The sequence below is a fragment of the Lysinibacillus sphaericus genome (assembly GCF_006864135.1).
Classification (GTDB): domain Bacteria; phylum Bacillota; class Bacilli; order Bacillales_A; family Planococcaceae; genus Lysinibacillus.
This window is the reverse complement of sequence record NZ_SADV01000021.1, coordinates 1-56,080: the sequence shown is the minus strand read 5'-3', so window position 1 is coordinate 56,080 and position 56,080 is coordinate 1. Positions and strand designations below refer to the sequence as shown.

67 protein-coding genes and 4 pseudogenes (1 of these 71 cut by a window edge) are annotated in these 56,080 nt (G+C 35.9%); 48 read left to right on the top strand and 23 right to left on the bottom strand.

The annotated features are described in order from the left end of the window. The 3 genes and pseudogenes from C7Y47_RS19130 to C7Y47_RS19120 all read left to right on the top strand — a co-directional run. Positions 1-101, top strand: partial view of an O-methyltransferase gene (locus tag C7Y47_RS19130; protein WP_142510210.1) — the 3' end only. The gene continues 535 nt to the left of window position 1, outside the view; the window shows 101 of its 636 coding nt (coding positions 536-636); its start codon lies beyond the left edge, outside the window; the stop codon is at positions 99-101. A gap of 267 nt (positions 102-368) precedes the next feature. Continuing rightward, positions 369-548 (top strand): annotated as a pseudogene (locus tag C7Y47_RS25825) (SHOCT-like domain-containing protein); the annotation flags it as partial. Beyond that, complete coding sequence (locus C7Y47_RS19120; RefSeq protein ID WP_142510208.1) at positions 548-850, top strand: hypothetical protein; 303 nt, start codon at positions 548-550, stop codon at positions 848-850. The pseudogene C7Y47_RS25825 and the gene C7Y47_RS19120, both read left to right, overlap by 1 nt. Before the next feature lie 359 nt (positions 851-1,209). On the opposite strand, the gene C7Y47_RS19115 is transcribed toward C7Y47_RS19120, so the two are convergent. The 3 genes from C7Y47_RS19115 to C7Y47_RS19105 all read right to left on the bottom strand — a co-directional run bounded on the left by C7Y47_RS19115 (position 1,210) and on the right by C7Y47_RS19105 (position 2,722). Continuing rightward, a complete protein-coding gene (locus C7Y47_RS19115) occupies positions 1,210-1,638 on the bottom strand; it encodes a GNAT family N-acetyltransferase (protein WP_142510207.1) in 429 nt (142 codons plus the stop codon). Between the two features lie 304 nt (positions 1,639-1,942). Then, positions 1,943-2,275: a chaperone CsaA gene (csaA, locus tag C7Y47_RS19110; RefSeq protein ID WP_142510206.1), complete on the bottom strand. Its 333-nt coding sequence runs from the start codon at positions 2,273-2,275 to the stop codon at positions 1,943-1,945. 12 nt (positions 2,276-2,287) lie between these two features. After that, positions 2,288-2,722 carry a hypothetical protein gene (locus C7Y47_RS19105; RefSeq protein WP_142510205.1) on the bottom strand — a complete coding sequence of 145 codons (435 nt, stop codon included), beginning with the start codon at positions 2,720-2,722 and terminating at the stop codon, positions 2,288-2,290. A gap of 277 nt (positions 2,723-2,999) precedes the next feature. Here C7Y47_RS19105 and C7Y47_RS19100 point away from each other — a divergent pair, with 277 nt between their 5' ends. From C7Y47_RS19100 to C7Y47_RS19085, 4 genes and pseudogenes are all read left to right on the top strand, one after another. Further along, positions 3,000-3,737: a polysaccharide deacetylase family protein gene (locus C7Y47_RS19100; RefSeq protein ID WP_142510204.1), complete on the top strand. Its 738-nt coding sequence runs from the start codon at positions 3,000-3,002 to the stop codon at positions 3,735-3,737. 162 nt (positions 3,738-3,899) lie between these two features. Continuing rightward, positions 3,900-4,337 carry an NUDIX domain-containing protein gene (locus tag C7Y47_RS19095; RefSeq protein ID WP_142510203.1) on the top strand — a complete coding sequence of 146 codons (438 nt, stop codon included), beginning with the start codon at positions 3,900-3,902 and terminating at the stop codon, positions 4,335-4,337. Further along, positions 4,324-4,720 (top strand): annotated as a pseudogene (locus C7Y47_RS19090) (Type 1 glutamine amidotransferase-like domain-containing protein); the annotation flags it as partial. The gene C7Y47_RS19095 and the pseudogene C7Y47_RS19090, both read left to right, overlap by 14 nt. Positions 4,721-4,879: 159 nt before the next feature. Beyond that, positions 4,880-5,170 (top strand): DUF5316 domain-containing protein, encoded by a 291-nt coding sequence (locus tag C7Y47_RS19085; RefSeq protein WP_142510202.1) that lies wholly within the window; start codon positions 4,880-4,882, stop codon positions 5,168-5,170. 189 nt (positions 5,171-5,359) lie between these two features. On the opposite strand, the gene C7Y47_RS25990 is transcribed toward C7Y47_RS19085, so the two are convergent. Beyond that, the gene (locus C7Y47_RS25990) at positions 5,360-5,602 is read right to left on the bottom strand and encodes a YjcZ family sporulation protein (protein ID WP_142510201.1); all 243 of its coding nucleotides are present in this window, start codon (positions 5,600-5,602) and stop codon (positions 5,360-5,362) included. Positions 5,603-5,880: 278 nt separating this feature from the next. Here C7Y47_RS25990 and C7Y47_RS19075 point away from each other — a divergent pair, with 278 nt between their 5' ends. After that, complete coding sequence (locus C7Y47_RS19075) at positions 5,881-6,165, top strand: hypothetical protein (protein WP_142510200.1); 285 nt, start codon at positions 5,881-5,883, stop codon at positions 6,163-6,165. Positions 6,166-6,669: 504 nt separating this feature from the next. Here the strand turns inward: C7Y47_RS19075 and C7Y47_RS19070 are convergent. Together C7Y47_RS19070 and C7Y47_RS19065 are read right to left on the bottom strand one after the other, a co-directional pair. Then, positions 6,670-6,975 carry a DUF3784 domain-containing protein gene (locus C7Y47_RS19070; protein WP_142510199.1) on the bottom strand — a complete coding sequence of 102 codons (306 nt, stop codon included), beginning with the start codon at positions 6,973-6,975 and terminating at the stop codon, positions 6,670-6,672. 515 nt (positions 6,976-7,490) lie between these two features. Further along, positions 7,491-7,994, bottom strand: coding sequence for an NUDIX hydrolase (locus tag C7Y47_RS19065; RefSeq protein ID WP_142510198.1), 504 nt, complete (start codon positions 7,992-7,994; stop codon positions 7,491-7,493). Between the two features lie 291 nt (positions 7,995-8,285). Here C7Y47_RS19065 and C7Y47_RS19060 point away from each other — a divergent pair, with 291 nt between their 5' ends. Then, positions 8,286-8,630, top strand: coding sequence for a hypothetical protein (locus C7Y47_RS19060; RefSeq protein WP_255505262.1), 345 nt, complete (start codon positions 8,286-8,288; stop codon positions 8,628-8,630). A gap of 454 nt (positions 8,631-9,084) precedes the next feature. On the opposite strand, the gene C7Y47_RS25815 is transcribed toward C7Y47_RS19060, so the two are convergent. Both C7Y47_RS25815 and C7Y47_RS25810 read right to left on the bottom strand, forming a co-directional pair. Further along, complete coding sequence (locus C7Y47_RS25815) at positions 9,085-9,234, bottom strand: hypothetical protein (RefSeq protein ID WP_255505261.1); 150 nt, start codon at positions 9,232-9,234, stop codon at positions 9,085-9,087. 29 nt (positions 9,235-9,263) lie between these two features. Next, positions 9,264-9,428, bottom strand: coding sequence for a hotdog fold thioesterase (locus C7Y47_RS25810; RefSeq protein ID WP_255505260.1), 165 nt, complete (start codon positions 9,426-9,428; stop codon positions 9,264-9,266). Between the two features lie 537 nt (positions 9,429-9,965). On the opposite strand from C7Y47_RS25810, the gene C7Y47_RS19050 reads away from it, so the two are divergent. The 15 genes from C7Y47_RS19050 (at position 9,966) to paaX (ending at position 22,536) form a co-directional block, all read left to right on the top strand. Further along, positions 9,966-11,297 (top strand): phenylacetate--CoA ligase family protein, encoded by a 1,332-nt coding sequence (locus tag C7Y47_RS19050; protein WP_142510197.1) that lies wholly within the window; start codon positions 9,966-9,968, stop codon positions 11,295-11,297. Continuing rightward, entirely contained in the window at positions 11,294-12,310 is a 1,017-nt protein-coding gene (locus C7Y47_RS19045) for an NAD(P)/FAD-dependent oxidoreductase (protein WP_142510196.1), read from the top strand. The genes C7Y47_RS19050 and C7Y47_RS19045 overlap by 4 nt, the downstream gene beginning before the upstream one ends. A 28-nt stretch (positions 12,311-12,338) precedes the next feature. Further along, a complete protein-coding gene (locus C7Y47_RS19040) occupies positions 12,339-12,578 on the top strand; it encodes a ferredoxin (RefSeq protein WP_142510195.1) in 240 nt (79 codons plus the stop codon). Positions 12,579-12,650: 72 nt separating this feature from the next. Next, complete coding sequence (gene paaA, locus C7Y47_RS19035; protein WP_142510194.1) at positions 12,651-13,604, top strand: 1,2-phenylacetyl-CoA epoxidase subunit PaaA; 954 nt, start codon at positions 12,651-12,653, stop codon at positions 13,602-13,604. 19 nt (positions 13,605-13,623) lie between these two features. Beyond that, positions 13,624-13,980: a 1,2-phenylacetyl-CoA epoxidase subunit PaaB gene (paaB, locus tag C7Y47_RS19030; protein WP_436970122.1), complete on the top strand. Its 357-nt coding sequence runs from the start codon at positions 13,624-13,626 to the stop codon at positions 13,978-13,980. Beyond that, positions 13,973-14,773, top strand: a complete 801-nt coding sequence (gene paaC / locus C7Y47_RS19025; protein WP_142510192.1) for a 1,2-phenylacetyl-CoA epoxidase subunit PaaC — start codon at positions 13,973-13,975, stop codon at positions 14,771-14,773. The genes paaB and paaC overlap by 8 nt, the downstream gene beginning before the upstream one ends. Before the next feature lie 29 nt (positions 14,774-14,802). Beyond that, entirely contained in the window at positions 14,803-15,300 is a 498-nt protein-coding gene (gene paaD, locus C7Y47_RS19020) for a 1,2-phenylacetyl-CoA epoxidase subunit PaaD (protein WP_142510191.1), read from the top strand. A gap of 20 nt (positions 15,301-15,320) precedes the next feature. Further along, the gene (locus tag C7Y47_RS19015) at positions 15,321-15,623 is read left to right on the top strand and encodes an EthD family reductase (protein WP_132358341.1); all 303 of its coding nucleotides are present in this window, start codon (positions 15,321-15,323) and stop codon (positions 15,621-15,623) included. Next, positions 15,623-16,399, top strand: coding sequence for an enoyl-CoA hydratase/isomerase family protein (locus C7Y47_RS19010; RefSeq protein ID WP_142510190.1), 777 nt, complete (start codon positions 15,623-15,625; stop codon positions 16,397-16,399). Before C7Y47_RS19015 ends, C7Y47_RS19010 begins: the two co-directional genes overlap by 1 nt. A 2-nt stretch (positions 16,400-16,401) precedes the next feature. After that, positions 16,402-17,175, top strand: a complete 774-nt coding sequence (locus tag C7Y47_RS19005; protein WP_142510189.1) for an enoyl-CoA hydratase-related protein — start codon at positions 16,402-16,404, stop codon at positions 17,173-17,175. A gap of 16 nt (positions 17,176-17,191) precedes the next feature. Beyond that, a complete protein-coding gene (locus C7Y47_RS19000; protein ID WP_436970120.1) occupies positions 17,192-18,700 on the top strand; it encodes an aldehyde dehydrogenase family protein in 1,509 nt (502 codons plus the stop codon). Positions 18,701-18,774: 74 nt separating this feature from the next. Continuing rightward, positions 18,775-19,644 carry a 3-hydroxyacyl-CoA dehydrogenase gene (locus tag C7Y47_RS18995; protein ID WP_142510187.1) on the top strand — a complete coding sequence of 290 codons (870 nt, stop codon included), beginning with the start codon at positions 18,775-18,777 and terminating at the stop codon, positions 19,642-19,644. Continuing rightward, the gene (locus tag C7Y47_RS18990) at positions 19,641-20,843 is read left to right on the top strand and encodes an acetyl-CoA C-acyltransferase (protein ID WP_142510186.1); all 1,203 of its coding nucleotides are present in this window, start codon (positions 19,641-19,643) and stop codon (positions 20,841-20,843) included. The genes C7Y47_RS18995 and C7Y47_RS18990 overlap by 4 nt, the downstream gene beginning before the upstream one ends. 70 nt (positions 20,844-20,913) lie before the next feature. Beyond that, on the top strand, positions 20,914-21,690 hold the full coding sequence (locus C7Y47_RS18985; protein ID WP_142510185.1) for an enoyl-CoA hydratase-related protein: 777 nt from the start codon (positions 20,914-20,916) through the stop codon (positions 21,688-21,690). Between the two features lie 21 nt (positions 21,691-21,711). Beyond that, positions 21,712-22,536 carry a phenylacetic acid degradation operon negative regulatory protein PaaX gene (paaX, locus tag C7Y47_RS18980; RefSeq protein WP_142510184.1) on the top strand — a complete coding sequence of 275 codons (825 nt, stop codon included), beginning with the start codon at positions 21,712-21,714 and terminating at the stop codon, positions 22,534-22,536. A 503-nt stretch (positions 22,537-23,039) separates the two neighbouring features. Here paaX and C7Y47_RS18975 read toward each other — a convergent pair. Together C7Y47_RS18975 and C7Y47_RS18970 are read right to left on the bottom strand one after the other, a co-directional pair. Next, a complete protein-coding gene (locus tag C7Y47_RS18975; protein ID WP_142510183.1) occupies positions 23,040-23,447 on the bottom strand; it encodes a PaaI family thioesterase in 408 nt (135 codons plus the stop codon). Continuing rightward, a complete protein-coding gene (locus C7Y47_RS18970) occupies positions 23,444-24,421 on the bottom strand; it encodes an NAD(P)H-dependent flavin oxidoreductase (protein ID WP_142510182.1) in 978 nt (325 codons plus the stop codon). The genes C7Y47_RS18975 and C7Y47_RS18970 overlap by 4 nt, the downstream gene beginning before the upstream one ends. Positions 24,422-24,495: 74 nt before the next feature. Between C7Y47_RS18970 and C7Y47_RS18965 the strand changes: the two genes are divergently transcribed. The 7 genes from C7Y47_RS18965 to C7Y47_RS18935 all read left to right on the top strand — a co-directional run bounded on the left by C7Y47_RS18965 (position 24,496) and on the right by C7Y47_RS18935 (position 30,772). After that, the gene (locus C7Y47_RS18965) at positions 24,496-25,011 is read left to right on the top strand and encodes a gamma carbonic anhydrase family protein (RefSeq protein WP_142510181.1); all 516 of its coding nucleotides are present in this window, start codon (positions 24,496-24,498) and stop codon (positions 25,009-25,011) included. 182 nt (positions 25,012-25,193) lie between these two features. After that, positions 25,194-25,613: a hypothetical protein gene (locus tag C7Y47_RS18960; protein WP_132358317.1), complete on the top strand. Its 420-nt coding sequence runs from the start codon at positions 25,194-25,196 to the stop codon at positions 25,611-25,613. Positions 25,614-26,190: 577 nt separating this feature from the next. Further along, on the top strand, positions 26,191-26,463 hold the full coding sequence (locus C7Y47_RS18955; protein ID WP_255505269.1) for a DnaD domain-containing protein: 273 nt from the start codon (positions 26,191-26,193) through the stop codon (positions 26,461-26,463). A 299-nt stretch (positions 26,464-26,762) separates the two neighbouring features. Next, on the top strand, positions 26,763-27,395 hold the full coding sequence (locus C7Y47_RS18950) for a TetR/AcrR family transcriptional regulator (protein WP_142510179.1): 633 nt from the start codon (positions 26,763-26,765) through the stop codon (positions 27,393-27,395). A gap of 38 nt (positions 27,396-27,433) precedes the next feature. After that, complete coding sequence (locus C7Y47_RS18945; protein ID WP_142510178.1) at positions 27,434-28,195, top strand: ABC transporter ATP-binding protein; 762 nt, start codon at positions 27,434-27,436, stop codon at positions 28,193-28,195. After that, positions 28,183-30,057, top strand: a complete 1,875-nt coding sequence (locus C7Y47_RS18940) for a hypothetical protein (protein ID WP_142510177.1) — start codon at positions 28,183-28,185, stop codon at positions 30,055-30,057. Before C7Y47_RS18945 ends, C7Y47_RS18940 begins: the two co-directional genes overlap by 13 nt. Before the next feature lie 382 nt (positions 30,058-30,439). Next, complete coding sequence (locus tag C7Y47_RS18935; protein ID WP_142510176.1) at positions 30,440-30,772, top strand: DUF1093 domain-containing protein; 333 nt, start codon at positions 30,440-30,442, stop codon at positions 30,770-30,772. 192 nt (positions 30,773-30,964) lie between these two features. Here C7Y47_RS18935 and C7Y47_RS18930 read toward each other — a convergent pair whose 3' ends face one another. The 3 genes from C7Y47_RS18930 to C7Y47_RS18920 form a co-directional block, all read right to left on the bottom strand. Then, positions 30,965-31,534 carry a methyltransferase family protein gene (locus C7Y47_RS18930; RefSeq protein WP_142510175.1) on the bottom strand — a complete coding sequence of 190 codons (570 nt, stop codon included), beginning with the start codon at positions 31,532-31,534 and terminating at the stop codon, positions 30,965-30,967. Between the two features lie 295 nt (positions 31,535-31,829). Continuing rightward, a complete protein-coding gene (locus C7Y47_RS18925; RefSeq protein ID WP_142510174.1) occupies positions 31,830-32,447 on the bottom strand; it encodes an NUDIX hydrolase in 618 nt (205 codons plus the stop codon). Next, positions 32,437-33,090 (bottom strand): HAD family hydrolase, encoded by a 654-nt coding sequence (locus C7Y47_RS18920; RefSeq protein ID WP_142510173.1) that lies wholly within the window; start codon positions 33,088-33,090, stop codon positions 32,437-32,439. Before C7Y47_RS18920 ends, C7Y47_RS18925 begins: the two co-directional genes overlap by 11 nt. A gap of 962 nt (positions 33,091-34,052) precedes the next feature. On the opposite strand from C7Y47_RS18920, the gene C7Y47_RS18915 reads away from it, so the two are divergent. From C7Y47_RS18915 to C7Y47_RS25050, 3 genes are all read left to right on the top strand, one after another. After that, the gene (locus C7Y47_RS18915) at positions 34,053-34,760 is read left to right on the top strand and encodes an MBL fold metallo-hydrolase (RefSeq protein ID WP_142510172.1); all 708 of its coding nucleotides are present in this window, start codon (positions 34,053-34,055) and stop codon (positions 34,758-34,760) included. A gap of 86 nt (positions 34,761-34,846) precedes the next feature. Further along, the gene (locus tag C7Y47_RS18910) at positions 34,847-35,095 is read left to right on the top strand and encodes a hypothetical protein (RefSeq protein WP_142510171.1); all 249 of its coding nucleotides are present in this window, start codon (positions 34,847-34,849) and stop codon (positions 35,093-35,095) included. A gap of 269 nt (positions 35,096-35,364) precedes the next feature. Then, positions 35,365-35,523: a hypothetical protein gene (locus C7Y47_RS25050; protein ID WP_185903536.1), complete on the top strand. Its 159-nt coding sequence runs from the start codon at positions 35,365-35,367 to the stop codon at positions 35,521-35,523. On the opposite strand, the gene C7Y47_RS18905 is transcribed toward C7Y47_RS25050, so the two are convergent. From C7Y47_RS18905 to C7Y47_RS18895, 4 genes are all read right to left on the bottom strand, one after another. After that, positions 35,513-36,670: a Ger(x)C family spore germination protein gene (locus tag C7Y47_RS18905; RefSeq protein WP_142510170.1), complete on the bottom strand. Its 1,158-nt coding sequence runs from the start codon at positions 36,668-36,670 to the stop codon at positions 35,513-35,515. The genes C7Y47_RS25050 and C7Y47_RS18905 overlap by 11 nt on opposite strands. A 207-nt stretch (positions 36,671-36,877) precedes the next feature. Then, positions 36,878-37,282: a VOC family protein gene (locus C7Y47_RS18900; protein WP_142510169.1), complete on the bottom strand. Its 405-nt coding sequence runs from the start codon at positions 37,280-37,282 to the stop codon at positions 36,878-36,880. Positions 37,283-37,347: 65 nt separating this feature from the next. Then, positions 37,348-37,701 (bottom strand): beta-lactamase family protein, encoded by a 354-nt coding sequence (locus C7Y47_RS25805; protein WP_255505258.1) that lies wholly within the window; start codon positions 37,699-37,701, stop codon positions 37,348-37,350. Then, on the bottom strand, positions 37,631-38,557 hold the full coding sequence (locus tag C7Y47_RS18895) for a serine hydrolase domain-containing protein (protein ID WP_255505257.1): 927 nt from the start codon (positions 38,555-38,557) through the stop codon (positions 37,631-37,633). Before C7Y47_RS18895 ends, C7Y47_RS25805 begins: the two co-directional genes overlap by 71 nt. 120 nt (positions 38,558-38,677) lie before the next feature. Here C7Y47_RS18895 and C7Y47_RS18890 point away from each other — a divergent pair, with 120 nt between their 5' ends. From C7Y47_RS18890 to C7Y47_RS18880, 4 genes and pseudogenes are all read left to right on the top strand, one after another. Beyond that, positions 38,678-39,268 (top strand): TetR/AcrR family transcriptional regulator, encoded by a 591-nt coding sequence (locus C7Y47_RS18890; protein ID WP_142510168.1) that lies wholly within the window; start codon positions 38,678-38,680, stop codon positions 39,266-39,268. 110 nt (positions 39,269-39,378) lie between these two features. Further along, positions 39,379-39,558: a hypothetical protein gene (locus C7Y47_RS25045; RefSeq protein ID WP_255505268.1), complete on the top strand. Its 180-nt coding sequence runs from the start codon at positions 39,379-39,381 to the stop codon at positions 39,556-39,558. A 141-nt stretch (positions 39,559-39,699) separates the two neighbouring features. Next, on the top strand, positions 39,700-40,347 hold the full coding sequence (locus C7Y47_RS18885; protein WP_142510167.1) for a pentapeptide repeat-containing protein: 648 nt from the start codon (positions 39,700-39,702) through the stop codon (positions 40,345-40,347). A gap of 172 nt (positions 40,348-40,519) precedes the next feature. Next, positions 40,520-40,990 (top strand): annotated as a pseudogene (locus tag C7Y47_RS18880) (putative glycolipid-binding domain-containing protein); the annotation flags it as partial. Between the two features lie 186 nt (positions 40,991-41,176). Here the strand turns inward: C7Y47_RS18880 and C7Y47_RS18875 are convergent. Continuing rightward, entirely contained in the window at positions 41,177-41,935 is a 759-nt protein-coding gene (locus C7Y47_RS18875; protein WP_142510165.1) for an SDR family NAD(P)-dependent oxidoreductase, read from the bottom strand. A gap of 131 nt (positions 41,936-42,066) precedes the next feature. Between C7Y47_RS18875 and C7Y47_RS18870 the strand changes: the two genes are divergently transcribed. The 3 genes from C7Y47_RS18870 to C7Y47_RS18860 all read left to right on the top strand — a co-directional run bounded on the left by C7Y47_RS18870 (position 42,067) and on the right by C7Y47_RS18860 (position 44,399). Then, entirely contained in the window at positions 42,067-42,951 is an 885-nt protein-coding gene (locus C7Y47_RS18870) for a LysR family transcriptional regulator (RefSeq protein ID WP_142510164.1), read from the top strand. A 373-nt stretch (positions 42,952-43,324) separates the two neighbouring features. Further along, positions 43,325-43,567, top strand: coding sequence for a hypothetical protein (locus tag C7Y47_RS18865; protein WP_142510163.1), 243 nt, complete (start codon positions 43,325-43,327; stop codon positions 43,565-43,567). A gap of 355 nt (positions 43,568-43,922) precedes the next feature. Further along, a complete protein-coding gene (locus tag C7Y47_RS18860; RefSeq protein ID WP_142510162.1) occupies positions 43,923-44,399 on the top strand; it encodes a hypothetical protein in 477 nt (158 codons plus the stop codon). Between the two features lie 119 nt (positions 44,400-44,518). Here the strand turns inward: C7Y47_RS18860 and C7Y47_RS18855 are convergent, their stop codons facing one another. Together C7Y47_RS18855 and C7Y47_RS18850 are read right to left on the bottom strand one after the other, a co-directional pair. Next, a complete protein-coding gene (locus C7Y47_RS18855; protein ID WP_255505256.1) occupies positions 44,519-44,944 on the bottom strand; it encodes a hypothetical protein in 426 nt (141 codons plus the stop codon). A gap of 14 nt (positions 44,945-44,958) precedes the next feature. Further along, a complete protein-coding gene (locus tag C7Y47_RS18850) occupies positions 44,959-45,261 on the bottom strand; it encodes a PadR family transcriptional regulator (protein WP_142510160.1) in 303 nt (100 codons plus the stop codon). Between the two features lie 376 nt (positions 45,262-45,637). Between C7Y47_RS18850 and C7Y47_RS18845 the strand changes: the two genes are divergently transcribed. Together C7Y47_RS18845 and C7Y47_RS18840 are read left to right on the top strand one after the other, a co-directional pair. Further along, a complete protein-coding gene (locus C7Y47_RS18845) occupies positions 45,638-46,405 on the top strand; it encodes an alpha/beta fold hydrolase (protein WP_142510159.1) in 768 nt (255 codons plus the stop codon). A gap of 47 nt (positions 46,406-46,452) precedes the next feature. Next, entirely contained in the window at positions 46,453-46,902 is a 450-nt protein-coding gene (locus C7Y47_RS18840; RefSeq protein WP_142510158.1) for a hypothetical protein, read from the top strand. 180 nt (positions 46,903-47,082) lie between these two features. Here C7Y47_RS18840 and C7Y47_RS18835 read toward each other — a convergent pair whose 3' ends face one another. Continuing rightward, positions 47,083-47,532, bottom strand: coding sequence for a GNAT family N-acetyltransferase (locus tag C7Y47_RS18835; RefSeq protein WP_142510157.1), 450 nt, complete (start codon positions 47,530-47,532; stop codon positions 47,083-47,085). Positions 47,533-48,168: 636 nt separating this feature from the next. Then, positions 48,169-48,786 (bottom strand): hypothetical protein, encoded by a 618-nt coding sequence (locus C7Y47_RS18825; RefSeq protein ID WP_142510155.1) that lies wholly within the window; start codon positions 48,784-48,786, stop codon positions 48,169-48,171. 1,447 nt (positions 48,787-50,233) lie between these two features. Between C7Y47_RS18825 and C7Y47_RS18820 the strand changes: the two are divergent. The 4 genes and pseudogenes from C7Y47_RS18820 to C7Y47_RS18805 all read left to right on the top strand — a co-directional run. Then, positions 50,234-50,758: pseudogene (locus C7Y47_RS18820) on the top strand (retropepsin-like aspartic protease); the annotation flags it as partial. Further along, positions 50,755-50,988, top strand: a complete 234-nt coding sequence (locus tag C7Y47_RS18815; RefSeq protein ID WP_142510153.1) for a hypothetical protein — start codon at positions 50,755-50,757, stop codon at positions 50,986-50,988. The pseudogene C7Y47_RS18820 and the gene C7Y47_RS18815, both read left to right, overlap by 4 nt. Positions 50,989-51,077: 89 nt before the next feature. After that, positions 51,078-51,791: a YukJ family protein gene (locus C7Y47_RS18810; protein WP_142510152.1), complete on the top strand. Its 714-nt coding sequence runs from the start codon at positions 51,078-51,080 to the stop codon at positions 51,789-51,791. A gap of 373 nt (positions 51,792-52,164) precedes the next feature. After that, positions 52,165-52,842 carry a class I SAM-dependent methyltransferase gene (locus tag C7Y47_RS18805; RefSeq protein ID WP_142510151.1) on the top strand — a complete coding sequence of 226 codons (678 nt, stop codon included), beginning with the start codon at positions 52,165-52,167 and terminating at the stop codon, positions 52,840-52,842. A gap of 427 nt (positions 52,843-53,269) precedes the next feature. Here the strand turns inward: C7Y47_RS18805 and C7Y47_RS18800 are convergent, their stop codons facing one another. After that, positions 53,270-53,479, bottom strand: coding sequence for an excalibur calcium-binding domain-containing protein (locus tag C7Y47_RS18800; RefSeq protein WP_436970121.1), 210 nt, complete (start codon positions 53,477-53,479; stop codon positions 53,270-53,272). A 1,087-nt stretch (positions 53,480-54,566) separates the two neighbouring features. Between C7Y47_RS18800 and C7Y47_RS18795 the strand changes: the two genes are divergently transcribed. Further along, a complete protein-coding gene (locus tag C7Y47_RS18795; protein ID WP_142510149.1) occupies positions 54,567-55,850 on the top strand; it encodes an MFS transporter in 1,284 nt (427 codons plus the stop codon). Positions 55,851-56,080: the final 230 nt, after the last annotated feature.

The following is a 56,080-nucleotide window of genomic DNA, read 5'->3' as shown; positions in this document are numbered from 1 at the left end:
AAATAATGAAGAAATTCAATGAAGCAGTAGCGAACCACCCTCAATTAGAGTCGATTATTATTCCAATTGGTGATGGTATGACACTTTCACAAGTGAAGTAATAAGGGTCGTTTTAATACGAGGAGGCACTGACGGTTTGCATGTTAGTGCTTTTTTGCTTCTTAGCCTACAAGTATAAACCAATTAAATATCCACCCGGCAGCCTCCTAAGATTCCTACTATAATTAAGACAAGTCCATGCTTTTACAGATGATCCTCATTTTTTAAAACAATGCCCATTCAAACGACAATAATTCCACAAAACATTTGAACAAATGATAAACCTAGCATTAGCCCAACGGAAAGTTTCTACGTCTAAAAAACTGTTCTCATATCCGACTGTAAGGACTAAATTAGATACTTTAATTAAAAAAATTGAACTGAATAGCAATACGGAAGACCTGGAGTTTGTAAATATGATTAAAAATTTGGTTATTGATGAACGGTTGAGTTTAGAGACGGCAAAAATGATTATTGATAAATATAAAAGCGAAAGGAATGATGAATAATGGATCCAAATTATAAATGGTTGATAGCCATTTTAATAGCCATTGTAATAATAGGAGTTCAATCTTTTTTATCTAGAAGAGCCAACGTTTACTTTGGAGCAATTGTACCTATTCTGTATTTAGTTTTTATTTTTGGATGGTGGATAACTAGAACGGGAAATGTCAATATATCTTCACTCATTAAAGTTGCAGTTGCTGGTACGTTGTTTTTATTAGGAACTTGGGCTAAAGGAAGGGAATCTCTAAAAAATAAAAGAAAGAAAGAATTGGAAAAAATGAAGTTACATGATATTCATTATTAAATTTTTAGGGAATATTTTGATCAAACTTTTTTAAAGGTATGCTTTTATTTGAAACAAATGGATCGACAAGCTTTAAAGGTGTGGCTACCAAATATCTTGATAATTAACTAGCTTGGTTCTTTTTTGTCGATCGTCGTAGTAATAAAAACACCAAGAAATGACAGATACCTATGATAGTTTAAGTCTTTCATAATTCAGTATCTAAATTATCTTAATTCAAATCTAAGCACAAATTCAAAATGGCATTATTATTAAAAAATTTAGGGAACCATTTAGGTATCCCTAAATTTTTTAATATGAAAATCAATATTAAAATTTAACATAGCCTATGAATAAAGTAGCGGGATGGCCTCTGCTAATTACGTTAAGACTAGATGAAGTATTGGATAATGGCGACCTGAACTGTCTGTTGGTTCTTCACTAACAATAGTAAAACCGTTTTTCAAATAAAACATCTTTGCGTTTTCATTGTCTTTGTTGACATCAACAGACCTTATATTAAAATCTCTAATGAGTTGTTGTATTAATTGTTTTCCATAACCTTTTCCAATCTCAGCAGGTTCTAAAAATAGCATTTCTAAGTGCTGATTATTCGTCCCAGAAAAACCTATCAATTCATTTTCCACATACCAAAGTCTCACATCAAGATGTGGGAAATACATAGGAATTTCCTGTTTAATGTCTTCCTTATCTTTTAAACTTAAAAAATCGTGGGTTTTGGTAACGGATCTATCCCAAAGATTTATAATAGTTTCATAGTCATTAGTTGTGGCTTGTCTGTTTTTCATAATGTTCTCTCCTTTTTATCTTCATTATCACGCTCCTTTCTCTTTTTTATTGGAAGATTTTAATGATGTAGCACCAATCATAATAAATTTTCATTTTCTATGATCCTCTCGATTTAGGGAATTTGTTCTTCTTATAATTTAGATGTTACAAAATAAGAAAAGGGCCACATTAGTGACCTTTAGTATCAAATCAGGAGGTATAAGGCAAAATTAGCTTTACATTATTATATATATGATGTAGAAGAAATTAAGGCTAGTTTTATGCCTGTGACATAGTTTCATTTTTTATCAAAAAATCCTAGCATTAACTAATTTTAGTTCCGTTTGGTACAGGCTGATCAGGAGCTAATAAAATCACATCTCCTTCTACAGGAACGCCGCCAATTACTAAAACTTCAGATTTAAAGCCTGCCACACGACGGGGAGGGAAATTAACGATCGCTACTACTTGCGTATTCATAATTCCTTCTGGCGTATAGCGTTTTGTAATTTGAGCAGAGGATTGCTTAATGCCAAGATCTTCTCCAAAATCAATTTTCATTTTAATAGCAGGAACCCTCGCTTGTGTAAGTTCTTCGGCTTGGATAACAGTACCAATTCTAATATCAAGATTCACAAAATCTTCTATAGTTGCCATGAAAAATACTCCTTACTTTTCAATTTGTATAAAGTCTTGTAAATTCTTTTCGATCAAAGTATTTATTTTTTCTATAGTAGTTGGATAAATGTTTTCGAATATTGCATATAGCGATTCAAATGATGCATGGAGCTCTTTGTTATGATTTAATTCATCGCGAGTGATTGTAAAATTTTCTAATGTAGTAGGGTGATTATGTTGTTTCAGTTCCCGTTCAATTTTCTCCAGGAGTAAAAGAAAAGGTTCATCATTAAAATACTTAAAACAGGCTTTGATAGCTGCCCAATTTTTAGGCTGAGCCATGAAATAAGCACACCACCAATAAAATTCGATAAGAGATTTACTAATATGGTTATAATAAACATAAAACATAAATAATGCTCTTTGGCCTTCCGTAAGTTCTTCATAAAAACGTTCTTTTACACCGATATTAGTTTCTTCGGACATTCTTACCTTATAGATCTGAATGAGTGGTTCGAAACACCTTTGACTTAGATTGGAGCTGTTAAACTCGAAATCCTCTTCTTTCACCGTTATTATCAAAATAATCACACTCCTTCCAAATAATATAACATTTTTAGGATTAGAATGTGTAGCGGTATTTACATTCAATTTGGATTGTTATTGGTTTTATATACAATTAAAAGAACAAAAATAAAAGCATTTTTTAGTTTAAACCTCAAATAATAATGATTAGAAATAATTATTTGCAGGAGGTGAAAACTTGAGGAAATACTATCTGCTGATTACATTATGCTTTTTCGGGTTATTTTTATTTTTTGTTAATGAAAAATCTTTTGCAGACAAGGGAAGGAAGTATTACGAAGAGGCAGGACAAATTTTGTGGGATATTAATACGGATGAGAAAGTGATCGCCTTAACCTTTGATGATGGTCCTCATAAAAAGTACACACCTGACATTTTAGATATATTAGACAAGTACAATGCAAAGGCCACATTCTTTATTGTGGGTGAAAATGCAGAAAAAAATCCAGGGCTTGCTTTACGTATACATGAAGAAGGTCACGAACTAGCCATCCACACCTATACGCATCCTTTTAGAACGAATGTTTCCAATTTGATGAAAGAAATAAAACAAACACATGCAACAATTTATGGTATTACAGGTTATGTCCCTGTTTTATTTAGACCCGTTGAAGGCCAATACACGGATTCCATGATTGATGCAATTTCAAAAGAAGGGTATAAAGTTGTCATGTGGTCATGGCATTTAGATACATTTGATTGGAAAAGTCCTGGAGAAAAGAAAATTGTCAATACTGTGTTAAAAGGTGCTAAGCCTGGAAGTGTCGTGTTATTTCATGATGGCGGTGGAAATCGTGAGCAAACTGTGAAAGCATTAGAAAAAATCTTACCAAAGCTTGAAGAGCAGGGATATAAATTTGTAACGATATCTGAACTACTCGAGATTCAAAAATTAAGTAATAAGGAAGGAAAATAAATATAGGCAGGGCTCATTTTGTGCCTTGCTTTTTTGTATTTGAACCCTGTGTATTTATATCCGAGGGAATAATGTAAAATAAGGATGTTTATGGTTATTTTAGTCTTTAATTGTGAAAAAGAATGTTTTAGGGATCTACAACAAGGAAAGAGGGTATCAATTATGAATGATTACATTAAAACGATGAGACAAATGATCGGGTATGAAATTCTATTGACTATTGACTGTGGAGCAATAATTGAAGATGATAGGGGGCGTATTCTTTTACAAAAAAGGACTGACGGTGATATTTGGGGAATCCAAGGAGGTATCTTGGAAATCGGAGAAACTTTTGAAGAGACTGTTAAAAGGGAAGTTTTTGAAGAAACAAATCTTATCCTGAACAATATTACATTGTTTGGATTATATTCTGGTAAAAATGGTTTTGCAGAGTACTCAAATGGAAATAAAGTTTTTAGTGTTCAAATAATTTTTTACACAAGCGATTATAAAGGTACTTTACAAATCAATGATGAAAGTAGTCTTAATCCTCACCAATCCTCATTTATTAAGGATTGGAGAAATAGTATACCTACACCGCTTTTCTATGGAGCCCCATAATCCATTATTAGATACATATATTTTACAGCAATCTAACAAAGCCAATTCTAAGCTTTGCTTTGTTCCTACTGCAAGCGGAGACTCAGAAAATTATATTGCAAAGTTTAATTCTTTTTTTAACTCACATCAATGTATTCCGTCCCGCTTATCACTTTTTTCACCTCCAACTCGAGATTTAGAAAGTTTTATTATGGAAAAAGATATTATTAATGTTGGGGGGTAATACTAAAAACCTTTTAGCTTTATGGAAAGAGTGGTCGTTAGATAGCATTTTTAAGACAGCTTGGCATGGGGGAATTCTTTTAACAGGCATTAGTGCTGGTTCAATTTGTTGGTTCGAGGAAGGAATAACAGATTCATTTGGAGGAGAATTAGAGCCGATAACATCTGAATCTTGAATAAGCTTATTTTTTGAAGTTGTCATTAAAACCATCCATACCTATTCTTAGTGTGTATAATATAAAAAAAACCTTAGAAATGATTACAAAAAAATGAAACAGAAAATGGTAATCAAACGTAAAATAACGTAGGGGGGATATGGGGTGAAATATGTATTAATTGGTGTTTTCTTATCACTTTGCGGTGTTTTGATATCGATGATGTTATGGGGAATGGAAAAAATTTATTTAGTTTCAGGCACGGTTGGCTGTATCTTCATTGTCATTTCAATGATTTTTTCAGGGTCTATGGTTAGTGGGGATCGGATGAGGGCAAATATTGCTACCGAAACAACAGAACATCGGGATGAACGCAATAAAATTACTTTAAATTCCTTATACATTGCCTTACCAAATATTATTGTAGCGGTTTTATTATATTATTTAAGTAAATGATAAATAAAAGGTCACTCGGACAAAAGTGACCTTTTTGTTTTAACTGTAGTATGTTAGGCTGGTTAGTTCCTTCTATTACTAGGTATTTGAAATTTAGCAACAGAGTTTATGGAAATGATTAATTGTGACAATGATAAATAGCATTAACTTTTTTCGTTATTCATCTGATTAACGAAAGTATTGGGAAAATTAATAGACGAATGTTGCGCCAACAATAATTAAAAGAATGAATAGAACGACTATTAATGCGAATGCTGAACCATGTCCTCTGCCATGGCCATAACCATAGTATCCGCCGCAGCCACCGCCGCCATAGCTACCGCCGCCGAAGCTACCGCCGCCATAGCCACCGCCGCCGAAGCCACCACCGCCGAAGCCACCGCCATAGCCTCCGTAACAACAGTTACCATAATTTCCACCGTAATATCCCATGAAATATCCCTCCCTTCTACAATCTATAATATGTCTTGGTGTAGAAAGGAGGGGAGGTATTCATCTTGGTTTTACTCAGTTTGAATTAAAAATCCGAAAAATTAATGATGATGAATTACTGAATTTCAAAATGGGATAGCTATGAATAGTGTTCCTTGGAATTTCGGAAATTATTAGGAAATGAAGTATGTAAGCAACATTTTTATAGAATAATAAATTTGAAACTATTACAAATGTCAATCGTATAAATAAGGAAGGCTCTAGGAGGTGATTGTACTATGTCGTTTATTGGATGGGCTATTCTAATTTTTTCGATTGTCTGCTATTTACCTTTCTTTATCTGGCTTTCTGGTAGATATCTAAATAATGGTGATCAATCAAAAAGGAAAAATAATTATTGGTTATTGTTGATGTTAACTGGATTATTAAATTCTTTGAATACTTTCTTGTTTAAGATTCAAGATACATATTTTTTAGCAGTAACAGTCATTTTCATTTTATTATTTAGCCTTTACATGTTTTCCACTGTTCGTAGAGATAAAAGAAAAGAATCGTTTAGATAAAGTGGTGGAATAACTAACGAAATGGTTTAGAATGCTACAATGTGTCTAAACATGTTCCCTTGAATATGGGCCTTGTCTAAATATTCAAGGGAATATTTTTATAATTTCTATATGTTTTAAAGTGGATCATCACCAAAACGTGTGGTTGATTTCCGTTCCGACTGGGCTTTCCTAGGGGCGTCCGATGAGCCGCTTTTGGTGTTGCTGTCGCTACGCTTTCGCACAGTCAAAACATTTGTAGCTGACGCTTCGCTTTCGCTACAGAAAACATTTGGTGCTGCCGCTACGTTAACACTACGCTTTCGCACAGAAAACATCCGCTGCGCTGCAGGGTCTCGGGCCAACACGATGTTGGTCACGAAGGCGTTATCACAGGATGTGATGCTTTTAGCCTTCGTTCCTCTATTGCTGATCCCCGAGGAGTCGCCCAGTCGGAACGAAGGTCAACTATTTACATAGTAGACGTTTTAACAAAAGTCATCCACAACTTTTGGTAATGAACCTTTATAGTGGTTTATTAATTATTTGTTTCCAGACCAAAGTGGCTACTGCTCCTAGACATATACAAACGGCATATATAATAGCACTAATGAGACCCCAAAATTCTAGTCCAAAAGGTAATAGTAAAGTAGTGATACCTACTATGTATGAGAAAACACCAAATAGCTTAGCTAGTTTATCTTTATCACCAATAAAACAATCTTCTTGGTAACCTGCAATAAGCCACAGTTTCTTTTTAATATGGATCAGATAACCCATAAAAATAATAATTAAAGCAAGAACAAAACAAGTAATATATCCAGCAATCATTTTTCGTCACCTCACTTATGTTAGTTCTAATAAATATACGAATATAGTAAGAAAAAGGTTTTCCAAATTATTACTTAAAAAGCCACGGAGTTTTTGTTCGAACTTATGTCGGGAAGTACATTGAAGAAAATTCTAACATATAAAATCTAAGATAACTCATCGGATCATACTTATATATTTATCAGTATAGTTATGAAAAAAATTAGGGAATTCACATAACAATAAACGATAAATAAATAAGGGCCACTCGAACCAAAGTGACCCTAAACCACAAACTAGGAGGTGCAAAGCTAAGTTAGCTTTACACTACTATTAATATGACTTAGTAGCTATGTTTGTATAGTGAAATGCCTGAGAATAAAATTAAAAAAATATTAATCTATAGGTGAAGTTTCAAAATTTTGTATCAATCACTTTTTCTACATGATTTAGAGGCTAAATAAGTAATTAGTATAGCTGGTAAAATAAAGTACTTTTAGAAGTTTCCTATGTATGAAACTATAGTCAAATGCACCTCATAAATAGGAAGGTTTATTCCTTAACGCTGCTTGTAATGTTAAGTGTATTAACTCATGGTCATTAATTGAATAAGGTATTTCTTCCGGCTCAACCCAAATACGCGAAATTGTTTCATGTTCTCGAAGGAATGGTAGGCATTCTTGAATTTCCATGCTATAAAACATTTGATATCCGATTAAAGGGTACTTACTATTAGCATTGAATAAGGGGTTCTCTTCGTGCCTGACTTCAATTGCTCCCAAATAGTTGATCGACCCCTTAACATAACCTTCTTCAAATGCCTCTCTATGAAATGCTTCTTCAGGTGTTTCTCCTTTTTCAATATGTCCTCCGGGAAAGTTAAATTCTCTCCCGTCTACATGAACTAACAAAACATTCCCTTGATAAAAACAAACTCCATGTACACTTGTTACTTTGCTAAAATCGTCAATTCTATGATGTTGAAACCATGTCAGTTTTAGATGATGCCCGCTCCAGTTCACATAAATTTGGTTGTTCATATGGTACCTCCCTTATTACGTATTAATATAATCAATATATTTCCATTTTAGTTAATTAAAAGATTGGTGTATATTAATTTTTAACTTTGTTTGGACGCAATAGTGGCATAATTCATTAAAAACAATTATTGAAGCGGAATCTAAGCGTTAATGAATTTAGCTTGTAAAACTAAACAAAAATACAAAAAGCGTCACATTTAACTAGGTGTGGCTTTTTCTTATGCATTTACTAGCTATGAATAGAAGAGATGGGGGCAATCTTAATGCCATCTAATTAGGGTGCAGCCATAATTGTCATCAACTTTACGCAATGAAAGAGGTGGTTCTATGCAAATAACAGATGGTACATGGATATTTGATTCGGAAACGATCGATGAAGCGGCAAAAAAATTACAACGAGATGAGCAGGAGAGGGAGATGTTAAATGCTTTTGCTCGGTATGCTTACCTTCGTTACAAGCAGATTAGAGATTGTGTAAACCCTCGAAAATGTAAATACATGAGAATTGATCAAGTGCGTGAACAATTAAAATCACCAGCCAAAGTACAAAAAGTTAGTAGTTTATTCAATATTTCAGAAGAAGAAGTGCATTACATTGTAGATTTTGTGAAAAAGTATTTGAAGTATGTTAAATAAAACAAAGTCTCCCGGTCAAAAATTTCAACCGGGAGATATTTATTTTACATAGACTATCAGTTCATCATCTAAGCGCCAGAGTAAAATTCCTTATGTAGTTCATTAACTCGGCGAATTTTTCTGCTGGATCGGTGATAAGTTTCACCTGTAAATAATTCTAGAAAATTATTGCGTGCTTTGCTAAATATCTATCTTTTGACCAAACAATATTCGCTTTTGAATTTATCGAGACTGTTTTTTTGGAAAATGGGTTACCTCAAAACCTTCGCTTACAGCACAAGAGTTGCTAAATAATCCAAAAATCCAAGAAGTATACTTCAGTAGACCACAGACGACGCAAAAAAGATAAATGCAAGTATAAGATAGCTTTATGATCCCTTCTTGTTGTTACAAGTGAGGGATTTTTAAAAAGATGTGAGCAACCTATTTAACGCAGGTTACTCACATCTTCCTCTTATTCGATGAAATTTTCATTTTTACGATAAACCATCGCCTCCATTGTTGCGCATAATTCATCGTTGCTCCAAACATGGATCTGATACCAAGCTAAACGGCGTGTTTTTTTAACCTCTTCTGCGATAGCTGTTAGTTGGTGATCTGCCAAACCTGCGCTCATGTAATGTATCGTATTCGTTACACGACAGCTGTTTTGCCGTAAGAATTACTTGCGGCCGCAAACGCGTAGTCGGCTAATGAAAAAATAATACCTCCATGTACAGTTCCGTGTGTATTGAGCATATGAGGTGTTGGGGAAAGTGTCACTTTTGCAAAGCCTGCTTTTAATTCTACTAATTCCATCCCTAAATAATTTGCAAATGGTTCCTTTGATAAAGCCTCGAAAATATAATCATATTATTTCTCATGTTGTTGAGCCTCTGTTAATGTCAAAGTGAATCCCCTTTGTTTATCAAAAAAATAATTCTACCATTTGTGTATATGTAGAATAGACGAAAATCATTCATACAAATTAACAACGTTTGAAATTAAAGTGAAATATAAAATCAATTTACCACCTAGTATTGGGAAAGTAAACGGTATTAACGTAGTTTTATAGAATTATTTTCCGTTTACGATTTATTGGTGTGTTTATTTAATTATGCCTTATTAATAGTAGGTTTAAAGGGGATATTTGCAAATAGCTTTTTGTGTTTGTGGACAAACAGTATTTAAGCTAAAACATTCTAAAACGACTAATTAAGCAACTTTAATCAGAAATAATAAAATATATTGACAATTCAGACAAATAAGTTTATCTTAATATTAGTTACTAAACTAGTACTGCCGTAATTAATTTGTTATATAAGAGGAAATGTAATAGCTAAAGGGGGTTAGGGAATGTATCATCCAGAAATAGAAATAGCTTCAAGGGGAGAAATGGCAAAGATTCAGTTGGAGCGCTTAAAAGCAACAGTAGAAAAAGTGTATAACAATACACCTTTCTATAAGGAACTGTTTGATCAACTTGGTGTTAAACCAGCTGATATTCAAAGCTTAGCAGATATTCGCAAATTGCCATTTACTAAAAAAGTAAATTTACGTGAGCAATATCCATTTAAACTTTTTGCAGTACCGATGGATGATGTAGTTCGCATTCATGGTTCTTCAGGAACTAGTGGAAAACCAACAATTGTTGGTTATACAAAAAATGATATCGATATGTGGTCGGGACTTTTAGCTCGCGCTATTGTTACCGCAGGGGGACGCAAATCAGATATCTTTCATAATGCTTATGGCTATGGTCTATTTACTGGAGGGATGGGTTTACACTACGGAGCCGAAACTTTAGGCGCAGCAGTTGTACCGGTCTCAGGTGGGAATACTGATCGCCAAATTACATTAATTGATGATTTTAAACCAAGAGGCATCGCAGGGACACCTTCTTATATTCTAACGATCGCTGAAAAGATGGAGGAAATGGGAATCGATCCAGCGACGAACGGGATTGAATATGGGATTTTTGGTGCAGAGCCTTGGTCAGAGGAAATGCGCCGTGCCATAGAAGATAAATTAGCAATTCGCGCAATGGATATTTATGGTTTAAGTGAAGTGCTAGGTCCCGGTGTATCAATCGAGTGCTATGAAGCGCAAGATGGTTTACATATAGCTGAAGATCATTTCTTCGTAGAAGTGATTGATCCAGATACATTAGAATCTGTAGCTGATGGAGAAGATGGAGAACTGGTTATTACTAGTTTAACGAAGGAAGCGCTTCCAATTATTCGTTATCGTACGGGTGATATTACTTCGATTACACGTGAAAAATGTAAATGTGGACGTACAACAATGCGGATGGCACGTGTTAAGGGACGTACAGATGACATGTTAATTATTCGTGGAGTCAATGTTTTTCCATCTGAAATCGAGCGTGAGTTATTGCAAATAGAAGGGTTGGCACCACACTATCAAATCCATTTATTAAAAAAAGGAAATATGGATGCGATCGAACTACATGTTGAGTTAACACCAAAATTATATGAAAAAGTAGGAAGTGACCTCAGTCATCCGCTTATACAATTACTGACAAAGGAGATTAAGCACGATTTAAAAAATGCCTGCTTAATTTCCGTTAGTCTAGTCATTGAAAATAGTGGTGCAATTCCACGCTCTGAAGGAAAGGCAATTCGTGTCATTGATAGAAGAATGGAACAGAAGGAGGTTCTTCAATGATTGATACTGAGCAAATAAAAGATGTGACCATTATAGGTGGAGGGCCTGTTGGTATGTTTGCTGCCTTCTATGGTGGTATGCGAGGCATGAGCGTCAAAATTCTCGAAAGTCTTCCTCAGTTGGGCGGTCAGTTAGCTGCACTTTATCCCGAGAAATATATTTATGATATAGCGGGTTTTCCAAAAATTCGCGCACAAGATCTTATCAATAATTTAAAAGAACAAATGAAGACTTTCCCGGTGGATGTTTGTATGAATGAATCTGTACAAACTATCGAAAAAGATGAAAACGGTATTTTTAAAATTGTTACTACGAAAAGCGCGCATTATTCTCGCACAATATTGATCACTGCTGGAAACGGTGCGTTTAACGTTCGGAAGCTTGAATTAGATAGGGACGACAAGTTTGCACAATGTAATTTACATTACTTCATTAATGATCTTAATGCTTTTAAAGATCGCAACGTGATGGTGTTTGGTGGTGGCGATTCAGCAGTCGACTGGGCGATGATGCTAGAACCAATTGCTAAAAAGGTTTCTATTGTCCATAGACGGGATAAGTTTCGTGCGCATGAACATAGTGTAAAAAATTTATTGCAATCTACTGTCGAGGTCATTACACCTTTTGTACCCGAAGAACTCGTAGGGGAAGAGCGCATCACGCATGTCAAATTAAAGCATGCGAAAGACGAAACGATCCAACCAATCTATGGTGTCGATGATATTATCGTGAACTTTGGTTTTGTTTCGTCGTTAGGGGCCATTAAAGACTGGGGCTTGGAAATTAGGAAAAATGCCATCGTCGTTAATTCCCGTATGGAAACTAACATTCCAGGTATTTATGCGGCAGGTGATATTTGCACATATGATGGGAAAGTTAAGCTAATTGTGAGTGGGTTTGGAGAGGCACCTACTGCTATTAGTAACGCAAAAGTATATATTGATCCAACATCTAAAGTGCAACCGTTGCATAGTACGAGTCTAATGGAAGAAAAAAAGAAACAACTTACCTAATGCTGTAGGTTGTGAAAGGAAAGAGTGTATGGCGAAATTCACTAGAGTAGATCAAGATACATGTATTGCTTGTGGCGCATGTGGCGCATCGGCTCCGGATATTTTTGATTATAATGACGACGGAATCGCCTTTGTTATTTTAGATAATAACAAAGGAAGCAAAGAAGTGCCGCTAGATTTATATGATGATTTAGAGGATGCAATGGAAGGTTGTCCAACAGAATCAATTAAAGTAGCAAACGATAATAAAGTCTTGTTGGAAGTGTGATTTTTTTTACCCCCTAACATAACATTATAGTGACGGTTATCGAAAAATAGTTATATAAGGAGGTTTTTTACTATGAGTGTCGTTACACAAGTATCGGAACAACAATTACAAGAGCAATTTGAGGAGCGGATTGCTGCAGGTGAAAAGATTGAAGTAGTTGATTGGATGCCGGAAGAGTATCGTTTGGCACTAATCAAATTAATTTCGATGCATGGTATTAGTGAAATTATGGGTGCTCTTCCTGAGAAAGAATGGGTTCCAAAAGCTCCGACATTATACCGAAAGCTAGGGATTATGGCAAAGGTTCAAGATGAGATGGGACATGGTCAATTATTATTACGCGTAGCAGAAGATTTGCTAAAACCATATGGTAAAGATCGCGGCGATATAATGATTGATTTATTCGAAGGGCGTCTTAAGTTCCATAATGTATTCCATATGGAAACAAAATCATGGGCAGATGCGGGTTTAATTGGCTGGCTTGTAGATGGTTCTGCCATTATCTCACAAACAAACATGTTAGGTTCTTCGTATGGTCCATATGCACGTGCTTTACAACGTATTTGTGCAGAAGAAGTATTCCATGCACAACACGGTGAAGCCATTATTATGGCGTTGGCAGAAGGTACACCTGAACAGCGTGCACTTGTGCAAGATGCGTTAAATCGCTGGTGGGAATCACTATTATTTTTCTTTGGTCCAGCTTCAAAAGATACAACAGGTTCTAGTAAACAAGATTTAACGATAAAATATAAGATTCGTGTCTTAACGAATGAAGAATTACGTCAAAGCTTCTTAACAAAATACGTTCCTCGTATTCAATCAATAGGTTTGACTGTGCCAGACCCAACTTTGCACTTTGATAAAGCGCAAAATAAATGGATTTACCAAGAGCCAAACTGGGAATATTTCAAAAAAATCCAACGCAACGAAGGTCCATGTTCTCAAAAACGCTTAGCACTTCGTCGTTCATCCTATGAAAATAACGCTTGGGTACGGGAAGCATTAACGGCTCTAGTAAATTAACGCTATAGAGAGGGGGATCATCGTGGAAAAACAAACTTTCTATCAAGAATTCGAAGTATTTAGTAAACGAACACCAACATCACATTTCCAGCATCAATTTAGTCTTTTAGCACCGAACGGAGAAATTGCGTTAGTTATGGCACAGGAAAACTTTATGCGGCGTGAGCCTGTGGTAGACATTTGGGTTGTCAATCGTAAACATTTACACGGCTTAACTCAAGACAATAAACAAGCGCTGCAACGACTAGATAATAAAGATTACCGTACAACAAAAGGCTACGGCTATTTAAAGAAAAAATGGCGTCACTATGAACAAGTCATGCTGGACGAAAAAGAAATTCTATCTTGGGGTGGGGGAGGGAAGAAAGATGACTAACGAAGTAACGCCTGAATATAAAAAGGCAGTCCTTACAGTACTTTATCAATTAGCGGATGATGATTACTTATTTTCGTATCGTGGCTCTGAGTGGCTTGGGTTGGCGCCGCATATTGAGGAAGATGTAGCGTTCTCATCCATCACACAAGATACAATGGGACACGCTAAATTATATTACACGCTTTTAGCAGAGCTTGGCGAAGGCGCTGCAGATTCATTAGCGCAGCTTCGACCAAAAGAGGAGCGGTTTAATAGTCTTCTTGTAGAACGCCCGAACGGAGAAGGTTACTACAAAGATGCACCGAATTATGATTGGGGATACACTGTAGCACGTAATTTTGTCTATACAACGGCGAAAAAAGCGAAGATTGATGCACTCAAAGCGAGCAGCTATACACCAATCAGAGAAGTGGCTGTGAAAATTAGTACGGAACTTTATTATCACCAGATGCACTGGACAACGTGGTTTACGCAATTATGTACAGCGACAGAAGAATCACGTTCACGTATGATGAAAGCATTACAAGAGGTAATAAAAGATACTGGGGATTTATTGTCATTGGGCAGCACAGCCGCGCATATAACAGCATGTGAATTGATCGAATCAGAAGCGGTCATAAAAGAACGTTGGTTGGCCATTGTAACGCCCACTTTTGAAGCTGTAGAAATCGCAATACCTGTATTACCAGAACCGATTATCAATGGTCGCAACGGACAACATACAAATGATTTAACTTCGGCTATTGAAACAATGTCAGAGGTGTATCGATCTGATTTGGCGGCAAGCTGGTAACGATCTATGCAAAGAAAAGGAGGATCCCGATGACAACTACGGGTCTGCACGAAGCGCACATCTATGAAGTACTCGATGCAGTGAAGGACCCTGAAATTGATACGGTCAGTATTATTGACCTTGGCATGATTGAGCGTGTGCAAGTGAATGATGGTCATATCCGTATTGAAGTGCTACCAACATTTTCAGGATGTCCTGCATTGACAATTATTCAACAAAATATAAAAAAAGCAGTCGAACAATTAGAAGGCGTTCGGGAAGTGAGTGTCGTGTTTATTAATCATCCTGCCTGGACTTCTGATCGTGTAACAGAGAAGGGACGAGAAGGACTAAAGAAATTTGGTATTGCGCCACCACCTCGTTTTTTAAAAGAAGACGGCTCTTGGCATGTAGATTGCCCGTATTGTGGCTCTACCTATGTCACGCTTGAAAATATTTTTGGCCCAACAGCTTGTCGCAGTATTTTATATTGCAAAAGCTGTAAAAATCCATTTGAAGCAATGAAAATAATTTCTACTTCCATGTAGACAAAGGAGCGTATTTTAAGATGGCAAAATTAATCGCGTTATATAAACACCCTGTTGATAAAGTGGCATTTGATGAGCATTACGAAAAAGTTCATACACCGATTACTGCGAAAATACCAGGTTTACGTGAAATGAAAGTAACAAAATTTAATTCAACGCCGATGGGTACGGAAACACCCTATTACTTAATGTGTGAAATGACATATGATAGCGCAGAAGATTTAAAAAATGGACTACGGTCACCAGAAGGGAAAGCATCTGGCAAAGATTTAATGAGCTTTGCGAGTGATATCGTCACATTAATCATCGGTGAAGATGCATAATGACAGCATTCGAATTTATTGAAGTAACGATTGACAGTGGGATAGGGTTTATTAACTTAAACCGCCCTCGCCAATATAATTCATTAAATCGTGCGATGGTACGAGAAATTGTGCAGGCGATGGAATTGTTCGATCGTGACGAAGGCGTACAGGTCATCGTTTTAGCAGGAAATGGGAAAGCTTTTTCATCCGGTGCAGATATTGATGAAATGGCGGCAGACAACACAGTTCGTTTAGAGCTATTAAATCAATTTGCTGATTGGGATCGCTTAGGACAAATTAAAAAGCCTATTATTGGTAGTGTTAAAGGATTCGTTTTTGGAGGTGGCTTTGAATTAGCCCTTTGTTGTGATGTATTAATCGCCGCAGAGGGCACAGAATTTAGCTTCCCTGAAATAAACCTTGGTGTTATGCCTGGTGCGGGCGGTACACAGCGCTTAACAAAATTAGTAGGGCGAACGAAAGCATTAGAATGGATTTGGAGCGCGGCAAGGATTACTGCTGATGAAGCGCTCGCATATGGCATCATCAATAAGGTTGTACAACCAGAGATGTTAATAGAAGAAACACTTAAAACAGCGACGATGCTCGTACAAAAACCTGCCCTCGCTTTACGTCTCATTAAAGAAGCTGTCAACAAAGCTGTGGATTACTCGCTCTACGAAGGGATGCAGTTTGAACGGAAAAATTTCTATTTATTATTCTCTTCAGAAGATCAAAAAGAAGGCATGCAAGCATTTGTTGAAAAACGTCAACCGAACTTTAAGGGGAGATAATTATGTTTGAAACTATACAATACGAACTGAAAGAATCTGTAGCCTATATTTCATTAAATCGTCCCGACACATTAAATGCATTTACTGCACAGATGAATCATGAAATTCGTACTGCCGTCAAACAAGCATCATTAGATGATGAAGTACGTTGTATTGTACTTCGTGGTGAAGGACGTGCATTTTGTTCAGGTCAAGATCTTTCAGCTATTGGTGAAGATTTGAAGCTTGGTGATATATTAACAGATTACTATGGTCCGATGGTTAAACAGTTACATAGCTGTGAAAAACCAATTATCGCAGCTGTGAATGGTGCAGCTGCAGGTGCTGGCTTTAGTTTAGCGCTTGCTGCCGACTTTCGAGTAATGTCGGAAAAATCTTTCTTTATGAATGCCTTTATCCATGTAGGGCTAATTCCTGATTCTGGTAATTTATACTACTTAAAACGATTAGTTGGCGATGCTAAAGCTCTTGAAATTTCTGTACTTGGTCAACGTATAAAAGCAGAGGAAGCCAAACAATTAGGTTTAACAACTGCTGTCTATAGCAATGAAACATTTGAAGATGACGTTCATTCATTCGCGCAACAGATTGTCCAGTTACCGACAAAAGCAATCGGCCTTATTAAACGTAATATCAAGGCAGCAGAACACTTAAAGTTCGAAGACTTCCTTGTTTACGAAGCACAAAGCCAAAGTATTGCCGGAGCGACAGATGATCATCAAGAAGGTATGAAAGCATTTGTAGAAAAAAGACAGCCTCAATTTAATGGACAATAAAAAGGAGTGAATGATAATGACACAACAAGTACAAGAGAAAGTATTAGTGAAACGCGATTTTTATCATTTAATTATTAACGGTGAAAAGGTAGAGAGCAGTAATGGTGAGACATTCCAAACGATTAATCCTGCGACAGGTGAAGTTGTAGCGACTGTTGCAAAAGCTTCACAGGAAGACGCAGAGCGCGCAGTGCAAGCGGCTCGCCAAGCGTTTGATTTCGGAAAGTGGAAGCAATATCCTGTGAATCGTCGCGCACAGGTGCTCCATAAGATTGCTGCTATTATGCGCTCTCGCTTTAATGAAATCGTAGAGCTTGAGATGCTAGATACAGGGAAATCCCTTGGCACTGCGCAGGGCCAAGTAAACCAAGCGATAGAAGATTTCGAATTTTACGCAGGCGCGATTGTTGGCCATCGTGGAGCCGTAAATAATATGCCAGGTCAATTTCATAATTATACTGAAAAAGAGCCTGTCGGAGTATGTGCACAAATTGTTCCTTGGAATTACCCACTCATGATGGCTGCTTGGAAAATTGCCCCAGCTATTGCTGTTGGTTGTTCCGTTATTGTTAAACCAGCTTCTTTAACACCTTTAACAGCGATCGTGTTAGGCGAAATTTGCCTAGAAGCAGGTGTACCAGCAGGGGTTGTGAATATCATTCCTGGTTCAGGTAAAGATGTAGGCAATTACTTAGTGGAGCATCAACAAGTCGATAAAGTGGCCTTCACAGGTTCCACACCAGTCGGAAAAGGAATTATGGAAAAAGCTTCACAAACATTAAAACGCGTTACATTAGAGCTAGGCGGGAAATCACCAAATCTAGTGTTTGAAGATGCTGATATTGATGCTGCGGTAGATGGTTCACTGTATGGCATTTTTTATAACTCAGGGCAATCTTGCGAGGCACGATCACGCTTATACGTGCACAAAGACATTTATGATGAGTTTTTAGAGAAATTTGTTGCTAAAACAAAAGCAATTAAACTAGGTGATCCGTTCGATAAAGGTACTCACATGGGGGCAATTATCGACCAAGAGCAATTAAATACAATCGATGGCTATGTGAAATCTGCCATTGAAGAGGGTGCAACCATTTTAACGGGTGGCAAAGTGGCGACTGTAGAGGGCTTTGAAAAAGGCTGCTGGTATGAACCAACTATTATTACAGACGTAACTCAATCCATGAAAGTAGTGTGTGAAGAAATATTTGGTCCAGTAGTTGTTGTCATGCCATTTAGCGATGAAAAAGAAGCGATTCGACTAGCGAATGATTCAGAGTTTGGTTTAGGATCAGCAGTTTGGTCTAAAGATGGGGCACGTGCCACTCGTGTTGCGAATCAAATCCAAGCAGGAATCGTAATGGTCAATTGCCCATTCTCCGCAATGCCAGGTACCCCATTTGGCGGGTATAAACAATCTGGTTTCGGACGTGAGCTATGTATCGAAACATTAGATTTATATACAGAGACGAAAAGTATCATTTCATATTATGGTAGCCGCCCACTAAATCCACTAGGCGTCTAACCACCACAAAAACCATATGCGATGAGATATCTTCACTCGTCGTATGTGGTTTTCACAATAAGGAGGTTGCTTTCATGAAAAAAATTATTGTCATCGGGTCAGGGGTTATGGGTCGTGGCATTGCCTACGTTAGCGCAATCAGTGGCTTTGAAACAGCTATTATAGACATTAACGAACAGGCGTTACAAAATGCCCAAAATGACATTACAGCCATTTTCGAAAAATCTGTTGTACGAGGAAAATTAACAGCACAACAAGTACAAGAAGCAACATTACGTCTGACTTATGTGACAGATTTAGCTACTGTCGCAAATAAAGCAGACTTAATCATTGAAGCCGTACCCGAAAAAAGGGACATTAAACGGGCTGTCTTTGAGCAGATGGAACAGTTTGCTTCACCGCACTGTTTATTTGCCACAAATACTTCAACGATGAGCCCAACAGAAATTGCTTCTTATGCAAAACGACCTGAACAAACGATTGCGATGCACTTTTTTAATCCTGTGCACAAAATGGAACTCGTGGAGATTATTAGAGGTTTAGAAACTAGTGATGAAACAGTCCAAACCATTTGCGAAATTGCTGAACAAATGGGCAAACAAACGGTCGTCGTCAATGAATTCCCAGGTTTTGTTACAAGTCGTATTAGTGCACTCGTTGGGAATGAGGCATTTTATATGTTACAGGAAGGCTTAGGTAGTCCTGAAGACATCGATAAAGCCGTTAAGCTGGGCTTAAATTATCCGATGGGACCGTTCGAATTGGTCGATTTAGTCGGTCTTGATGTTCGTCTGAATAATTTGCGATATTTACATGAAAAGCTCGGTGAAAAATACCGCCCAGCACCATTGCTCGAACAATATGTACAAGCTGGACGACTAGGTCGAAAGAGTGGAAAAGGGATTTATGACTATAGCGAGCAAAAAGAGATGGTGAAAAAATGACAGAAGTCGTAATTGTAGATGCTGTTCGTACACCAATTGGTCGTTATAAAGGTGCATTAAAAACTGTTCGGCCGGATGACTTAGCTGCGACGGTCATAAAGGCGCTTATAGAGCGTAACCCAAAAGTGCCAGTCAAACAAATCGAGGATGTCATTTTCGGAAATGCCAATCAAGCGGGAGAAGATAATCGAAACGTCGCCCGTATGGCTGCATTACTTGCTGAGCTACCAATAGAGGTCGGGGGAACTACTATTAATCGCCTTTGTGGTTCAGGCATGGATGCTCTACAATATGCAGCACGTGCTATAAAGAGTGGTGAAGGCGATATTTTTATCGCAGGTGGTACGGAAAGTATGACGCGTGCACCTTTTGTGATGGGGAAACCGGAAGTGGATTATCCGAGGGGCGATCAAAAGATGTTTGATACAACGATCGGTTGGCGTTTTACGAACCCAAAATTGCAAAGCATGTATGGAGTGGATACAATGCCCCAAACTGCTGAGAACGTAGCCAAACGTTTTAATATAAGTCGCGAAGAACAAGATGCTTTTGCATTTGAAAGCCAACAACGTGCGAAAAAAGCGCTTGCCACAAACCGTTTCGCTGAAGAAATCGTGCCTGTGTACGTGAAAGATAGAAAAGGAAATGAAATTATCGTGGATACTGATGAACATCCACGCCCCGATACATCCTTAGAAGCACTTGCTAAACTAAGACCTATTTTTGAAAATGGGACTGTGACAGCTGGTAATGCCTCTGGTGTGAATGATGGTGCCTCGGCATTATTATTAATGAGTGCTGAAAAAGCAAAAGAATTAGGTATAACACCATTAGCACGATATATAACAGGTGCTGTTACAGGCTTAGAGCCTGCTGTTATGGGTTTAGGTCCTATTTATTCTTCAAAAAAAGCATTACAACGTGCAGGCCTAACAACAAATGACATTGGTTTATATGAAATAAATGAAGCGTTTGCTTCGCAAGCAATAGAATCCATTAAGCAGCTTGAACTGAATCCAGCACAAGTTAATGTTAACGGAGGCGCTATTGCATTTGGTCATCCACTAGGTGCAAGCGGTGCCCGAATAGTGACTACATTGCTTTACGAAATGAAAAAACAAAAAGTACAATATGGCCTTGCTTCAATGTGTATCGGTGTCGGGCAAGGTATTGCGACGATTATTGAAAATATTGAATGATCATTATAAACGGCACAATCAATGTGCCGTTTTTTTCGGAAAAAATCGAATAGAAAAGGAGAGTTTGCAAATGAAAAGTATTTCATTTAGAATAGAAAATTATATTGCATATGTAACAATTAATCGCCCAGAGGTGTTAAATTGTTTCAATTATGATACTTTATCTCAACTGCAACAAGTAGTAGATGAATTACATATAGATGAGGATGTCCGCGCTGTCATTTTTACAGGTGCTGGCGAAAAGGCATTTAGTGCGGGAGCTGATTTAAAAGAGCGAAAAACATTAACAACGCAAGAAGTACGTCGAAACGTACGAGCAATTCGAGACGTGTTTAATAGTATAGCAAATTTACCACAACCAACTATTGCAGCAGTGAATGGGCATGCATTAGGTGGTGGATTTGAATGGTTATTGGCATGTGATTTTGCGATTGCAGTTAACGAGGCACTACTCGGACTAACTGAAACAAGCTGGGCAATAATTCCTGGTGCAGGTGGTACGCAGCGATTACCACGATTAATCGGTGAAATGAAGGCAAAAGAAATGATTTTAACAGCCGCGAAAATTACCGCTACAGAGGCAGAAGCTCTAGGCATCATTTTAAAAGCAGTGCCACAAGAGGCGTTGTTGGACGAATGTGAATCACTCGCAATGCGAATTATGCAAAATGGCCCTGTCGCTGTTCGTCAAGCAAAATATGCTATTACGCAAGGAATGAATACCGATCTACAAACGGGTCTTGCGATCGAATCAAAAGCATATGAGTTAGTCATTCCGACAGAAGATCGTCTCGAAGCTTTACAGGCGTTCAGTGAGAAACGGCAACCTGCATTTCAAGGAAAATGAGTTAGAAAGTAGAGGGAGAGAATGGGTGCAAATACACAGTCTATGATTTTTACGCTCTATGGCGATTATATTATACGTTACGGTTCAAAAATTTGGATCGGTAGTTTGATTCGTTTATTAAAAGAATTCGGTCACACAGAGCAAAATGTACGCGTATCTGTATCTAGAATGGTTAAACAAGGATGGCTGCAATCAGAAAAACGGGGGAATCGTAGTTATTATTTTTTAACAAAACGCGGTGAAATACGAATGCAAGAGGCGGCAAATCGTATTTTCAAGTTAAAACCGACTCAGTGGGATGGGAAATGGAGACTATTAATGTACTCTATTCCAGAAGATAAGCGACAAATTCGAGATGAATTACGTAAAGAGCTCTTATGGAGTGGATTTGGGTCCTTTTCGAATGGTTGTTGGATATCCCCGAATAATTTAGAAGAAGAAGTTAAACTCCTCATTCAAAAATATGATATTGCGAATCATGTAGACTTTTTTACAGCTGAATACATTGGCCCTCATGATCATGAAGCACTAATCGAAAAAAGCTGGTCGTTGGCTGAGATTGAGGCCCGTTATGAGCAGTTTATGGATCAATATAGTAAGCAATATATTATTCATCAAAGTGCAATCTCAAGACAAGAAATGTCGGATGCCGAGTGTTTTGTAGAGCGTACAAATCTTGTTCATGAATACCGTAAATTTTTATTTATCGATCCAGGACTACCACAGGAATTATTACCGCCTATGTGGAGTGGAAATCATGCTGCACTATTATTCCAAGAATATTATAATTTATTGGAAGGTCCATCATGCCGTTTCTTTGAAGAAATATTCCATGCAGATAATTAAGAATGAAAAAAGAGCTTGTCCATATTTATGGATAAGCTTTTTCTATGTTAAAATATGGTTTTTTAGCAAACGAGGAGTTGATTTCCGTTCCGTCTGAGCGCTTTGTAGCTGCCGCTTCGTCACACTGCGCTTTCGCACGGAGCAAAGCCTCTTGGGGGCATCTGATGAGCCGCTTCGCTGCAGGGTTTCGGGCTAACACGATGTTGGTCACGAAGGCGTAATCACAGGACGTGATGATTTTAGCCTTCGTTCCCTATTGTTGATCCCCAAGGAGTCGCCAAGCCTTCACTCCAATCAACCACTGATCTTTCGCATGACTCTTCAGGCATGTTCCTCTAATTTATAGTGAAATAAAGAATCTTCGGCAACTCATAGTGTTCACTTTTGAAATAAGCCCATAGTAAAGCGAAAAGCCTGGGGCGGAAATCACTCTTATGAAAGCGCGACAATCTTTACAAATATTTTCCCGACTATTTTTTTCAACACTACGAGAACGTATTCATTTAGAGGATCATGATAGAAGATGTTATTTTGGCAGCATATTGTCCATTTTGAGAAACGGTTGCTTCCACATAGCATGTTTTTCGGCCTTGTTTGACAATTGTTGATTCAACCGTAGCCGTTCCGGTGTGAAGTGGTCGTAAAAATGTTGTTTGCAAATTGATCGACGCAAACCCTTGATTACTTTCTAATATTGAAGCCATCGAATAGGCCATCGTAATATCTGCTGCAGAAGTGATAAATCCTCCCATGACGACTTGATGCCCATTTAAAAAGCGTTCATCGATGTTCCAAGTGCAAACGGCTTTACCGGCAATAGCCGTTTTTACATGAATACCTAATGTTTTATCACATGCTGGTGGTTCAATTTCTCCAGCAATCACTCGCTTTAAGTCGATCATAGTTGTCATAATTGAACACCCCTAACTGAGTCTTGGAATGTATTCAATAATGTCCGATTTAAACATTGCCGAGCATCATCCATCATAGTCTCGATAAGAGTCATAACGGTCGGTAAGTCTTGAATAATCCCTGCGATTTGACCGCTATTCATAAAACCGCCTTGTTCATTTCCTTCCATAGCACCTTTTATATGATAGGTTTCGGAAGTACGTTCTTGATAGTCAGCAAGTGTTATACCTCTTGCTTCATCAGCGAGAAGCGAAGAGGTGAAAGGGGAACATAACACACGGCGAACTTGTCCAACCGAACGTCCTAGAATGACCGTTTCCACATCAGTTGCATCAATTAGTCTTTGTTTATAAGTCTGATGTACCGGCATTTCCTGTGTAGCAATAAAGCGAGTTCCCATCTGAACACCAGCCGCTCCAAGCATTAACGCAGCTGCTAATCCGCGACCATCACCAACACCACCTGCTGCTACAACAGGTACAGAAACCGCATCGACTACTTGAGGGATTAACGTAAAGGTTGTCAATTCTAAATCGGAGTTAATTCCTGCAGCTTCATAACCCTCAGCAACAATCACGTCTGCTCCGCCTCGCTCGGCCTTAATAGCATGTTTAACAGAGGCTACAACAGCGATAACTCGAATATGATGTGTATGCAATTTCTCTATATATAAAGTTGGATTACCTGCCGATAAAGAAACGACCGGTACTTTATGTGTAATAGCTAATTGCAATAATTCCTTTGTATAAGGATTAACATTGATTGGCACATTGAGGGCAAATGGTTTTTGCGTTAGTTGCTTCGTTGCAACTATGCGTTCTTCAACTTCGGTCGGTGTCATTGTTCCACAGCCGATTGTCCCTAAGCCACCTGCATTCGATACAGCTGCCACGAGTTTAGGACTACTGATATTACCCATTCCCCCTTGGATAATAGGGTATTTTATTGCTAATACAGAACATAATTGATTCAAATATAGCACCTCCGTTTAAAATATGTTATACTAAATTTTAGCAAAATATTCCGATGATTGAAAGGGTGATTTTTATGGAGATTACATACGCTTTAAAGAAGCCAAATGTTCATGAATCAGTATTTCAGGCGCCAGGCACGTATATTATTGGAGATGTTACGGTTGGTGAACAATCGTCTATTTGGTTTAACGCTGTACTACGCGGAGATGAAGATCGTATTATCATCGGAAAACGTTGTAGTATCCAAGATAATTCAACCATTCATTTATATGAAGGGGCTCCAGTTATTGTAGAAGATGAAGTAACAGTAGGTCATCAAGTTGTTTTACATGGTTGTAAAATTGGTCGCCGCTCGATTGTTGGTATGGGTTCTGTTATTTTAGATCATGCTGAAATTGGGGAAGAATGCATTATTGGGGCAAACACACTTATTACACAAGGCTCAAAAATCCCACCTCGTTCATTAGTCGTTGGCTCACCAGGGAAAGTCGTACGTCAGCTACAAGATAAAGACATCGAGTTAATCCAGTTATCAATCGACACATACGTCCAAAAGGGAAAAGAATTTAAAGAAATAGTAGAAGGTTAATTTGCTTGTCAGGATTGAGCTCAATGTCGTGTCAAACTTAATTAATCCTTTGCATGTTCTTTGTATTTGTGTGTTGGATATGTTAAAAAGGATAATATTGTGAAAGTTTTTATTAGGTTATCATTTCTCATCTTTCCACACTATATAGTATTATTATGTTTAGAATTAAGGAGTGTGAGAGTATGAGATTTATTAAATTCCTTCTGATCATTGTAATTTTCATCGGTGTTATTGGTTATGGGGTTTATCATTATGGTATGAAGTATGCATCCGATAAGGTTGTTGATACTATTTCAACAGAATTAGAGCAAAGCGGACAAATGGATGAAATTAAAAATACGATTGAACGTGACCCTCAACTAAAATCATTTATGGAAGAGGCTAAAACTGCAGACAGCAGCAAATTGCCGTTTACAACAAAAGAAGAGGCTACAAAAGTAATTATTCAAAAAGTTGGGATTTCGGAGCTTAATAATATAAGAGTAAAAGTACAAAATGGTTCAATGACGAAAGAACAGGTCATTCAAGAAATGGAAGGTAAATTAACAGATGAAGAAATAACGGCCCTAAAAGTAGTTATTTATAAAGAGTTATATAAATAAAACGTTGAAAAAGACCATAAAAAGGGAAAAACAGGACGTGCTATTGTAGCATGTCCTGTTTTTTTGCCTTATTAAGCAAAGAAGTTAAAGCCTCTGGCGGATGCCACGTAATGATGAGGAATAATAGACTCTAAATATTTGTCCCTTCTTTTGTGTCAAATCAGATATAAGTTAATGAATGACTCAAAGTACGTATAAAACAAAAGGTGGGACATTATGGCAATATTTAGGGTTCATAACAAGGAGAATTATGTTGTATTAGACAAAGGGTTTTTCTGAAAGACACTCGCTTCAACTGAAAAGCAAAAGGTTGAGTTATCGGTAGTTGGCTATGTTCACAAAGTGCAGGGAAGAACAAACATGGGGAAATTTAGAAAGGTTGAACTCTCGGTGTTCGAAACGCTACAAGTTGAGCCGTTTAGTGAAAATCCGGTGACGGAATAGCCGTTCACAGAAAAACCACCAATACTATAATTAGAGCCATTCTTCAAAAGAGAACATTCCAAAACTACAAACCGCATTCCAATTTTATGAGTAAAATGGCTTTGGTTGTCTAGCCGCTCATGTCACGTACAAAATCGGTCATTGGAGTAATGAAATGTCAGAAGAGCTTGTAATCCGTGCTAGGAAGCAAGCAATAGAGAACAATGTGCTTCGTTGGAATTACGTTGAAAAGATTTTGCAAGTTTGGACTACTAAGAAGTTTACAACAATTGAGGAAGTAGAAGCGGATAAACTTCGATTTGTAGCTCGAAAACAACAACAGCGTACTTATAATCCAATCGACAAGTGCAAAAAGAGGTTGTCCCTAATTGGTTTCATCAACGCAATGGACATTTCAGTGATTTAGAAGATGGGCAAGTTATCCAATTTTGAAGCTGAATGACAAAAAGTAGAAACATTTATGAATCTATTTGAGAGTGCAAGGTGAATAATGCAAGTTGCAACAGTCCTACTCCAACTTGTGCAGCTAATGCAAGGCTGGAGACTTAATTGGACTGAAAGCAACTCTAATAACCTTAACATCAATCGAAGAGTTTCAAGTAAAGAATGACATGAATAATGCGGAAATCCCCATAACTATCAAAAAATCCAAAATCAACCAAAATAACAATTGAAATTTTTGAACGGTCATGCTAATTTTAAAATATGAATATAAATAATGATACGAATAATCAAAAAAAACTTACTTTTATTGAAGCTGCTAGGCAAACGCAAATTGTCGAATGCGCAATCGAAACAATAGCCAGTTTGGGATTTGCACAAGCATCCTTAGCGAAAATTGCCAAACGTGCAGGCATCAGTACGGGAGTAATATCCTACCATTTCAAAAACAAAGAAACGTTGATTCGGCATGTCATTGAAAAGGTCTATACTTCTGGCGATTCTTATATGCGCCCGCTTATACAATCTGCCACTAGCGCAAGGGATATGCTAAGCGTATACCTTGAAAGCAACATTGCCTTTATGTCTACACATAAGACATATATGTTAGCTCTATTAGAAATTTGGTCTGGAATTCGTCTTAAGGAAGGAAAGGAGTCGTTTGTTTTTAATCTTCAGGAGGCAGCTATTTACGATCTAGAGCAAATTTTGCAATATGGACAAAAGAACGGAGAATTTCGAACATTTTCTTCCAGAGTAATGGCTATAACAATTAGGCAGGCGATTGATGCAGTGCCGCCGCAAATTATGATGAATCCCGAACTGGATCTTGATGCTTATGCACAAGAATTAATCACTTTATTTAAATTAGCAACCGATAAGAGCGAAACTTTGTGAGCACAATCAGAAGGTAATTTAAGGAGGAGGGAAATGTTATGACAGACGGGGATTCGGCCCTTCAACTGCACGGACTGAGCAAACAATTTGGAGAGAACACTGTTGTTAATAGTGTCAACCTGACTGTGCCTAGCGGTTCATTTTTCGGTTTGGTAGGTCCGAACGGTGCAGGAAAAACGACTCTATTATCTATGGCAGTAGGACTGCTACGCCCAGATAGTGGAGCGTCTAGAATATTTGGTGTTGATGTTTGGTCAAATCCTTTACATGCAAAGACGTTAATCGGAGTTCTGCCAGATGGCATGTCATTGCCAGAAAGGTTAACCGGGCGTGAACTTTTGACTTATATGGGATTATTGCGGGGACTTGATGCAAAGACTGTTGCCCAGCGTACAGAAGAATTGCTTGATATTTTGGAATTCCGTGATGATGAGCGTACGCTTGTTATAAACTATTCCACTGGAATGAGAAAGAAGATTGGTCTTGCCACGGCCCTTCTACATTCTCCAAAGCTTCTTGTGCTTGACGAGCCGTTCGAGGCGGTTGATCCCATCTCTGCGTCAACAATTAGAACGATCTTGCAGAGTTTTGTTGCCACTGGCGGTTCTGTCATCTTATCTAGCCATGTCATGGCGTTAGTTGAGCAGTTGTGTGATCATGTTGCTGTTATTGCGAAGGGGAAAGTGGCTGCTACAGGTCCGTTGGATCTTGTGCGTAATGGTGAAAGTCTGGAAGAGGCTTTCGTTCAGTTAGTTGGGAAGCGCCCTGAAGAAGGAAAGAGATTATCATGGTTAATGTAATGATTCGAATGAAAATTTCTTTGCTTCGCCACTCGATGAGCGGGGGACGAGCGACTCTCATGATGAGCGGCGGGGTTATCGGTCTATTGCTGGCAGTTAGTACGATTATGCTTAGTGTACTATATAATCATGAAGCATCAGCAGATCTTATTTGTATCGCTTGTGGCTTTTGGATGATTGGTTGGATCATAGGGCCTATGTTAGTTGGCGGAGAAGGGGTATTGAAAACGGAATACTTCACCTTGCTGCCTATCGCCCAACGAAGATTGGCTTTAGGGTTGCTTGGTACCTCTTTCATCGATATTGGACCAATCGTTAGCTTAGTCGCTTGTTTCTCTCTCATCATTTATGCAGCAAGACTTGGATTTTGGTCTGTTATCGTTGCCATACCTGCGATGTTGTTGCAACTTGTAATTATCATGCTGTTGTCCAAAGTGGTGATGGGGGCGATTGGGGAGGCATCGAAATCTCGATTAGGTTTGGAATTCGGGGCGTTGATCATAGGAGCCGTTATAGCTTTACTTAACGTCGGTTGGTATTTACTTCCCTCGGTTAGCGTGTTCGTAGAGGAACCGTCCCTAGCAATTTCCTTAGCGGCTCGAATATTGCCATCAGGTTGGGCTATGGTAGCGATTGAAGCTGTAAATCGATCCCATTATTTTTTAGCTGTAGGTGTTCTCTGTGGTTTGGCTTTATTGTGTGGATTACTATTGATTACATGGGCAAGACTGCTATCAGGAAGCACAAAAAATGAAGCTCGTATAAGACGTTATAGCAGAAATAAATCATTGTTCCTTACTTGGGCCAATATTCTAACGCCAAAAACTTCAAAAATCGGGGTGGTCGTTCTTAAGGAACTGAAAACTTGGATGCGTGATCCGCAGCGGGGGCGATTGTTGCGGATGGGGCTGTGGACGGGATTATTCTATGGCTTATTTGTATCGTTGAGCGGTGTTACTTTATTAATGCCCTGGGTCGGCATAGTCCTTGTGATGTTCACTTGCATGTTCTCGAACAATCTTTATGGGTTTGATGGCAGTGCTCTTTGGATGACTATTACTACACCGGGTGCAGAACGGCACGATGTGCGAGGCAGGCAAATTGCATGGATAATAGTTGTAGCCCCCGTATCGATCGTAATATCTCTCCTATTCCTTTATTTCAGTAAGTTGGACTGGGCATGGGCATGGGTTTTGGCTTTGCTTCCATTACTATTGGGTGGAGGGGCGGGACTAATGTTGTTCCTCTCAGTTTACAAGCTCGTACCTGTGACGGACCCTCATCGGCGTGGACGCGGCACAATTGTCTCTGGTGATGACATGAACGCAGGGAAATTATTTATAACCAATTTATTGTTGTTGATATGGCTGTTTTTTGCTTCAATACCTACATTAGTCAGTTTGACCTTAGGGACGTTGTTACATCAAAACTTGCTAAGATGGATCGGTGTACCTGTGGGATTGTGTACCGGCTTACTCATCGCTTGGTATTTTGGGCGCTTGGCATATCGTCGTTTGGAAGCTCTTGGTCCAGATATACTCTCTATCATGCAGAGTGGTGGAATAGCTCAAGCCGTGGATAACAAAGTAGCTCAAACTGACGACACATTTTCTAATCTATCTGCTGGAAAGTCCATTTTGGTAGGTCTACTCGTTATGATGGGGATTATCTTCACATTACCACAGGGGATTGTGCCCATTGTTCTAAAGCTTTTAGGCGTAAATGTACGAAGTTGGTTTATTGCTCTATATCTTCCAGACAACGTCCAATTACTTATATGCATTTTCTTTGTTCTAGCTGGTGTAAGTGCTTTGATTATAACTAGAATAATAATTCGTAAACATAAGAATATGCAGAGGTAAAGTACAATGATCATTGATGTGTTGGTAAATCCCATTGCGCTTTTACAGTAATGCCGTATTTCATTAGAGTAAAGGGGGATTCGTTTTTTGGGGGAGATTACGTAGCATACTTTGTTCGTCTGTTGTTGGTAGGACACTTTTCATTCTTATAAAGAGAGATGAACTGGGCAAGTTATTGATTTTAAAGCAGAACGGCAAAAAATCTTGGATATTGACAGAGATTACTGAAGGTGAGAGGTGAATGATTACTCAAGTTCATAGTAGTTTTGAAGATGACAATTTTGTCAGCTAACTGTCATCTTCCGAAATTTAAGGTAGTGGAGATTTTATCTATACTCTTATGTAACGAGACTATTTCGTTATAAAAGAGGAGGCATAAGAAATGAAGATTATGAAATTTTTAGCAATTACTATTTTATTCACTACTTTCTTAGTTGGTTGTGGTGACAAAGGTGCTATGATAGAAAAAGACTACTATGTTCAAATTAACGAGGAATTACAAACTCCAAATAGCAATGGTCACTTCGTATACGCACTAGAGGGCTATGATAAAGATGGAAATGAAAAGGTTGTAAGTTTTTTTGCAGAAAAACCTTTTAAAAAAGGAACGATTGTCCGTGTCCCTAGAAGCTTAGAAGGATATACTGGTGACCCAAAAGTAATAAATGTGGATGACTTACCGGAAAATGTTAAGGGAAAATTTAATCAGAGCTAGTTCCAAATCAAATCGCTATAAATAAATAGGCGCGATTTATTACTTTAAGCTAACTTCGAAAGATTGTTGCTGTGAAAACTAAAAGGCAGATTTAATCTACAAAACATGTAGAATAAATTCTGCCTTTCTGTTTTGTTATTTCGTGAATTAGAAAAAATCTCTAAAGTCACCCATTTCTTTAGGTATAGTTCTTCACAATGATATATAGAGATTCGTTAGGATATATAAGTATAGAAACGGGATAATTCGCCAAGTCTTGGACTGATATTGTTTATATTGATCACCAAATAGTGTAACAAGAATTCTCTCTTCAATTTTTATACGATACGAATACGCGAGGAAAAATAAAATGATATTTATGATAATGGCAATGAACGAAGATGAAGAAATAGCAAATCCTAAAAAGGTCAAAAAAGACCCTAAATAACCAGGATGGCGAATATATTTATATAGACCGTCTTGAATTAACTTATGTTCCCCCTGCATTCCGACATTCCTACTGTAAAATCTCCCTAAGATTTTCATTGAAGAAAATCTGATCCATACACCAATTAGCCCGACAATAACACCAAAAAACAACAATGAATTAATCTTATTTATTGTAAAGAAATAAATAATCTCCGGAATGGTTACCATCAAGGCTAAAACAACTCCGATAAAAAAACTAGAACCACGATTTCGTTTTTCTTCTTTAACAGGTGAACTTCTATAAAATTCTAATAATAAGTAAAGAAAAATAGGTAAATATGCTATGAAAAACATAATCATTTTCCTTTCAATAAAAGTATCTTATGATTCACTCATTCATTTTTATCAATTAGGTCGCGCAATTTGGAGATCCCTTCAGCGATAACTAATTGCTTTTCCTTGTCGATGCCTTGATTTTTGCAAGTAATGGCTCATATAAATGCTTATTCAACTAATCTGCTCCGCTAATTGGATAGCAACAATCTTTACGAAAATAGCCTAAAAATAAGAAATTGGGCTTTTAGTAGGGAATTAGCGATCGATTGATAAATCCAATCTTTCTTGGCTAATGATTCCAATAACTTAAAAACTAATCAAAAATCGTATCTTTATGAGGATTTCTTAAGAATTCGAAAAGCGTTTTAATTTGACTTTCTGTATTTCTCCCTAAAGAAAGGTTTGGTAAATTATCTTCATGATAAAAGTGTACTCCTTTTGTTTCCAAACCATTACTTGCTTGCCCACCAATAATCTCACATTGAATAAACAATTTATAATAATGATATGGTTGAGGTGGATGAGGGTGCTTATTCATATCCAATAAAGCAAGTAATTTCGTAGGAACTACATCGTATCCTGCTTCTTCTTTAATTTCTTTGACAATGTTTTCGCTAGGCGACAAACCTATATCGCAGAAACCACCTGGCAAAGACCATCTATCATCAATTTTTTCTCTTACCAGTAGTATTTTATTGTTAGTAAATACTGCTCCTCGAACATCAATTTTGGGTGTTTGATAACCCGTTTCATTCGTAAATAAATCCTTGATTTTTTGCATTTCTAATCCAGTGTATTCTAGCATTATCTGGGCACTTAAATTTCTTAATTCTTCATAGCGTTCAATATCGTAAACGTCTTTTGAAAAAGTTAACCCTGCCTGGGATATTGCTTGTATCTTCTTCGCCCATTCTAACCATTTATAACTCATGACGACTACCTATATTAAGAAAATCAACAAAATGTTTAACGCCGCTAAAAAAACAATGAGGCTCTATTTTAAATTCAAAAGTTTGATAATCCTGCAACCACTGAACTCCTACGGTATATACATTTGCTTCAATTCCTGCTTGTATATCAGCATCACTATCTCCAACATACATAGCCTCATTATTTCGTACACTCAATAATGATAAAGCCTTGATTATTCCTTCTGGATGAGGTTTTGGCTGAATAACATCATCGCCAGTTACTATGACATCAAAAAGGTGATCCATTTGAAGAGCTTTTAATGAAATGTCTAAACTTCTTCTTGCTTTTCCGGTAACAATGCCTAATTTAATACCATAGTCTTTTAAATGTTTGATCATGTTATCAATTTCTACATTATGGTTAACCAAGTAAGAATGGTTCTCTAAATACTTTTGATAATACAATTCAATAGCTTGCTCTTTATTTGAATTAATTAGATTTTCTCTAATAATTCCTGTTTCTGAAGGACCGAACATTGCTTTTATTTCTTCAGAAGAAAGGTCTTTATTGTCAAATTCTTTGAAGACATTCTGAAAGGCGTAATAACAAATTGGTAATGTGTTTGCTAAAGTTCCATCGAAGTCAAAAATAATAGCTTTCATAACACCAATCCCTTCATTTTTTTGTTTTTATTCCAATATTATTAAATGAATAATTCGAAAGGTTCATCACCAAAAGTTGCGAATGACTTTTGTTAAAACTTCTATATGTAATGGAGACTGGGCGACTCCTCGGGGATCAGCGATAGAGGAACGAAGGCTAAAAGCATCACATCCTGTGATAACGCCTTCGTGACCAACATCGTGTTGGCCCGAGACCCTGCAGCGTAGCGGATGTTTTCTGTGCGAAAGCGTAGTGTGAACGTAGCGGCAGCACCAAATGTTTTCTGTAGCGAAAGCGAAGCGTCAGCTACAAATGTTTTGACTGTGCGAAAGCGTAGCGACAGCAACACCAAAAGCGGCTCATCGGACGCCCCCAGGAAGCTCTGCTCTGCGAGAAAGCGAAGCGTCAGCGGCAAATGTTTTCTGTAGCGAAAGCATAGCGACAACTACAAAGCGCCCAGTCGGAACGGAAATCAACCACACGTTTTGGTGATGATCCATTCGAAAGGGATAAATATATAAATTTTCCTAATAAAAACATTCGGAAAAAGAATGGGGCGTAGGAAGGAAAATACATATTGATTTTATTTGTTTTTGAAAAATCAGGCTGCTCAAGGTGTAGATCAAAGTAATATTAAAACTGAAGAAGTAAACAAAAATTATAAATATAGAAGATATGATATAGACAGTGACATTTAAAAATGAACCGTCTATGTATACGAATATTTTTATCACGCAAAACTAAAGAGATTGATTTAATTGTATTAGACGATGGAAGAAGGTATGAAATATCCTCCGATCTGATCTAATTAACAGTGGTAAAAATTATTGAGAGGACTCAACTAACAAAGAAAGCATTAGGAGAATACCAAAAGTAGAGAGTTCTTAGACGGAAAAGGGGTAGCATTGAGAACCTATCCTTTAATTGTGAAATAAAGTAAATATGGAAGAGAGGCTATTTTATGTTGAAATTTATCGGCTCGGGTAGTGCATTTAATACGAAATTAGGCAATACATCAGCTTATTATAAAATAGGAAATCAAATGTTGTTAATTGATTGTGGTAGCAATATTTTTCATCGCATTAAGGAACATAATTTACTGGAAGGTATTGAGCACATCTATGTATTAATCACTCATACTCATGCGGACCATGTAGGAAGCCTTGCTGATTTTATTTTTTATAGCTATTATTGTCATGGCGAAATGGCAAAATCTAATGTATCTGTTTATTCCGTTTATGATGTAAAAATTGAAGAATTGTTGGCCATTAATGGCATTATTCCAGGCGTGCAATGTTTAATAAAAAAATGTCAATCGGATACACCGTACTCACTTCATTTCTGTAAAGTGCTTTTCGAAAAATCTAGTCATGTTAAAGAAATACCTTCTTATTCAATTGAATTATCTATAGATGACAAACTTATCTATTATACTGGAGATACAAATAGCCTAAAATCATCTTTACTAAAACCAATGGCATACGATTATGTTTATGTTGATACTTGTAAAGCTGATTATGGGGGCAATGTGCACTTGTCCTTACGAAAATTGAGTGAGTTAGTGAGACCTGATGTACGTTCAAAATATTGGTGTATGCATTTAGATGAAGGCTTTGACCGTCAAGAAGCTGAAACGTTAGGGTTCAATGTTGTAGTGAACGAATTGTAAGGACGTTCGCCATCAGGAAAGTAAGTAGCATCCTCTACTTTATTTGTCGCTTGAATTGAAATAGTATTTGAAAGGGGGAGAGAAGAATGGGTTTCTTTATTGTATTTATCGGATTCATTATTTTGGTAGGTGTGATTAGCTTAATAAAAAAGGAATTCTCTAATCATAATCGTTCAATAGGAAGTCATTCCAACCATGCAAGTAGTCATATAGATTATAGTTCAACAAATTCATTCGTATCCATTGAAGATTCAAATACAGACAATTGCTCGGACAGTGTGTCTAGTTATAGTGATACATCTAGTTGCAGTGATAGTGGTGCGTCGTCCGATTAGCACCCCGATATTTTCTAAAATAATAATATTAAAAGCTGTAGCGTTTGACATTACTACAGCTCAGAATTGGTCTTGCCCTTTTAATGGCTTAGCCATCAACAGCATTATACCACATAGAATGAAAAATCACAGTTCAAATGAGACTTTATTTCAGTGAATTGAATATATCGTTGAATAGATGACACAAATGAGTTTTAACTTCTCTCAGCAAATGTTTTTGAAAGCAAAGCATCAGCTACATTCCTCTCCCAACTTACAGGTGGGAGAGGATGAAGGCGATTTTACGTTACTTTTCAGCGGATGTCCAAACGTCAGTTGAAATAGGCCAAAACCTTTGGCACTTTATATTTGCTGCTGACGCTACGCTTTCGCTTGTTGGTCTTAAGCTTCCGGCCGATTCCGGACGCAATGATATAGCTATTCATTAATTGTTTCAGCAAATGTTTTTCGACCAGGATTAACTTTATTTACGATAACATTTACTTTACTAAGTGAATCTGCTGTCAATGGAATTTTGCCATCTTTCTGTATTTTTTTCCATGCTTTTACGTTTTTTCGATATAGGTGCTCCGATAAGCGGAAAACATCAACATCTAATTCTATACCTGCTTCATAAGATTTTTTAATATCTTTTTTTACTTCCTTAATAATACCTTCTCTTATTTGGTCGGTGTTTACTTTTCCTTGGAAACCATTAATGATTGCATTTAATTTTATTTCCGCTTCAAATGTTACTTCATTGTTTTTTACAATTGGTTTAATTTTTGTGCTTAATTTTTCTAAATCAACTGTTAAAAATTCTTTTTCTTTATTGTTTAATTTAATGGTTACGTCTCCTCGAGTTTTTTTATGGAACATCCATTGGATACCTCTTGCATTCCCATCATTTATATAGCCTTTAAATCCATCCTTTGAAACTACTCCGAAACCAGATAAAGCAGTTTCCTCTGTTGGTTTATTAGTCGTTTCCCAGTTTTTATTAATTGTTACAAGTGGCAAATTCACTTCATGACTCGGTTCATTTAAGCTGATAATTAATTTTCGTAAATCAACAGGCTCTACATATGTTTGTAGCTCTTTTGTATGCAATGGATTGCTTAGTTTTGAAGCGGTTAGGGATTTATTTAATATTGGTGTGATTAAAAGAATATCTTTAATTGGGTCCTTTGTAACGTATGTCAATATTTGGTATCTAGTTTCCCGATGCCTTAAAAAACTGTCAATAACAGGAATTGAGTTCTCGTCTTTTAAGGCATTCTCAGAGAAAAGAATAAAAGTCATATGTCCCCAGAAAACTTTTTGATCGATGGAGCGATATAATTTAAAAAAGGCTTCTTCCATCGTTTTACCTTTCGCAAATCCAATTTCTGATGGTGCTGCTTGAGGAGTAGGTCCTTCAGATTTAGCTACATTCGCAAAATTTATGATTTGCATATATATTTCATATTGACCATCTTTATAATCGATACCAATTCCATCAATATAGTACATTCTTTGTGGTTCTTTAACATCCCAACATCCGGCGAGTAATAGTACAGCTGTTAAACTTACTATTAACATAAATTTTTTCTTCATTTTTGATCCCTACTTTTAGAAATTCTGTGCAATCTTGTGGAGTAAAGGGGTTTTGTTTATAGCTTGGACAAAAATTGAGAGGATTATAAGCAGTGAAAAACTTAGAATAGGTTAAGCCATCTAAACAAATGACCAGGACTCTTTATATAATGAGTCCTGGCTTATTTCTAAAAGCGAAGCGAGATGAAGAAAGTCCCCCTAAACACTTTATATTCCTGTATTATCACGAAGCTCTATAATAGTTCCTTCAGGTGCTTTTAACTTACAAAGCTGGCCATTTTCAACCTTATAAATAATTTCATCATTTTTACGAATAAAATGAACATTCATATCCTTCAACCGTTCTACTTCTTGACTAAGATTGTCAACCCATAAACAGAAATGTACAATGCCTAGAGCATTTGAATTGCATGTATCAAGTTCTTCATTATACTTTCCTGTTTGAAGTTCAATATAAAATCCTCCAAGTTTTAACCAAGTGTTAAAATGTCTATCGTGGAAATTTGGTGACTCCTGCGCTACTTCAAATCCTAATACTTCGCTGTAAAAAGTTAAAGATTCATCATATGTATTCGTTTGTATGCAAATGTGGTGCACATATTTTTCAGCCATAAAGTTTGTTCTCCTTTTATTTTATAGTCATATTTTAAAATAAATTATTGTGAAATGACATCTAATTATCTTGAAAGACAACTATACAACGCATTCCTTAGAGCAAGTTCTCTTGGTTCATTAGCCATGCCAAATCCATGTTTATTCATAGCATAGGCATATCCTAATCCCTCGTCCGGATCAGCAAAGCAGAATGAACCTCCAGCTCCAGGATGTCCAAAAGAGCTTTCACTTCGACCGAATTGCATTTTAGGGAAGTGTTTCCAAAATCCTAAAGAGTATGCTATGTCTATACAATTTACATGGTCGTAATAGCCTGCATTTGGAGGTGTGGCGCCCATACTTAATTCATTCATTGTTAAAGAGCTTATTCCGAGTATCTTCGCACGGCTTGCAAATGCACCATAAATTTTTGCCATCCCTCTTACTTGTCCAACCGTTACCTGAAGGAAATTCAATAGATAGAATAGGACGATGATTAAAATTATCATTTGCAACAAATTTTTTAGGATCAACTAAACTCCGAGCTACAATTGACTTGGAATTTAAAAAACCAAGTAACATTTTTGGCGGTAATTTGGTCATGCCCTTAAGTAACTGAATAGGGTGATTTATGCCTTCAATCGTTGTAATCCTGTTCTTTGGAACTTCTGCAGGTAATCCTATATAAAATTCTGCATTTAGCGGTTCAGCTATTTCTTCTTTGAAAAATTCTTTTAGGGTACGATGTTTTGGGTCAGTTCTTTTAATGAGCTCTGCAATTAATGTTCCAATTGTCCATGCATGATACCCATGAAATTTTCCAACTTCCCAATCGGGTTTACTTGCAGCAAGGGACTGTGATAACCGTGAAGTATCTAGGTCTTCTAAATTATCAATTTTTAATCTATCTAGAGCTGACAAACCAGCTTGATGTGCCAGGAGCTGCCTAACTGTAATTTTCTCTTTGCCATTCTGAGCGAATTCGGGCCAATATGTACAAACTGTCTCTTCATAATCAATATAACCTCTTGAATGCGCTAGACTTAAAGCTAATGCAGCAAATCCTTTTGTAGCTGAAAATACTTGAACTAATGTGTTTTGCTCCCATATAGCACAAGTTTTGCGATCTCGATATCCTCCCCATAAATCAACAACGGGCTCGTTATTTATATATACAGCAAACGCTGCTCCAACTTCTCCTCTGTTGGTAAAATTTTTAATAAATTCTTCCTTCACTAATTCAAAACCGGGTGCAACAAAACCATGAATTGGAATATTACTTCTTTTTCTCATATTGCTTGTCTCCTTCTGAATAAGCCATCTCTTTACAAAAAAGAATAAATTGAATAAAATTAAATTAACAGATATATGACTAAAAATCAACAAATAGTCAAATAAAGAGGTGGCATAACGATGGCAAGAATTTCAACTGAACAGAGGAAACAAATACATGAAACACTTCTCAACCAGAGTAAAGAGTTATTTATTCAGTATGGTTTTTCAAAAACAAGTATTGATGACATAGTAAATGCATGTGGGATTGCAAAAGGTTCTTTTTATTCTTATTACCCTTCAAAAGAAGAATTATTTTATGCTGTGTTACGAAGAGAAGAAGAAATAAAAAATAAAATCATTGTTGAGGTAATGAATGAATCCTTACCACCAAAAGAACTATTAATTAGATTTTTTGAAATTTCTTTTAAAGCAATAGAGGAAAATGCATTTTTACAAAATCTTTATCAAAGAGGGGAGTACGAGAAAATAATTAAGAGACTCCCGAAAGATCTTATCGAAGATCATGCCAAAGAAGATGTAGAAAGTTCTTTAGACTTTGTGAAATTTTTACAGGGGAAAGGAGTTACTGAAGAAGATCCTGAAATTCTAATTGGCCTTTTTCGAATAATCATGTTGCTACCTTTACATCGAGAAGAAATTGGTGAACAAACTTTTTTAAAGACTATAAAAAAATTGATTGCATGTTTATCAAACGATTTAACAAGATAATGAAAAGTGCAATAAAATGATACTTGAATAGCTTATTACCGAGGAAATAGCATTTAGCATATATTCTTACAAGTATAATTTACGCCAAAATGGGTAATTTAATATCGGAGGTGATAACTTTGACAAAAGAAAAGCGCAATAAAAGTGAAAAGGACCTAGTAGAATTTGGAGCAGATTTAAGCCCTGACGATTTAGATGTCCGTGAAGAAAATGATCTAACTAATGAACAAATGAACAATACAAATGAAAAACAACACAATGAAAATACTTCCTCAAAACGTAATAAATAATAAGGAATACACATAAAAATTTCCTACCACAATCTTTGGGTTGTGGTAATTTGAATTTATTCTTTTACATAAGAAAGAATAAACTAATATATCCATTATAATAAGGTTTTCATGTAAACTATTTGAGAGAGGAGAAATAGCATGACGACAAAATTTAAAATTGAAGTTCCGCTTATGCCAAATGATTTGGCTCAAGGAACTTTTGAAGACATTTTTTATGATGAAGAACCTTATTTATCGAATCAATTGATTACGAATATAAGTAGAGAGAATGATAATATTGAACGTTTATTTTTATCTAAAGTTATGTTTCAAAAAGTATCTTTGATTAACTCGAATTTCAATAAAATTGATATGACTGATGTCATCTTTGAAAATTGTGACTTATCTAACTCAAAATTCAACGAAGGAATTATTCATCGAGTTACATTTAAAAACTGCAAGCTGTTAGGTGTTGATTTCTCGGAGGCCAATTTAGGGAACGTTTCTTTTAAAGGTTGTAACATGAATTTATGTAACTTTGGGGTAGCGAGACTAAAACAAAGTTGTTTTGAGCAGTCATCATTACGTGGGACAAGCTATTACGACTGCCAATTTAAGAAAGTGCAATTTGAACATTGTAATATAGATGACGTTGATTTTAGCGACACGCCTCTAAACAATGTAGATATCAGTACATGCACATTTGAACGATTAAATGTAACATTAAAAAATTTAAGTGGCTGTGTGGTGTCCACTGAACAAGCAATTGGTTTTGCTGAACTGCTAGGTTTAAAGGTTAAACGATAAATCCCACTGTTAAGAAAAATAGGTGTTTTATCCAGGGAAGAATTAGCTTTCAATGAAGAGGTTATTATAGATAGGGGAGAATGTTTTGAATCAAAAGGTAGTATGGGAGAATGAAGAACAGTTTGGTTGTGAGCATTTAAGCATTATTAAAGAATAAAAAAACTTCGCAGCGAAAGGGACAATTATATATGTAGAAGGGGATGAATCTAATGCTCATATGGTAGAATACAAAGTTGATCTAGACTCCAATTGGTTTACTAAAAAATTAACAATAATTGTTGATGAACACAACAGTTTGAAATTAACGTCTGATGGAAAGGGAAACTGGTTCGAAAATGATGGACAGCTAATTGCTAAGCTAAAAGGTGCAATTGATATTGATATATCTGCAACGCCATTTTCAAATTCACTTCCTATCAATAGAATGAATTGGGTCCTTAATCAAGAGGAACATTTCGAAATGGTATACATATCGATTCCATCCCTTGAGGTAAAAAAAGTTCCCCAATCCTATAAATATTTAAATAACAATGGTAAATTGAGATATTTTAAATACCGTTCTTATGATTATGAAACAATTATATGTGTAGACGAACAGGGTTTGGTTATAGACTATCCGAATGTATTTAGAAGAATATGGTGATCTAAAGGGAATAGGGAATAACTTGTCTCCTTCGAATGACATTTAACTGTTGAGATGGCTATGTTTTTCTTACTGCTGTGAATGAGCATAAAACTATTTGACTAGACCTGTTTATAAAAAAATAAGACCAAGATTTCCGTCTTGGTCTATTTTATTGTTCTATTATTTTGAAAAAATGTTTATTTACTAGTGAGCAACTTGTCCGCCATCTGCAACATAAACATAACCGTTACAGAAGCTTGCTGCGTCTGAAGAAAGGAATACAACGACTTCAGCAATTTCTTCTGGTTTAGCAGCTCGCCCCATTGGAACGTTGGAAACCACCTCATTCCATACCTCAGGATTATCTTTCCACATTTGAGTCATAGGTGTTTCTGTTAAACCAGGTGCGATAGCGTTTACTCGGATACCGTCTCTAGCGTGGTCAATTGCAGCTGCTTTTGTTAAACCAGTTACGGCATGTTTTGCTGTTACGTATGGTGCCATATTTGGATCGGCAATGACACCAGCTACTGAAGCTGTGTTTACAATTGTACCACCGCCATTAGCAACCATATATTCAAGTTCATGTTTCACCGCAAAGAATACACCTTTAACGTCAACTGCCATTACTTTATCAAAAGTATCTTCTTCAATATCTACGAATTTTGCTGGTTTATTTAAAATGCCTGCATTGTTGAATGCGTGATGTAATCCACCAAATTTTTCTACTGTCTTTTCAACAAGTGATTTCAATTGCTCTGGACTTGTTACATCTGTTTTAAAGAAAACAGCTTCTCCGCCTGCTTGTTGAATTAGTTCTACAGTTCCTTGTGCACGGTCATCAACATCGCCAATAGCAACTTTCGCGCCACGACGTGCAAAAGCTATTGCTGTAGCACGTCCAATACCAGTAGCTGCTCCAGTGATTAAGACAACTCGACCTTCAAAATCTTTAACATTCATATTATTGCCTCCCCATATGTGTAGGTTTTTCTTTTCATGTGTAGTATAGCTTTCAGTAAAATGCTTATTCAATATTTTTGAATGAATGAGCTTATTCCTTTATAGTAATAAGCATAAGAAGGTGACTAATAATGCAATTAACTCAATTAGAGTATTTTATAGTAGTAGCCCGCTTGGAGCATATGTCGAAAGCTGCGTTGGAGCTAGAGGTTTCGCAATCTTCATTAAGCAAAACGATCGCTCGTTTAGAGGATGATATTGGAGTACCACTCTTTGATCGAAGAGGGAAATCTATTCATTTGAATGAATATGGACGCATTTTTTATGAGAAGGTGGAAAAGGCTTTAGATGATTTACAAGAGGCGAAATCAGAAATTCAAGAACTGGCGAATATACGAGAAGATAGTATAGCGATTAATGTGATGAATTCAAAACTACTGCCAAAATTATTTTATGATTTTTATAAAAAGCGTCCAAATGTTAAAATCCGACAATATGTATTGCCAGATAAATTAGCTCTACAAAAAATAATTAGTGGCGAAATTGATTTAATGATCGTTATTAATCCGATTAAAGATGACAGAATAGAGTGGGTTCCATTATTTACTGAAGAAGTCTTTTTAGTAGTGCCGAAAAATCATCCACTAGCTGCTAAAGAAAGTGTTTCACTGATTGAGACTAAGGATGAACTGTTTATTTTGTCAGAAACAGGACAAAATTTTCGCACAACAGAAAATCAATTATTTGAAAAAGCGGGCTTTACTCCGCAAATTGCCTTTGAAGGTGAAGATTTATCGATTATTTTACAATTGGTGAACGAAGGAAAGGGAATCTCTTTTATTTTTAACTATTCATTTTTAAATCAGTATTTAGACAACGTGAAAATATTGAAAATTTCAAATCCTGACTGCTTTCAAACAGTAGGGATTGCTTGGAATAAAAAAAGAAAAAGTTCATTTGTCGTAAATTGTTTTCGTGATTTTGCTATTTCATTTTTGATAAACAGTACAATATAGATGTGTGAAAGGTACCTGAAGTGAGGCTAATTGCACGTTTGTTTTTGAGTTAAATAAAAAGGGTTACTTACAGGCTAGTGACCCAAAAAACTATATGGAACTAATAAACTTATGGGTTTTTTTTACCTTAATTGAAGATACCTCTGGCAATTAATATAGCCGAGACGTTATAGACGCTAAAGCTAGAGAAGTTAGACAAACTAGTACCACATCATGAATAAGGAATGAACTAGAACCATTGATAATAACACATATAAGGATACAGAGGTGTTACAGAATAATTTCTAAACAAACCGTCCTTGGCAATAACTAGAATATTGTGAAACTTATTTAAACTTAAGTCGTAGTAGTATATAAGAGGGGAGGGATTAACTTGAAAAAATACTTATTATTTGCAGGGGTTTTTACGTTGGCTTCTGTAGTATTGCAAGTACTATCAGGCATGCTATTAACAATGTTTTATACGCCTAGCATACGATGGGAAGAGGCTTCGACTTTACCTTCACAAGTGTTGTTTGGAAATACAAGCTTCATTCCGCCACTTATTATTTCTTTAATAGCGTTAGTAATTGCTTTTGGTAGTACCAAGCTAATCAATAAAAAGGTTGTTCACTAATAAAAAGGAAGGGGTCTCTTCCCTTCTTTTTTGAAAGAAATCATGCAAGTCCTTAATTAATTATTATAAACTAAGCAGCTTTGCTTGCCTTTTACATAGCAGTGAAGGGCTTTTTTTATGCGTTGTGTGAGCATTCAAGGCGAGCTGCAGACGAGTTACAGTGTACATAATGAACTTAGAATATGCGCATTTCGCTGAACAATTGCTTAAAAAAACCAAAATTCTAATAACAAAAATGATAGAGCATTGTTGCAATATATATGGTATAACGTTCTATATTTTAGTATAATATTCTATGTTTTTAACAGAAATAAGTTTCTTTTATTAGGATAAAGGACTGAAGGAAGGTATTATATTGTTATATTTAGGATTGATCATGATTGCTTGTTTATTTTTATATTTACACAGAGCATCATTTTCATTGGTGCCTGATTCAAAGTTACAATTACCAATTAAAAGAATGGATAAGTTAATTGTGTTTGCTCCTTTTGTTACAGTAGTCGTGTTTTCTATTCTTTTTTTAACGGTACTGAAGGGACAATTAGCTGATAGAATATCGCATGCTTTAATCGTTTTTAGTCTTTGGATTTTTTTTACCTATTTCATAAAAACTTTATTTGGTTATTGGAAAAATAAAAATATATTATTAGTTTCTTTAGTCGGAATACCTTTGACGCTATATTTTATTTTCCAATTGACGCCATTAGACAATTATACACAGTTAGTTTTTCTGAAAATAGGGAATGTATCATTTATTGTAGGTCTCGTATTAATCGTTTTATTTTATTCGAATTATTTACATAAAAGGAAAGTTCGAATTGGCGAAAGATAATTAAAGAATAAGGCGATTTTAATTTATTCGCCATTAGAAAATAGTAGCGTATTCGGGAAAAATCGAATACGCTTTATTAATTGTAATTAGTTTTATGTTCAAGAATTTTCTAGTGATGGTTAATTAGTTAGTACCAAAAAAGCTATAATACTCAATCCATATAAGCCCATAAATCCGAGACTCATTTTTGATAATTTAGTGCTAATAGAAAAAGCTTTTTGTAATCCTTCTTTAAAAAGATGCACAATGAAAATAGATACTGCTAAGAAAAACGATACGATTGCAATGATTAATGCAATTTGTTCCATGAAAATAACCTCCTGTGATGATCTATATTGTAGAATAATAAGTATATTAATCAAACCGACAAGCAATAATACATTGCTCATTCGAATACCAAAAACTTCTCGTTCATTTATTTCAATTTTCCAAGCATCAACTATACCTCTGAGTAAATCAATCGTCAAAAAGAATGTCCAATCTTTTTGTTCTAATAGATCAAATAATTCATCGCCATATCGTTTTCTCCAACTTCTTGGATACAAATAAATTAACCACTTCATATAAGCCCAAGCCTTTTTGCGCCAAGTGTAGTTATTGCTTGGATGTCTTTAATTTGGTTGCTTAAATATTCACGTCCGGCATCTGTTAGCCTGTAAGGTTTTTTGCGATCATCTGATGCAAGCACTTGAATATAGCCTGCTTTTTCTAAACGTGTAATTGCTCCGTATAAAGTTCCAGCGCCTAACTTAATACAATAATTTTTTTCAATATCCTCCATAATTGCATAGCCATGACAATCTTTTTCTGCCAGACTAATCAAAATAAACAGTGAAGGCTCTGAAAATCTATCTTTTTTCATACAATACCTCCTTTTAAAAGTTTATTACGTTTGGCGATATAACGTATAATGTAATATTAACTGTTATTTACAATTCATGCAATAATAAGTTATTTAAAAGAGAGAAAAAGCCTAGTTTTTTTGCCATTAACTTTTCCTTGTCAAAATACAAACATAATCATACAAGGAAAAGGACTAATTTTCTGTAAGAATTTAGGCTTAAAGCATTACCCGAAATTAAGCATGTGGCGTTAATTATACGTGATAAGGAATATGAGTTGAAAGTTACGTTGTTCATGACTCGGAGTTTGGAATGATGAAAAATCATTTGGGACTTTAAAAATTATTATGAAAATATAAGTAATTTTAAGAATATAATTGGAATAGGTGATAAAAAGTGAATAAACATAATAAAAAGATAATCAATATCGCTGATAATCGTAGTCTATATACAAAATATCAACGTACCAGTGCTCCGAGTGTCATCTTTATAGCTGGATTAGGCGATAACTTTGAGACATGGAAAAAGGTTCAAGACCGAATATCGGATGTAACGTCAACTTTGTCCTACACGAGAGCAAGTATTGGTAGAAGTTCAGTCGCAGCTGTCCCGCAGACTTGTCATGATTTGGTCGAGGAGCTTTCAGAATTGTTGCAAGAACTTGATGTAAAGAAGCCATATATACTAGTAGGGCATTCTTTTGGTGGTTTGATTGCAAGATTGTATGCCAGTCTTTATCCACTCGACATCTGCGGCATGATTTTGGTTGACGCTGCACCGGAATTTAAAGAACTTGCGTATGAACAGGTTTTGCCAGAAAATTTGGTTGCAGGAAATAGAGAATATTTAGAAAACCCTTCGTTAAATAGTGAAAATATTGATAAAATGCAGAGCTATAAGCAAGTAGTTGATCATTCAAGACAAACTGACCTTCCTCTCACAATTATTGCAAGAGGTTTACCTGATAGTGGAGAAGAGGGATGGCCATCTCAAAAGATATTGGAAATTGAACAAAATCTCCAAGCAGAATTCAAAAAGCTGTCAACGTCAAGCAAGTTTCGGATTGCTAGTCATAGTGGACATTATATACATCATGATGAGCCAAAGATTGTGATTGAGGAGATTATACTTATGTTAAAGGAAATCGAAAAATTACTTAATTAAAAAAAGATGAGTGATCTTTTTTGGGGAATCTTTGATGGGGAATTTCTTTGAGGCTTAAAGAATTATCTTCTTTTAGCTTCATTTTAGTATTATTAGTAGGTTGCGATAGTGAGAAGAAATTCACGTTAAATGATATACAAAAAGTTAAGTTAGAGCTAATTGAAAAGGAAACTCTAAAAGGAGGACTATCATATTCCATAAAATTGATAAATGATAGTGATTACGTGATAAAACAAAATAATGTTTTTGTTTCGTTCATGATAAAAGAAGGGGAAAATGCTTATAAAGGTAATGAATATAAGGTTGAAGCTAAAGGAAACAAATTAGATATTCAATCAGGGGAAAAGGTTACTTTAAATGTGTTTATGCCGTTTGAAGGTATGGGGGATCAATCTTTGTTAGGAATTGATAATCCAATTATCCAATTAAAAGTTTTTATGGAAGTAGTCGACGATAAACATCAGTTTACTACTGGAGGGGGCTTGATCAAGGATTGAAGCCAATTTTTATATAGTGGTATTGCGCAGGGAGGTCATCGGGCAGATGACATTAGTTGACCTGTTAAAACAGGTACGTTTCCTCAAGCCAGAGCGATTAAAAATCACATAAATGGCAAATCCTATACCTTCCTTAAAAACCAAGATAGCTTAATTGCTGTCTTGGTTTTTACTTCTTATTTAATTAAAAACACTAACTTTCATTAAAGGAAGATGACGGTCAGGAAACACAGTAGATGGAGTAAAGCCAATATTCTTCGCACCCATTTTTAAATAAAAACCTTCCGCGTTAGGTTCACTATCAAGAGTAAACTCGCTTATTCCTAACTCCTTCGCTTTAGTTAATAAATGGTCCCAGATCATTCTCCCTAATCCTTTACCGATATAATCAAAGTCTATGAATAAAGCATCTAATTTCTGTTCATTAATAGTAAAGCTATAAAATGCTACTATTTTATTGTCACTTTCCATTACGTAAACTGGATTTTCTTCTATGTACTCTTTTGTTACAGTTAAATCATCTTTACACTGTTGTAGAAAATCTTCTGTATATCCCCAATAGGCTTTTGACTTATAAGCCAAATTGCTTAATAGATGACAATCTTGAACTTTTGCACTTCTAATTACCATTATCATTCCTCCGATTCATCATTTTTATGAAAACATTGAACTTATACTCCGTTTTATTCATAAAGTTGGAAATACTAAAAGTAAAGCGACTTATAATTAAGGAGCATCGGTAAAGAGAAAAATATTGTTCAGTAAAATTATTGATTTTTTTGGGGTTTTATAAAGTATGAAATGAACATTACAGAAAGCCCTATAGAAATGTATAGTAGTGCAACAGATTTATTTGGAATTAATGAACTGTATCCGAAGGAACCAGATAATCTGCTCAACCCGTTTGAAAATAACATGATGCCTAAAATTAATATGATATACCCAAGTGTCGAATGTGTTTTCATTGCCTAGTAACTCCTAATATTTAGATTAAGAACTTATAAAAGGATAACATAATTAGTAGATATTTGAAAATATGGATTGCATCAATTATTGCACGATATGAGGGAAGAAACTATAAAAAGGGTCACTTGGGATAGGAGTGACCCTTAGTAACAAGATTCGGAGGTGTAAGGCTAAATTAGCTTTACATTACTATTAATATGACAAAATAGTTTTTTTGTATAGTTCATAGCCTGTAAAATAGATTTTTAATTATAGGGTTAGGTGGAAAAATATCTTCTGATATAAGGGGCTCGAATTTGATTAAATTTTATTCCAAATAATCATAAATTGTGCTGCTTCGGATTCAAGTGCAATTAGATGGTCCTCAGTAGAGGGTTCATCTGAAATTAACCTACCTTTTTGGACATTTAAAATTGCCGGCTTTATATCAGTAGAATGCTCAATGGTGAAATCGGATTGTTTTAAGAGTGTCAAAGATGAGCGGCATTTATTTTTATCAATTCGTTCGTCCTTCCCTTTGAAATATAACTTGATTAAGTGTGAAACACCATCAATCTTTAATCCTAGTTCTGGCGATGAACGGACAGATAAATATTCGCTATACCAATTGGATTTGCCTGGGTCAAACCATTCAATTTTTTTATTTTTAATAAATTTCAAATGTGCTTTGACTGCTTCCAGGTAATTTTTTTGTTTAGCTTGAGCAACTTTGTTAGCTACAGAAAGCAGGTAATCGTTACTAAATTCGTTCTCATGAAATTTTCGGATACCATCCCGTAACGGTTTCCAGTAATCAAAAGCGGGATTGTATTCATCTTGATATTTTATTTGTCTAACCATTGAAGTTTTACCTGTAACACCTTTGAAAGTAAAGTCTGTAAATTGTGTAAGACCGATAGAAACTTTTTTTGAAGACACTAATAACAACTCCTTTATTTGTCAATATTCCACGAATTACTTTAGATAATTTTCAGGAGGTTGTAACATGAGTCAATTACAAACATTCGGCCATGACAACGGCGTGTATTAACGACTAACAAGCATTGCAAGGCAATCTACGAAGCTATCGGAGCAAGGGAAACAAATGTGGTTTTGAAAAATTATGATGTAGCCATTAAAAGAGCATACGATATTATTCAAAGTTTAGAACGACTATAGATAAGTCAGAAAATTGAGTACATAGAAGTGGATAGTATTATTAATGGACTGTAACAGGTAGAGGTGCCAAATGTTCAAAAAAGTTGCCGTTGCATGAACGCTTGGTATTAGCTGGATAAGTGATGATTCAGAGGCTGAAACGGTTAGTGAATGATCTTTATATGTCAGATGATGGCGGGGATCAAAAACATAAAGGATTTTGTGTAATAGGTGAGTCACTCATTATAGTTATTGGTATATCAGTAATTATTGCATGCTGGTAATTAAAAAGCTGCCTAACAGTTACCTGTTAAACAGCACATGGATATTGTAAATATAAAACAAAAAACGGGAAAAATCAACAAATTTTTTTAGACGTTTTTGAAGTAAATTGCTCTTGTAAAGTAGTTTGCAAATGGTTGGTGTTGGTTATAGGTCATCACTTTTTGATTATTAAATAGATTTGTTCGAAGGAATGATATTGGTTTTTGGAAATTATATAAAGGGTCACTAGGGGTAGGAGTGACCGTTAGTAAGATTCGGAGGTGTAAGGCTAAATTAAAAATAAAAAGCTGTAGCGTGGTCACAGGCTACAGTTCTGTATGGGTTTTACCACTTATTATAAGTTTTAGTTGTGTGAGCAATTAGTATGCATATGAAGCTTTCGAGTACAACAATATTTAGAGTCGGAAACAAAATGTTGAATCAGGTGTGGAAGTAGTCGAAAGGCTGCTTCTTTTTAGTTTTTCGAAAAGATTTGATACTTCAACTAGCGATGAAGTTTAGTTGAAGTAGAAGGATTTATTGGAAGTTTATAGAAGTAATAAGGAAAAATAAATTATTTGTGGGAGGGATAAATTGAAAGTTATAGACAAAATGGAGATGTTTGATTTTACAACATTAGAAATGAATGATGAAGAAAAAAATTTGCCTCTACTTTAACATTCATTACAGAAGGAAAAGAATGTCTGGCTACAGAAATTTTAAAGAATCTGTATTGTGAGTCTCATGATGTTTCATTGCGAAGTAGCTGTGCCAAGATTTTATTTGAGCTATATTTTATGAAATCCGAATGGAAACAATTAGAGATACTCGGCCTTCTTGATGATCAAAGCATTGATCAAAGCAATCGTTTAATTGCGAAAGCTTGCAGGAAGTCTGAACAAACAACGTTCTCCTTCTTAAACGATGAAATACGTATTCCAATGACTCCGGCTCTCCAACGGTTGATGTAAAGATTAATGGAAGTAAGAAAAGCTTTTGGTTAGATACTGGAGCAGGGATGACGGTCATCTCAAATGCTTTAGTAAGTGACTGTAACATTAACATTGTGAAAGAACAAGAATTGGAGGTTGGAAATTCAACAAACCAAAATTTTAGTGCCGATTTGGCCTTCATCGACTCCATTATCATACAGGGTCTAACGATTTTTAATCAGCCTACATTGGTGTTGGCGAATGATTTATTAATGATTCAAAATCAAATAATGCAGGTAGACGGTATTATCGGATGGGATATCATACAACATATTTTACTGGAAATCGACTATGGACGAAAACAGGTAATAATTCAGAAACCGCAACGAAAAGATGATGTGGAGAACAACCTTTTCTTCTGTGGGTATCCGATTTTGAAAGTGAAAGGTCAGAATCAAGTTCCGTTGTATTTCGGTTTGGATACAGGTGCAAATAAAACCCATTTTGGACAACCGCTCCTATCGAAAATTGTTGATCTTAAAATGGCAAAAAGATGATACATTCTGGAGGCTTCGGTGATGTAAAAGAAAAAGAATTAGACAGTATAGAAAGTTTAATTGTTAATCTGAATGACAATCAATCGATCAACTTACACAACGTGAGAGAGATGTTGACAGACCTTGCTACTTTTTTCAAGCTAGATGGTGTTTTTGGTAGTGATATTGCTAAGGATGGGCGTATGGTGATTGATTATACGAATAGAAAGTTTGAGCTTGTATTTAACTAATGATGCTTCCAAGAGTCAAGCAATTATTACGATGTACTTAATCTTGGTATAAAGTTTTATTAGCATAACTTTATAGGAGGTAATAGTTCATGCCCTTATTCAAATACGGAGTGCTAAAAGGTAAAGTTGTTGACGTTAGACCTGTGGATTCATATGATAAGACGCCTCATTACGAAGTGCATATTCGAGCAACAAAGAAGGATAAAAGTGAGGAGAATTATAGGATTGCGATCAATGTTGCCTCTAAGGTAAAGCCTTCAGAAGTCCTATATTTTGTTAGTGAAGATTTTAACTCTAAACAAATAACTATTATTCCAAATTACGAAGAAGGATTTACAGAAGTTACTAATGGAAATCGTGAAATTGCATTAGATTATATTCGTGGTGGCTTATTTGATCCCCAAAAAATGATTCCTCTCCCTGCAACAAAAAATGGTCCAGACAATGACTTGAATGAAAAAGTTAATAAATATATGCAAGAGGCTATGGCTAAAAAAGCGACAGTTTATGCTTACGGAGAAAAATTTAAAACTGAAGATGAAAAAGATAAATATTTCGGTTTTTCTCCAGGTAGAGGCATTCATGATATTCATATGAATCAAGGAAATAGTAGGGATTTTAGAAAAGACGATGGGATATGGCAAGATGGTGGTGTATTCATTCATTTTGAAAAAGAAAATAGATGGGTTGGTATATTCCTCGCATTCCAATCGCAGTCTTGGTGTACAGATGACAATGGACATGCAACTAAGCCAGTTAGTGTATGCAACCATACAAATAGAAAATCAGTCATAGAAATGTAAAAAATCTAATGGAGTATAAACAGTATTACATCATTTTAGGTTACTTAATAGAATAGAAACATTGATATATCAATGTTTGTAGAGGATAAATGAAGCTGATTTTGCAATTGAGCAAGCAATCAGCAACATTTATCCTATTTTTGTTCCCAAATTTAGTTTTTTGAGAAGTAAACAGATAAATTTTAAGAATATCGAATTAACTCTAATGAACATAAACTACTTATAGAATTATGAAATCGTCACTGAACGAATATGCTAAAGGCTTATACAAGAAATCCATTTCGAATAAAAAGGCATTAATGTTATAATGTGGAAAAAATTCAGTATGCAACAAAACGTTCATTTTATTAAAAACACAAGAAGGTCAAGATAAATGAAAATTACCATGCGATATGGGGTTGACGCTCCATTTTGGGTTGCCAATTTAATTATTATCGGGCTAATATTTACGTTATCGGGTGTGTTTGGTTCAGCCAATGGATTTGTATTGAGCTATGGTTTGATTTGTCTTGTGACGGGCCTTTGGATGTTTACATACTCAACAACAATCAAAATCGCACACAGAGAAGTGATTTTGAGTCTTGCACAAGCTAAATCAGGTGATGAACTTCTTGATGTGGGTACAGGTCGTGGACTTTTAGCTATTTCCGCATCTCAAAGGGGTTGTAAGGTGACAGCCGTTGATGTTTGGTCAAAATGGGATTTGGGAGGGAATGGGAAAGCTAAACTACGAGCTAATATGATTGCTGAAAGTGTGGCAGAAATCGACATCGTGGATGCTGACGCCCGGGAACTTCCATTTTCGGATGGTAGTTTCGATGTTGTTGTCTCAAATTTCGTAGTCCATAACATTAAAAGTGTAGAAGGAAGAAGGAAGGCAATTCTTGAAATGTGGCGAGTTTTAAGGCCAAATGGTCGATTAGTCATTTCTGATTTCAGTAAAACTGCTGAATACATTCATATATTGAATTCAGTCTCCAATCGCGTTGAAATAAAGCAATTTTTTTATACATTTCCGTTTTCTAAAGCTGTTGTTGTGCAAAAGATTTAAGAAATCAATAAACAGAAAAGATGTATTTACTTAAAGGTTCATTTAACAGGGGGGGAGAAAAAGGAAATGATGATTATCAGTTTTCTTTTAACGAGTTGGATATTAAGTTGGTTTAAGTTTGACGAATTGTTTATACAAGCGCTCAAGGAAATATTTAACAAAAAGGTGACGATTGCAAGTTATTATTTTATATTTTTTTGTATTGGGGCAATTGGAGACTTAGTCTTATTTTTTAACGGAAATTATATTACCAATTTACTCAGCTAACGATCAGATTGCGGAATAATGACACATTAAAAGCACAGAACTCTCTGTGCTTTTTAACCTTCAATCTCATAATAATGAAGAGAATTCTATTAATGTTTTGAGGATTGATCATCAAGTAGGGCAGTGAATTTAAGATATTCACCTTAACAGAATGACAACTTTATCTCTCGCAAGCAATACCATCTTTGTCACGATCTTTCGAAGCATTTTCTTTATATAGTTCAGCTGATACAAAAGGTGCGTATTTTGTTTTTCCACCTTTATTTTTTACATTGGCATCTTTAGCAACGCCACCTTTGTAGTCCTTATTTAACTCTTTACAATTTTTGTATGTTTTCGCTGCAGCCTCTGTTGGTGTTGGGATACTCATTGTTCCACCGATTAATAATGCACCTGCGATAATTGAAGTAGCTAATTTTTTCATAAATGTTCCTCCTAAAATTATTTTTATTGTTTGATAATGAAATAATACTAACAATAGTGATATAAGTGGATTTTCCTCTATTATTGTTAATTGATGTAAAACAATAGGATTAATGACCTCGACTAAATAATACTATTATATTTGTGAAAAAACAATCCATTATTGTTTTATATTTACAATAATGGTTGCTATGAAATGCATAATTATGTTTCTTTTAAAGCAATTTTTTAAATCATTACCATAGCGTTATTTTATAGTTTAAATAGAAGGAAATCATTCTTTTTATCGAGAAAGTAGATGAAAGGCGGTGTATTTAAATTAAGTGTAATAAGAAATGACACTTTTTTTACAACCAATCTAAAAGAAGCCTATGAATTTGCACCACATTACTTATCCCTTACTAAAGGTGTAGATAATGTTGAAGTAGAACAAAATAACGATTATTGCTACGTGAAATTTACTATGTAATGTATTGAAAACAAATTTGGAATATAGTAGAGCGATCCGATTTTGAAAGTTTAGTTTTTGACGGTATGTATTGGGACGTTTTACGAGAGATTTTAACTGAGTAGGATTAACATAATGCCCTCCACAGATGAGTGTGGAGGGCTTTTATTATATAACAGATGTTATAGCTAACTGGCGAAAGCATTCGTGACATAAGAATACTTTTTCCATTAGCAATCCCTTTATAAGATTAAAGTGATTGCTATCCGCTTATATAAAACTTAATATTTCAAATTGTTTGAAAACTATTCGATAAAATGTATAATTATTAAAAGGGGAGGTAATACATACCGTATAAATTGTTTTGGTGTCGTTAGTTTCCAAATAAATTAATAATTATCATTCGGGGTTAAACAAGTAGGAAATGTTCAATCTTCAAAACAATGTTCCACCTCTATGATAGAAATTCTAAACTAGAAAACAATACTGTTATACCTTTTTTCGCCAAAACATTCTATGCATTATCTTCATTTTGCTTGCAGATAATTCTTTCAAAACAATCTAGGGATGCGGAAGGAGATATGTGATGGAAAAAAACTCAAATCTATGGAAAATTGTATTTGTAGCTAGTTTTATAGGTTTAACAGTTGATGGTATGGATATCCAAATGTTGTCATTAGTTATGCCGAGCCTAATTGACGAATTCGTCTTAGATACGAAGGCTGCTGGTTGGATCAGTACATTCTCGCTATTAGGGATGGCACTTGGTGGAATTCTAGGCGGTTGGTTATCTGATCGCTTTGGCCGTGTTAAAATGATGACCTATATGATGATATTATTCTCAGTTGGAACGGCTCTCTTAGCTTTTGTACAAACATATGAACAATTTATTATTGTTCGTTTCATATCAGCAATTGGTATGGGAGCTGAATATTCATTAGCCACAATGTTAATGGCTGAATATGTAAAAGTTAAAAATAGAGCAACTATTATGGGCGTATTAGGTTCTTCCTATTCATTAGGATATTTAGTCGCGGTTTTATTAGCGGGCGCGATTCTACCTGAATTTGGTTGGAGACCATTATTCTTACTATCAATCTTCCCGGTTGTTGTGGCGATCTATATTCGAGTAAAAGTACCTGAACCTACTGGCTGGAGATTGGCTAAAAAACAAGATAAGACATCAAAAGTAAAGAAATCAAATGAATGGCTTGCGTTGTTTAGGGATAGGAAAGTTTTTACAATCTTTCTATTTTGGATATTAACTTCTTCCTTATTGCAATTCGGATATTACGGAGTAGGTACTTGGTTACCGACGTATATAGTTAAAGAATTAGGCTTTAATTTCAAAGAAATGACAGGATATTTAATTGGAACATATACAGCATCGATTTTTGGTAAAGCACTTGCTGGTTGGGTTGCCAATGTAATTGGTCGTCGTTGGGTTTTCGTGATAGCCGGATTATCTACAGCGGTCATGCTACCAGTCATATATTTTTATCAATCACCAGGTAACATCATTGTTTTAATGACTGTTCTAGGTTTCGTATATGGAGCGCCGTATGGTGTAAATGCTACTTATTTAAGTGAAAGCTTCCCGACTCATATTAGAGGAACCGCTGTAGGTGCGGCTTATAATACGGGAAGAATCGGTGCAGCTATAGCTCCAATCCTTATTGGAATTATCGCTACTTCACAATCCATTGGATTTGGACTAGCTGTGTTAGGTATTTCTTATGCATTCATGGGGTTAATTCCTGCACTATTCATTAAAGAGAAAATGTATGATACTTTTGAAAACGATACTAAAGGAGAAATGTTAGAAAAAGAGGGGGAGGTAGGGGAAGAAGAAGTTCTAGGACAATGTTAACAAGGAATGAATTAAAGTGGCTACTAAATAAGCTGTAGATAAAAATCTAATAGATCAGTCGCTTCTAGGCATATTGACTGGCGGTGATTTTGAAGGACTGAAAATTATCATTGCCAGTTTAGCCATTACAAACAGCGAAAAACCCAGGTACTCAATGAACTGCACCCCGTCAAGTAGACAGTGGAAATAATAAAAAATGTATTAAGCGGCTTGAGTCCTGAATTCTAACG

Coding starts and splice junctions, on each gene's coding strand:
- C7Y47_RS19120 (WP_142510208.1), top strand. CDS start 548: ATGGATCCAAATTATAAATGGTTGATAGCCATTTTAATAGCCATTGTA.
- C7Y47_RS19115 (WP_142510207.1), bottom strand. CDS start 1,638: ATGAAAAACAGACAAGCCACAACTAATGACTATGAAACTATTATAAAT.
- csaA (WP_142510206.1), bottom strand. CDS start 2,275: ATGGCAACTATAGAAGATTTTGTGAATCTTGATATTAGAATTGGTACT.
- C7Y47_RS19105 (WP_142510205.1), bottom strand. CDS start 2,722: ATGTCCGAAGAAACTAATATCGGTGTAAAAGAACGTTTTTATGAAGAA.
- C7Y47_RS19095 (WP_142510203.1), top strand. CDS start 3,900: ATGAATGATTACATTAAAACGATGAGACAAATGATCGGGTATGAAATT.
- C7Y47_RS25990 (WP_142510201.1), bottom strand. CDS start 5,602: ATGGGATATTACGGTGGAAATTATGGTAACTGTTGTTACGGAGGCTAT.
- C7Y47_RS19075 (WP_142510200.1), top strand. CDS start 5,881: ATGTCGTTTATTGGATGGGCTATTCTAATTTTTTCGATTGTCTGCTAT.
- C7Y47_RS19070 (WP_142510199.1), bottom strand. CDS start 6,975: ATGATTGCTGGATATATTACTTGTTTTGTTCTTGCTTTAATTATTATT.
- C7Y47_RS19065 (WP_142510198.1), bottom strand. CDS start 7,994: ATGAACAACCAAATTTATGTGAACTGGAGCGGGCATCATCTAAAACTG.
- C7Y47_RS25810 (WP_255505260.1), bottom strand. CDS start 9,428: ATGGAATTAGTAGAATTAAAAGCAGGCTTTGCAAAAGTGACACTTTCC.
- C7Y47_RS19050 (WP_142510197.1), top strand. CDS start 9,966: ATGTATCATCCAGAAATAGAAATAGCTTCAAGGGGAGAAATGGCAAAG.
- C7Y47_RS19045 (WP_142510196.1), top strand. CDS start 11,294: ATGATTGATACTGAGCAAATAAAAGATGTGACCATTATAGGTGGAGGG.
- C7Y47_RS19040 (WP_142510195.1), top strand. CDS start 12,339: ATGGCGAAATTCACTAGAGTAGATCAAGATACATGTATTGCTTGTGGC.
- paaA (WP_142510194.1), top strand. CDS start 12,651: ATGAGTGTCGTTACACAAGTATCGGAACAACAATTACAAGAGCAATTT.
- paaC (WP_142510192.1), top strand. CDS start 13,973: ATGACTAACGAAGTAACGCCTGAATATAAAAAGGCAGTCCTTACAGTA.
- paaD (WP_142510191.1), top strand. CDS start 14,803: ATGACAACTACGGGTCTGCACGAAGCGCACATCTATGAAGTACTCGAT.
- C7Y47_RS19015 (WP_132358341.1), top strand. CDS start 15,321: ATGGCAAAATTAATCGCGTTATATAAACACCCTGTTGATAAAGTGGCA.
- C7Y47_RS19010 (WP_142510190.1), top strand. CDS start 15,623: ATGACAGCATTCGAATTTATTGAAGTAACGATTGACAGTGGGATAGGG.
- C7Y47_RS19005 (WP_142510189.1), top strand. CDS start 16,402: ATGTTTGAAACTATACAATACGAACTGAAAGAATCTGTAGCCTATATT.
- C7Y47_RS19000 (WP_436970120.1), top strand. CDS start 17,192: ATGACACAACAAGTACAAGAGAAAGTATTAGTGAAACGCGATTTTTAT.
- C7Y47_RS18995 (WP_142510187.1), top strand. CDS start 18,775: ATGAAAAAAATTATTGTCATCGGGTCAGGGGTTATGGGTCGTGGCATT.
- C7Y47_RS18990 (WP_142510186.1), top strand. CDS start 19,641: ATGACAGAAGTCGTAATTGTAGATGCTGTTCGTACACCAATTGGTCGT.
- C7Y47_RS18985 (WP_142510185.1), top strand. CDS start 20,914: ATGAAAAGTATTTCATTTAGAATAGAAAATTATATTGCATATGTAACA.
- paaX (WP_142510184.1), top strand. CDS start 21,712: ATGGGTGCAAATACACAGTCTATGATTTTTACGCTCTATGGCGATTAT.
- C7Y47_RS18975 (WP_142510183.1), bottom strand. CDS start 23,447: ATGACAACTATGATCGACTTAAAGCGAGTGATTGCTGGAGAAATTGAA.
- C7Y47_RS18965 (WP_142510181.1), top strand. CDS start 24,496: ATGGAGATTACATACGCTTTAAAGAAGCCAAATGTTCATGAATCAGTA.
- C7Y47_RS18960 (WP_132358317.1), top strand. CDS start 25,194: ATGAGATTTATTAAATTCCTTCTGATCATTGTAATTTTCATCGGTGTT.
- C7Y47_RS18950 (WP_142510179.1), top strand. CDS start 26,763: ATGAATATAAATAATGATACGAATAATCAAAAAAAACTTACTTTTATT.
- C7Y47_RS18945 (WP_142510178.1), top strand. CDS start 27,434: ATGACAGACGGGGATTCGGCCCTTCAACTGCACGGACTGAGCAAACAA.
- C7Y47_RS18940 (WP_142510177.1), top strand. CDS start 28,183: ATGGTTAATGTAATGATTCGAATGAAAATTTCTTTGCTTCGCCACTCG.
- C7Y47_RS18935 (WP_142510176.1), top strand. CDS start 30,440: ATGAAGATTATGAAATTTTTAGCAATTACTATTTTATTCACTACTTTC.
- C7Y47_RS18930 (WP_142510175.1), bottom strand. CDS start 31,534: ATGTTTTTCATAGCATATTTACCTATTTTTCTTTACTTATTATTAGAA.
- C7Y47_RS18925 (WP_142510174.1), bottom strand. CDS start 32,447: ATGAGTTATAAATGGTTAGAATGGGCGAAGAAGATACAAGCAATATCC.
- C7Y47_RS18920 (WP_142510173.1), bottom strand. CDS start 33,090: ATGAAAGCTATTATTTTTGACTTCGATGGAACTTTAGCAAACACATTA.
- C7Y47_RS18915 (WP_142510172.1), top strand. CDS start 34,053: ATGTTGAAATTTATCGGCTCGGGTAGTGCATTTAATACGAAATTAGGC.
- C7Y47_RS18910 (WP_142510171.1), top strand. CDS start 34,847: ATGGGTTTCTTTATTGTATTTATCGGATTCATTATTTTGGTAGGTGTG.
- C7Y47_RS25050 (WP_185903536.1), top strand. CDS start 35,365: ATGAAGGCGATTTTACGTTACTTTTCAGCGGATGTCCAAACGTCAGTT.
- C7Y47_RS18905 (WP_142510170.1), bottom strand. CDS start 36,670: ATGAAGAAAAAATTTATGTTAATAGTAAGTTTAACAGCTGTACTATTA.
- C7Y47_RS18900 (WP_142510169.1), bottom strand. CDS start 37,282: ATGGCTGAAAAATATGTGCACCACATTTGCATACAAACGAATACATAT.
- C7Y47_RS25805 (WP_255505258.1), bottom strand. CDS start 37,701: ATGGCAAAAATTTATGGTGCATTTGCAAGCCGTGCGAAGATACTCGGA.
- C7Y47_RS18895 (WP_255505257.1), bottom strand. CDS start 38,557: ATGAGAAAAAGAAGTAATATTCCAATTCATGGTTTTGTTGCACCCGGT.
- C7Y47_RS18890 (WP_142510168.1), top strand. CDS start 38,678: ATGGCAAGAATTTCAACTGAACAGAGGAAACAAATACATGAAACACTT.
- C7Y47_RS18885 (WP_142510167.1), top strand. CDS start 39,700: ATGACGACAAAATTTAAAATTGAAGTTCCGCTTATGCCAAATGATTTG.
- C7Y47_RS18875 (WP_142510165.1), bottom strand. CDS start 41,935: ATGAATGTTAAAGATTTTGAAGGTCGAGTTGTCTTAATCACTGGAGCA.
- C7Y47_RS18870 (WP_142510164.1), top strand. CDS start 42,067: ATGCAATTAACTCAATTAGAGTATTTTATAGTAGTAGCCCGCTTGGAG.
- C7Y47_RS18850 (WP_142510160.1), bottom strand. CDS start 45,261: ATGAAAAAAGATAGATTTTCAGAGCCTTCACTGTTTATTTTGATTAGT.
- C7Y47_RS18835 (WP_142510157.1), bottom strand. CDS start 47,532: ATGGTAATTAGAAGTGCAAAAGTTCAAGATTGTCATCTATTAAGCAAT.
- C7Y47_RS18815 (WP_142510153.1), top strand. CDS start 50,755: ATGATACATTCTGGAGGCTTCGGTGATGTAAAAGAAAAAGAATTAGAC.
- C7Y47_RS18810 (WP_142510152.1), top strand. CDS start 51,078: ATGCCCTTATTCAAATACGGAGTGCTAAAAGGTAAAGTTGTTGACGTT.
- C7Y47_RS18805 (WP_142510151.1), top strand. CDS start 52,165: ATGAAAATTACCATGCGATATGGGGTTGACGCTCCATTTTGGGTTGCC.
- C7Y47_RS18800 (WP_436970121.1), bottom strand. CDS start 53,479: ATGAGTATCCCAACACCAACAGAGGCTGCAGCGAAAACATACAAAAAT.
- C7Y47_RS18795 (WP_142510149.1), top strand. CDS start 54,567: ATGGAAAAAAACTCAAATCTATGGAAAATTGTATTTGTAGCTAGTTTT.